Origin of the sequence: Micromonospora sp. NPDC000663 (genome assembly GCF_042898105.1) — a bacterium.
GTDB lineage: Bacteria > Actinomycetota > Actinomycetes > Mycobacteriales > Micromonosporaceae > Micromonospora.
This window is the reverse complement of record NZ_JBIAYR010000012.1, coordinates 79879-137549: the sequence shown is the minus strand read 5'-3', so window position 1 is coordinate 137549 and position 57671 is coordinate 79879. Positions and strand designations below refer to the sequence as shown.

General features: G+C 72.0%; 40 protein-coding genes (2 of these 40 only partly in view). 26 read left to right on the top strand and 14 right to left on the bottom strand.

Translation table 11 applies throughout. The features are described from left to right. The 3 genes from ACFY1S_RS26905 to ACFY1S_RS26895 all read left to right on the top strand — a co-directional run. Nucleotides 1-27, top strand: the 3' end of a protein-coding gene (locus tag ACFY1S_RS26905; RefSeq protein ID WP_387123365.1) for a hypothetical protein. Its footprint begins 738 nt before the window's first position; only the last 27 of its 765 coding nucleotides appear in the window; its start codon lies beyond the left edge, outside the window; it ends in the stop codon at nucleotides 25-27. A 13-nt stretch (nucleotides 28-40) separates the two neighbouring features. Further along, entirely contained in the window at nucleotides 41-313 is a 273-nt protein-coding gene (locus ACFY1S_RS26900) for a hypothetical protein (RefSeq protein WP_387123363.1), read from the top strand. Nucleotides 314-535: 222 nt separating this feature from the next. Continuing rightward, a complete protein-coding gene (locus tag ACFY1S_RS26895; RefSeq protein WP_387123361.1) occupies nucleotides 536-1945 on the top strand; it encodes a family 43 glycosylhydrolase in 1410 nt (469 codons plus the stop codon). 3 nt (nucleotides 1946-1948) lie between these two features. On the opposite strand, the gene ACFY1S_RS26890 is transcribed toward ACFY1S_RS26895, so the two are convergent. Next, complete coding sequence (locus tag ACFY1S_RS26890; RefSeq protein ID WP_387123359.1) at nucleotides 1949-2965, bottom strand: LacI family DNA-binding transcriptional regulator; 1017 nt, start codon at nucleotides 2963-2965, stop codon at nucleotides 1949-1951. Nucleotides 2966-3151: 186 nt separating this feature from the next. On the opposite strand from ACFY1S_RS26890, the gene ACFY1S_RS26885 reads away from it, so the two are divergent. The 11 genes from ACFY1S_RS26885 (at nucleotide 3152) to ACFY1S_RS26835 (ending at nucleotide 16642) form a co-directional block, all read left to right on the top strand. Then, on the top strand, nucleotides 3152-5506 hold the full coding sequence (locus ACFY1S_RS26885) for an AbfB domain-containing protein (RefSeq protein WP_387123357.1): 2355 nt from the start codon (nucleotides 3152-3154) through the stop codon (nucleotides 5504-5506). A gap of 540 nt (nucleotides 5507-6046) precedes the next feature. Next, complete coding sequence (locus tag ACFY1S_RS26880; RefSeq protein ID WP_387123355.1) at nucleotides 6047-7345, top strand: cytochrome P450; 1299 nt, start codon at nucleotides 6047-6049, stop codon at nucleotides 7343-7345. A gap of 241 nt (nucleotides 7346-7586) precedes the next feature. Then, nucleotides 7587-8066 carry a helix-turn-helix transcriptional regulator gene (locus ACFY1S_RS26875; protein ID WP_387123353.1) on the top strand — a complete coding sequence of 160 codons (480 nt, stop codon included), beginning with the start codon at nucleotides 7587-7589 and terminating at the stop codon, nucleotides 8064-8066. Between the two features lie 252 nt (nucleotides 8067-8318). Continuing rightward, the gene (locus ACFY1S_RS26870; protein WP_387123351.1) at nucleotides 8319-10712 is read left to right on the top strand and encodes a nitrate- and nitrite sensing domain-containing protein; all 2394 of its coding nucleotides are present in this window, start codon (nucleotides 8319-8321) and stop codon (nucleotides 10710-10712) included. A gap of 16 nt (nucleotides 10713-10728) precedes the next feature. Continuing rightward, on the top strand, nucleotides 10729-11133 hold the full coding sequence (locus ACFY1S_RS26865; protein WP_030490280.1) for a roadblock/LC7 domain-containing protein: 405 nt from the start codon (nucleotides 10729-10731) through the stop codon (nucleotides 11131-11133). Nucleotides 11134-11185: 52 nt separating this feature from the next. Next, entirely contained in the window at nucleotides 11186-12379 is a 1194-nt protein-coding gene (locus tag ACFY1S_RS26860; protein ID WP_387123348.1) for an ABC transporter substrate-binding protein, read from the top strand. Beyond that, nucleotides 12376-13272, top strand: coding sequence for a branched-chain amino acid ABC transporter permease (locus ACFY1S_RS26855; RefSeq protein ID WP_387123346.1), 897 nt, complete (start codon nucleotides 12376-12378; stop codon nucleotides 13270-13272). The genes ACFY1S_RS26860 and ACFY1S_RS26855 overlap by 4 nt, the downstream gene beginning before the upstream one ends. After that, nucleotides 13269-14291: a branched-chain amino acid ABC transporter permease gene (locus tag ACFY1S_RS26850; protein ID WP_387123344.1), complete on the top strand. Its 1023-nt coding sequence runs from the start codon at nucleotides 13269-13271 to the stop codon at nucleotides 14289-14291. Before ACFY1S_RS26855 ends, ACFY1S_RS26850 begins: the two co-directional genes overlap by 4 nt. Further along, the gene (locus tag ACFY1S_RS26845; RefSeq protein WP_387123342.1) at nucleotides 14288-15031 is read left to right on the top strand and encodes an ABC transporter ATP-binding protein; all 744 of its coding nucleotides are present in this window, start codon (nucleotides 14288-14290) and stop codon (nucleotides 15029-15031) included. The genes ACFY1S_RS26850 and ACFY1S_RS26845 overlap by 4 nt, the downstream gene beginning before the upstream one ends. Continuing rightward, nucleotides 15031-15804: an ABC transporter ATP-binding protein gene (locus ACFY1S_RS26840; protein ID WP_387123340.1), complete on the top strand. Its 774-nt coding sequence runs from the start codon at nucleotides 15031-15033 to the stop codon at nucleotides 15802-15804. Before ACFY1S_RS26845 ends, ACFY1S_RS26840 begins: the two co-directional genes overlap by 1 nt. 34 nt (nucleotides 15805-15838) lie before the next feature. Beyond that, nucleotides 15839-16642 carry a methyltransferase domain-containing protein gene (locus tag ACFY1S_RS26835; protein ID WP_387123338.1) on the top strand — a complete coding sequence of 268 codons (804 nt, stop codon included), beginning with the start codon at nucleotides 15839-15841 and terminating at the stop codon, nucleotides 16640-16642. 35 nt (nucleotides 16643-16677) lie between these two features. Here ACFY1S_RS26835 and ACFY1S_RS26830 read toward each other — a convergent pair whose 3' ends face one another. The 4 genes from ACFY1S_RS26830 to ACFY1S_RS26815 all read right to left on the bottom strand — a co-directional run bounded on the left by ACFY1S_RS26830 (nucleotide 16678) and on the right by ACFY1S_RS26815 (nucleotide 20180). After that, entirely contained in the window at nucleotides 16678-17970 is a 1293-nt protein-coding gene (locus tag ACFY1S_RS26830) for a GAF domain-containing protein (RefSeq protein ID WP_387123336.1), read from the bottom strand. 140 nt (nucleotides 17971-18110) lie between these two features. Further along, nucleotides 18111-18554, bottom strand: coding sequence for an OsmC family protein (locus ACFY1S_RS26825; RefSeq protein WP_387123335.1), 444 nt, complete (start codon nucleotides 18552-18554; stop codon nucleotides 18111-18113). Between the two features lie 74 nt (nucleotides 18555-18628). Further along, complete coding sequence (locus ACFY1S_RS26820; protein ID WP_387123334.1) at nucleotides 18629-19081, bottom strand: DUF6069 family protein; 453 nt, start codon at nucleotides 19079-19081, stop codon at nucleotides 18629-18631. 115 nt (nucleotides 19082-19196) lie between these two features. Then, nucleotides 19197-20180 carry an RNA polymerase subunit sigma-70 gene (locus tag ACFY1S_RS26815; RefSeq protein WP_387123332.1) on the bottom strand — a complete coding sequence of 328 codons (984 nt, stop codon included), beginning with the start codon at nucleotides 20178-20180 and terminating at the stop codon, nucleotides 19197-19199. Between the two features lie 107 nt (nucleotides 20181-20287). Here ACFY1S_RS26815 and ACFY1S_RS26810 point away from each other — a divergent pair, with 107 nt between their 5' ends. Continuing rightward, on the top strand, nucleotides 20288-20608 hold the full coding sequence (locus ACFY1S_RS26810) for a DUF6582 domain-containing protein (protein WP_387123330.1): 321 nt from the start codon (nucleotides 20288-20290) through the stop codon (nucleotides 20606-20608). Between the two features lie 47 nt (nucleotides 20609-20655). On the opposite strand, the gene ACFY1S_RS26805 is transcribed toward ACFY1S_RS26810, so the two are convergent. Then, a complete protein-coding gene (locus tag ACFY1S_RS26805; protein ID WP_387123328.1) occupies nucleotides 20656-20943 on the bottom strand; it encodes a hypothetical protein in 288 nt (95 codons plus the stop codon). 53 nt (nucleotides 20944-20996) lie between these two features. Here ACFY1S_RS26805 and ACFY1S_RS26800 point away from each other — a divergent pair, with 53 nt between their 5' ends. From ACFY1S_RS26800 to ACFY1S_RS26785, 4 genes are all read left to right on the top strand, one after another. Then, nucleotides 20997-21437 carry a hypothetical protein gene (locus ACFY1S_RS26800; protein WP_387123325.1) on the top strand — a complete coding sequence of 147 codons (441 nt, stop codon included), beginning with the start codon at nucleotides 20997-20999 and terminating at the stop codon, nucleotides 21435-21437. A gap of 119 nt (nucleotides 21438-21556) precedes the next feature. After that, on the top strand, nucleotides 21557-22198 hold the full coding sequence (locus ACFY1S_RS26795; protein ID WP_387123323.1) for an alpha/beta fold hydrolase: 642 nt from the start codon (nucleotides 21557-21559) through the stop codon (nucleotides 22196-22198). 77 nt (nucleotides 22199-22275) lie between these two features. Continuing rightward, the gene (locus tag ACFY1S_RS26790; RefSeq protein WP_387123321.1) at nucleotides 22276-22812 is read left to right on the top strand and encodes an alpha/beta hydrolase; all 537 of its coding nucleotides are present in this window, start codon (nucleotides 22276-22278) and stop codon (nucleotides 22810-22812) included. Between the two features lie 96 nt (nucleotides 22813-22908). Further along, nucleotides 22909-23265: a VOC family protein gene (locus ACFY1S_RS26785; RefSeq protein ID WP_387123319.1), complete on the top strand. Its 357-nt coding sequence runs from the start codon at nucleotides 22909-22911 to the stop codon at nucleotides 23263-23265. A gap of 39 nt (nucleotides 23266-23304) precedes the next feature. Here ACFY1S_RS26785 and ACFY1S_RS26780 read toward each other — a convergent pair whose 3' ends face one another. The 4 genes from ACFY1S_RS26780 to ACFY1S_RS26765 form a co-directional block, all read right to left on the bottom strand. Continuing rightward, nucleotides 23305-24177: a hypothetical protein gene (locus ACFY1S_RS26780; RefSeq protein WP_387123317.1), complete on the bottom strand. Its 873-nt coding sequence runs from the start codon at nucleotides 24175-24177 to the stop codon at nucleotides 23305-23307. 80 nt (nucleotides 24178-24257) lie between these two features. Then, nucleotides 24258-24986 carry an alpha/beta fold hydrolase gene (locus ACFY1S_RS26775; RefSeq protein WP_387123315.1) on the bottom strand — a complete coding sequence of 243 codons (729 nt, stop codon included), beginning with the start codon at nucleotides 24984-24986 and terminating at the stop codon, nucleotides 24258-24260. Nucleotides 24987-25195: 209 nt separating this feature from the next. After that, on the bottom strand, nucleotides 25196-26620 hold the full coding sequence (locus ACFY1S_RS26770) for a dihydrolipoyl dehydrogenase family protein (RefSeq protein ID WP_387123313.1): 1425 nt from the start codon (nucleotides 26618-26620) through the stop codon (nucleotides 25196-25198). A 1-nt stretch (nucleotide 26621) separates the two neighbouring features. Then, a complete protein-coding gene (locus ACFY1S_RS26765) occupies nucleotides 26622-27182 on the bottom strand; it encodes a hypothetical protein (RefSeq protein ID WP_387123311.1) in 561 nt (186 codons plus the stop codon). Between the two features lie 172 nt (nucleotides 27183-27354). Between ACFY1S_RS26765 and ACFY1S_RS26760 the strand changes: the two genes are divergently transcribed. Further along, complete coding sequence (locus ACFY1S_RS26760) at nucleotides 27355-27966, top strand: TetR/AcrR family transcriptional regulator (protein ID WP_387123309.1); 612 nt, start codon at nucleotides 27355-27357, stop codon at nucleotides 27964-27966. Nucleotides 27967-27974: 8 nt separating this feature from the next. Here ACFY1S_RS26760 and ACFY1S_RS26755 read toward each other — a convergent pair whose 3' ends face one another. From ACFY1S_RS26755 to ACFY1S_RS26740, 4 genes are all read right to left on the bottom strand, one after another. Further along, a complete protein-coding gene (locus ACFY1S_RS26755) occupies nucleotides 27975-29210 on the bottom strand; it encodes a low temperature requirement protein A (protein ID WP_387123307.1) in 1236 nt (411 codons plus the stop codon). A gap of 71 nt (nucleotides 29211-29281) precedes the next feature. Next, nucleotides 29282-40183: an amino acid adenylation domain-containing protein gene (locus ACFY1S_RS26750; RefSeq protein ID WP_387123305.1), complete on the bottom strand. Its 10902-nt coding sequence runs from the start codon at nucleotides 40181-40183 to the stop codon at nucleotides 29282-29284. Then, nucleotides 40180-41436, bottom strand: a complete 1257-nt coding sequence (locus ACFY1S_RS26745) for an MFS transporter (protein ID WP_387123303.1) — start codon at nucleotides 41434-41436, stop codon at nucleotides 40180-40182. The genes ACFY1S_RS26750 and ACFY1S_RS26745 overlap by 4 nt, the downstream gene beginning before the upstream one ends. A gap of 260 nt (nucleotides 41437-41696) precedes the next feature. Continuing rightward, the gene (locus ACFY1S_RS26740) at nucleotides 41697-42734 is read right to left on the bottom strand and encodes a MupA/Atu3671 family FMN-dependent luciferase-like monooxygenase (protein ID WP_387123301.1); all 1038 of its coding nucleotides are present in this window, start codon (nucleotides 42732-42734) and stop codon (nucleotides 41697-41699) included. A 364-nt stretch (nucleotides 42735-43098) separates the two neighbouring features. Between ACFY1S_RS26740 and ACFY1S_RS26735 the strand changes: the two genes are divergently transcribed. The 6 genes in view from ACFY1S_RS26735 to ACFY1S_RS26710 are tightly spaced (each overlapping or abutting the next) and all read left to right on the top strand, a layout consistent with a single transcriptional unit that may run on beyond the window. Next, a complete protein-coding gene (locus tag ACFY1S_RS26735; protein ID WP_387123299.1) occupies nucleotides 43099-46563 on the top strand; it encodes a condensation domain-containing protein in 3465 nt (1154 codons plus the stop codon). Beyond that, entirely contained in the window at nucleotides 46553-51979 is a 5427-nt protein-coding gene (locus tag ACFY1S_RS26730) for an SDR family NAD(P)-dependent oxidoreductase (RefSeq protein WP_387123297.1), read from the top strand. Before ACFY1S_RS26735 ends, ACFY1S_RS26730 begins: the two co-directional genes overlap by 11 nt. Beyond that, complete coding sequence (locus ACFY1S_RS26725; RefSeq protein ID WP_387123295.1) at nucleotides 51976-54339, top strand: lantibiotic dehydratase; 2364 nt, start codon at nucleotides 51976-51978, stop codon at nucleotides 54337-54339. The genes ACFY1S_RS26730 and ACFY1S_RS26725 overlap by 4 nt, the downstream gene beginning before the upstream one ends. Further along, entirely contained in the window at nucleotides 54340-54765 is a 426-nt protein-coding gene (locus ACFY1S_RS26720; protein WP_387123293.1) for a phosphopantetheine-binding protein, read from the top strand. Then, nucleotides 54762-57515, top strand: a complete 2754-nt coding sequence (locus ACFY1S_RS26715) for an amino acid adenylation domain-containing protein (RefSeq protein ID WP_387123291.1) — start codon at nucleotides 54762-54764, stop codon at nucleotides 57513-57515. The genes ACFY1S_RS26720 and ACFY1S_RS26715 overlap by 4 nt, the downstream gene beginning before the upstream one ends. After that, a protein-coding gene (locus ACFY1S_RS26710) for a hypothetical protein (protein ID WP_387123289.1) crosses the window boundary here: on the top strand, nucleotides 57512-57671 show its start. 656 nt of this gene lie beyond the right edge of the window; only the first 160 of its 816 coding nucleotides appear in the window; the start codon lies at nucleotides 57512-57514; the stop codon falls past the right edge of the window. Before ACFY1S_RS26715 ends, ACFY1S_RS26710 begins: the two co-directional genes overlap by 4 nt.

Here is a 57671-nt window from a genome sequence, read left to right as displayed (position 1 = left end):
ATCACCCACCCGCGTCCACGACGTTGATCAGGAGAAGGTCATGGAAATCGCAGTTATCTGGATCCCCGCCGACATCGAGCCGTCGGAGCCCGCCGTCGCGGCATGTCTCACCCACCTCCGCCGGCACGACTACCGATCGAAGGGGATCGTCCGGGCACCGTGGGAGACCGTCGAACAGGCGATGATCGACGGGGAGGTGGACGTCGTCGTGATCGCCGACCTCGCCCACCTGCCGCCGGACCGGTCGCCCCGCATCGAGGTGGCCACCGCCCCGGAGCCGACCATCGACGAGGACCGGCCGGTCCCCGGCTGACACGACGACGCGCCCCGTCCACACCGGACGGGGCGCGTCGTCGTGCCCTTACCTTGACTTTCGTCGATGTTAGCGCCAACACTGGGACCGCGTCTCCCGCGCTCCACACCCTCCGGAGGTCTGATGCCACCGCAGCCGGACGGTCCAGCCAACCGCCGCGCCACCGGAACGGAGCGCGTCGGCCGCCACAGCCCCCGACGCCTCCGACCGATCCTGGCCGCGATGCTCGTCGTGCTCGCCGTGTCGGCAGGCCTCCCGGTTGCCGGGCCGGCGCACGCGGCACCGGCGGTCGCCTACACCAACCCACTGGCGAACCAACGGGCCGACCCGCACATCGTCAGGCACACCGACGGCTACTACTACATGACCGCGACGGTGCCGCAGTACGACCGACTCGTACTGCGACGGGCGACCACGCTGCAGGGGCTCGCCACAGCGGCGGAGACGACCATCTGGTCCCGGCACACCAGCGGGGAGATGGGCGCCCACATCTGGGCGCCGGAGATCCATTTCATAAACAACAGGTGGTACGTCTACTTCGCCGCGGGCCGGACCGACGACGTCTGGCGGATCCGGATGTACGTGCTGGAGAACGCGAACCCGAACCCGCTCACCGGTTCGTGGACCGAACGCGGCCGGATCACGACCCCCTGGGACACCTTCAGCCTGGACGCCTCGACCTTCGTCGCCAACGGGGTGCGCTATCTGACCTGGGCGCAGCAGGAGCCGGGCATCTCGACCAACTCCAACGTCTACCTCGCCCGGATGGGCGCCAACCCGTGGCAGATCACGGGCACGGTGACCCGGCTCGTCGTGCCGACGTACGACTGGGAGACCCGCGGCTACCGGGTCGCCGAGGGCCCCAGTGTGGTCCAACGCAACGGCCGCCTCTTCCTGACCTACTCGGCCAGCGCAACGGACGCCAACTACTGCCTCGGGATGCTGAGCGCCTCCGCCACCGCGAACCTGCTCGACGCCGCCTCCTGGAGCAAGAGCCCCACTCCGGTGTTCACCAGCAACGCGGCCACCGGCCAGTACGGCCCCGGCCACAACTCGTTCACCGTCTCGGAGGACGGGCAGAGCGACATCCTGGTCTATCACGACCGCAACTACCGGGACATCAGCGGCGATCCGCTCAACGATCCGAACCGCCGGACCAGGCTCCAGAAGGTGTACTGGAACGCCGACGGCACACCGAACTTCGGCATCCCGGTGCCCGACGGCGCCACACCGGTACGGCTGCGGTCGCATGACCTGACCAGCAGCTACATCAGGCACTACGACTACCGGGCCCGGATCGAGCCGAACGTGGCCAACCTGGCCGACTCACAGTTCCGGATCGTCAACGGTCTCGCCGGTGGCGGCACGGTGTCGCTGGAGTCGACCAACTTCCCGGGCTACTACCTGCGCCACAGGGGCTTCGCCCTGTACGTCGAGAGGAGCGACGGGTCGACCCTCTTCGGCGGGGACGCGAGCTTCCAGCGCCGGTCCGGCCTGGCCGACAGCGCCGCGCTCTCGCTGGAGTCGCAGAACTACCCGGGGCGGTACGTGCGTCACCGCGACGGGCTGCTCTATGTGGAGGCGGTGGGCACGAGCGCCGAGCGGGCCTCCGCCACGTTCCACCTGGAGTAGTCGTCACCCGCCCGTGGTGCCGGTGCTCTCCCTGCGGATGAGCCGGAACGGCGTCTGCACGGTCAGCGGCGCCGCGACCTGCGCACCCTCGATGCGGGCGACGAGGCGGCGCACCGCCAGACGGCCGATCTCCCGCTTGTCAGGCGCGATGGTGGTGAGGGTCGGCGTACTGAACCGGCCCTCCTCGATGTCGTCGATGCCGACCACCGCCACGTCCTGCGGCACCCGGTGGCCGGCCTCGGCCAACGCCCGCAGCGCGCCGACGGCGACCAGGTCGTTGTAGGCGAACACCGCGTCTGGTGGGTCACCGAGCGCGAGCAGCTCACGCATGGCCCGCATGCCGTCGGGTCGGCCGAACGCGTCGGTGCGGGCGACCAGCCGCGGGCGGTACGGCAGGCCGGCGGCGGCGAGGGCTTCGCGGTAGCCGCGTACCCGCAGGTGCGCCGACTGCCGGTCACCACCCGGCGTGGCGCCGATGAACGCTATCCGGCGGCGACCGATCGTCACGAGATGCTGGATCGCCGCGTGGCTGGCGGCCACGTTGTCGATGGCGATGTGATCGTGCGGTACGTCGTACACGCCCTCGCCGATCAGCACGAGCGGACTGTCGGCGGTCCGGGACAGGACCTCCTCCCGACCGATCCGCACCGGGCTGAGGATCAGGCCGTCGATGATGTGCCGCCGGGAGCCGCCGAGGAGCGCCAGTTCCGCGTCCCGGTCCGCGGCGGTGTTCTCCATGACGAGCGTGTAGCCGAGCCCGGCGGCCTCGGCGATGGCGATCTCGGCGAGTTCGGCGAAGTAGGGGTTGTTCAGTTCCGGGACGGCAAGGGCGATCAGACCGGTACGCCCCCGACGGAGGTGCCGGGCGCCGAGGTTGGGGCTGTACCCGAGTTCGTCGACGGCCTGCTGCACGCGCTGCCGGGTCCGCTCCCCCACCGGCCGGTATCCGTTCACCACGTTCGAGACCGTGGCCAGCGAGACTCCCGCTCGTTCGGCTATGTCCTTCAGGCTGACGGCCATCCGCCGACCCTCCACGAATTCGATTGATGAGCGACGGTACATCGACGACCAAGGATTGACGCGGCGGCCCGCGCGGCTCTATAACGTTATACAGACGACGATGCATGTCAATATCGCCGACGCCCACCACCCACGCGCTTCGGGCATGGTCGTACCGCCCGTGGCGACTCGCCCCCCGGAGACGGCATGACACGTCAGGTCACAACCCGCCCCGCCCTGCCGCTGCTGCTCATCCTCGCCCTGGTCGCCGGCGTTCTCGCCGCGCCAACCCGGGCGGCACACGCCGCGCCGGCCAAGACACCGCCACTGACCACCCCCTGGACCGGCCAGGCCCTGGTCGGCACACCACTGCCGGAATACCCACGACCCCAGATGACCAGGCCGGACTGGCTCAACCTCAACGGCGAGTGGCAGCTACGCCAGTCGACCACCGACGACGCCCCGCAGTTCGGCACCACCCTGCCCGAGCGGGTAAACGTGCCCTTCCCGGTGGAAAGTGCCCTGTCCGGCATCGGGCGGGCCGCCAACGACAACCGCAACTACCTGTTCTACCGGCGCACCGTCACCATCCCCGCGAACTGGTCGGGTCGGCGCACCCTGCTGCACTTCGGCGCCGTCGACTGGCAGAGCACCGTCTGGGTCAACGGCGTACGGGTCGGCGCGCACACAGGTGGCTACGACGCGTTCACCTTCGACGTGACCCCCCAGCTCACCGCCGGGACCAACGAGATCGTCGTCAAGGTCTGGGACCCCACCGACACGCGGCAGAACGGCAGCCTGCCGGCGATCGGCAAGCAGACCAAGACCCCCGGCGGGATCTTCTACACGCCCAGCTCGGGCATCTGGCAGACCGTGTGGATGGAGCCGGTGCCCACCGCCTCCATCAGCAGCGTGGACGTCTACCCGAACCTCACCACCAACACCCTGCGGGTCCGGGTCTTCACCCGCGGAAACGTGAGCGGCCACAGCGTGCTCGCCGAGGCGCTCAACGGAAGCACAGTGGTCGGTACGGCCACCGGCGGCTTCACCGACTTCAGCGTGCCGGTGCCCAACGCGCGCCGCTGGTCGCCCGACGATCCGTTCCTCTACAACCTCCGGGTCACCCTCCGCAACGGCGCAGGTGCCGTCGTGGACCGGACCACTCACTACTTCGGCATGCGGGAGATCACCACCGGCCTGGTGAACGGAGTGCTGCGTCCCAAGCTCAACGGCCAGTTCGTGTTCCAGGTCGGCACCCTCGACCAGGGGTTCTGGCCGGACGGGCTCTACACCGCGCCCACCGACGCCGCCCTCGCCTTCGACCTGCAGAAGCACAAGGACCTGGGCTTCAACATGGTGCGCAAGCACATCAAGGTCGAACCGCAGCGCTGGTTCTACCACGCGGACCGGCTCGGCCTGCTGGTCTGGCAGGACATCCCGTCGCTGACCGCGCAGGACATCAACCCCACCGACGCCCAGCAGGCGCAGTTCGAGGCCGAGGCACGCGAGATCGTCGACGAGCACCGCAGCTCGCCCGCCGTGGTCGCCTACACGCCGTACAACGAGGGCTGGGGCGAGCGCTCCCTCGCCGACACGCGACGGGTCGCGCAGAACATCAAGAACCAGGATCCGACACGCCTGGTCAACCCGCACAGCGGCCACAACTGTTGCCAGTCGCTCGGCGACCCAGGCAACGGCGACATCGACGACTGGCACGTCTACCTCGGGCCGGATTCCCCCGTACCGTCGAGCAGCCGCATGGCCGTGCTCGGTGAGTTCGGCGGCCTGGGCCTGCACACACCGGGCCACGAGTACAGCCCCAACGGCAGCTTCTTCGCGTACGAGTGGCAGGCCAGTTCGACAGCGCTCACCGACCGGTACGTCGGGCTGGTGCAGGGCAGCCAGAACCTGATGCTCGGCAAGGGGCTCAGCGCCTCGGTCTACACCGAGATCACCGATCTGGAGGGCGAGCTGAACGGATTTGTCACCTACGACCGCCAGGTGATCAAGATGGACCAGGCGCGGGTCCGCGCCGCCAACACCGCCCTGGTCAACGCGTCGAAGACCATCGGTAGTTCGGCGCCCGTCGCCCTGCCGGTCAACACCCGGCGGTCCCTACAGGTGACCACGCCCGGCTACACCAACCGCTACCTGCGCCACCAGGACAGCCTGGCGTACACCGAGGTCGTCGACGCCGCGAGCCCCAGCCTGCTCAAGGACGACGCCACGTACACCATCCGCGCCGGCCTGGCCGGTACCGGCTGCTACTCGTTCGAGTCGGTCAACTTCCCCGGGCAGTACCTGCGCCACCAGAACTCCCGGGTGCGCAACTCGCCTGACGACGGCTCGGCGCTGATGCGCGCCGACGCCACCTGGTGCGCGCGCGTCGGACTGACCGGCTCGGGCGTGTCACTGGAGTCGTACAACTTCCGGGGCAGGTACCTGCGGCACTACGACTCGGAGGTCTGGCTCAGCAACGGCACGGGCGGCGACGCGTACAACACGCCGGCGTTGTGGGCCGCCGACAGCACCTGGGCCATCGCCGCACCCTGGGCGCCCTGACCGGGCAGAGGCAGCGGCGGGCTGTCGCCGCCATCAGACGACCGCGGAGGTTCCGGCCGGGCCGGAACCTCCGCGGTCGATCGGCGTGCCTTCAGGTACGTCGGTTGCGGCGTCGTCTCTCCGTTGAGGCCGGAGAAGTCGTGCCAGTCGGCGCCGCCGAGGAAGCCGGCACCCGTGGACGTCCCGCACGCCGGGCGGCCGCAGCAGGGTCTGCCACGTCAGCCAGTTCGCCGGCTCCGTGTGACCGACCACCGTCACCTGCCGTAGCGGGTGTCGTTTCCTGGTCATGGGGGAAGTGCCGCATTGGAATCAACTCAGGGCAAGCACCGGCTCGCAACTTGCATCCGGCCGAGAATGACCCATCCGTTGCAGCGCGCAAATAACCGTTCACCAATTAGATGTACGTCAATCTTGACTTGCGCGGCCCATTAGCGGACCGTAAAGAGACATGGCAGATGCGTGACATTGTCGGCCCGATCGGCGTGGTTCGCCAAATAGTCGCGCTGCCGGTTTCGCGCCGCGTGCATCAGGAGGCGTTCCATGCGGTTGAATCCGTTCACCGGAGCTTATCTCAACGATCCGGCGGCATTGTGGCGCCGCATTCTCGACGATCCTGACGGGGTGCACTACGCCGACGATCTGGGCATGTGGTTGATCAGCGGGCACGCCGACGTCAGGCGGGCTCTCGGCGACGCCTCGACGTTCGCCAACGCCCTCACCCTCGCACCTGTCTACGAGGTCTGCCCGGAGGCGACGAGCGTGATCACGCAGATCGACGCGCCGCCCACGACGGCCGCGGCGGACCCCCCGGTGCATCCCCGCACCCGCCGGGCGCTGCGGGCCACCTTCGCGAGCACCCCCGAGCGGGTCGAGACCGAGTACGGCGCGATCGTCCGCCGCCGGGTCGACCAGCTGGTGTCCCGGCTGGTCGACCGCCAGGGCGGCCAGGTAGACCTCGTCGCCGAGTTCGCCACCGAGCTTCCCCTGCTCGTGGTCCTGGACATCCTCGGCGTACCCGACGCCGACATCGCCCGGATCCGACAGTGGGCGGACGGTCAGATCGCTCTCATCTGGGGGCAACCCGACCCGGCCGAGCAGGTACGTCTGGCGCGCGGCCTGCTGGAGTTCTGGCACTACTGCCAGGATCTCGTGCGCCAGCGGATGGCCAGCGGGCACCCGGGCGACGACTTCATCAGCCGGGCCCTGACCTACCGCGACGACGACGACGCCGTGCTGACGGTGCCCGAGGTGGCGAGCCTGGCCTTCAATCTGCTGGTCGCCGGCCACGAGACGACCGCCGGACTGCTCGCCCACGCGCTCGACCAGGCCCTGTCCACACCACACCGATGGTCGGCGATGGCCGCCGATCCAGGGCTCGTCCCCGCGTTCGTCGCCGAGACGCTCCGGTTCGCGCCCGCCATCGACGGCTGGCTCCGCGTGACACGCCGGGAGGTCACGCTGGGAGAGGTCACCATTCCCGCGGGAGCCCGGTGCCTGCTGCTGATCGGTGCGGCCAACCGGGACCCCGCCGTGTTCGCCCATCCGGACCGGTTCGACCCGCACCGGTCCGACGCCGGGGATCACCTGTCGTTCGGCCATGGTGCACATTTCTGCATAGGCGCGGGACTGGCGCGACTTGAGGCCCGGATCGCCCTCACCCGACTCGCCGCGGCCATTCCCGGCCTACGACTGACACAAGGTCACAGCCGTTCCTACAAACCGAATGTCGCGTTTCGCGCGCATCACGGGTTGAGCGCGACAATCGACATCGTCACACCAGCGGGCGTGCCGGCGACACGAGAGGCGGCCAGCGCCGAGGCGTACATCGGCGGACAGTGAGCACGTCGCGCATCCGGACGCGGGCGTGGACAGACGTCGTACTGCGGCTTCCGCCCGCGACGACCCGACGCCCGCACGGGGTCCGACCCACGCCTTTCACGCTTTGCCGTGCGATCCATGTCGGTCAACGTCTTCACACCGATCACGTCCTGGGTTAAGAATTGCTCTCTACGAATGCCCGGCGCAGCGACACGGTTTGGTCTGTCCGCTGCCGATTCCCCGTTGCCACGAAGGTGAGCGCATGGAGCACACATCGCCGTCGAGCTCCGCTCAACCCGCGGCCAGCGAGCGGTTCCGGTGGGAGCTGCGCAACTGCCGCCTCCGACGTGGCCTGACCCAGCGGGCGCTGGCGGATCGGGTGCGGTTCAGCCGGGAGACGGTCGCGGCGGTGGAGTCGGGTCGCCGGTTCGGCAGCCACGAGTTCGCGGTGCGCTGCGACGACGTACTCGACACCGACGGCCTGCTGGCGGCGCTGTGGCCGCAGGTCGCCGCCGAACAGCTGGCGGCCGACGGTCGCCGCGGTCCGCGATCCTCCGAACCCGCACGCTCGGACCCGCCTGTCGCACGTCAGCGCGGTCGGCGTGACGCCAGCGACCCCGGTGCGGTCGTGGACGCCATCGACGAGCTGCGCGAGCTGATCGGTCAGGTCCTCAACGGTCACCCCGAACCGGACGACCGCGAGCGCGACGCTTCGACAGGGCCCCGGGGCGACCGGCGCTGACCTTGCAGTCCCGTGACGCCGCGCGGTGTCACCGCCCGCTGACGCTGGGTACAGATGCTGGTACGGGCAGTTTGTACCACGGTCAGGTCTGGCCTACGAGCGCCACTTCCGGCCGAATGGGACTTGCATTTGGCAAGGTGCGGATAGACCGTCATCGACGAGTCGTGGGAGTCAATCTTGGCGTCGAGCACGAGGTCCCACGAGGCCCGACCCTACCCGACCCGTCGGCGCGGCTGGAAGATTGCCGGTCGGATGCGCCTCATCGTCGCGGCACCGCTGGTCGCCGTGATCGGCTTCGCCAGCCTCGCACTCACCGAGAGCGCGCGCCAGACAGGCCGCGCCGACGACCTGCGGATCCTGGCACAGGTCGGCGCCGAGGCCGGTGACCTGGCCTACCGTCTACAACGCGAGCGCATCGCCGCGGCCGACCTGCTCACCTACGCCGCTCCGGAGCAGCAGGACGCGTTCGGCGTGGAGATGGCAGCAACCGACGACGCCACCGCCCGCTACCGCCGGCAACGTGACCTGCTGCCCGCCAACGCCAACCAGTCACTCCTGCGCCGCATCGACGCCGCCCTGGACGGGCTCGCCCCGCTGCGCACCCAGGTCCGCACCGCGGCGCACGCCTCGGTGTCGGCGATGACCTTCAGCTACCGCATCGCCATCGCCGACCTGATCAACCTCCGGGAGAACGTCTCGCACGGCGTGGTCAACGCCCAGCTCGCCGACGGGATCCGGGCCTCGGCCGCGCTGTCGAAGACGGCCGAGGCGATCGGCCAGCAGCAGGTCGCCGTGCTCCGCGCGGTCGTTGCGGGCGAACTCACGCCCGCCATGCAGCAGGACATCACCGCGGCCCGGACGAGCTACACCGAGTCGAGCCTGTCGTTCCTGGCCCTCGCCCCACCGGACTGGAACACCTGGTGGGAGCAGGCCGGCACCGGCAAGGAGGCGCTCGCGCTGCAACGGATGCAGGACGACGTGTCCCGAGCACAGCCCGGCACACCGCTGCGGCTGGAGACCGAAGCCTGGGTGTCCACCACGCAGGCCCGTGCCGCCCGCCTTTCCGACCTGCGGGCACGCGTCGACGCCGCGGTGCTCGACGACGTCCGGGCCGCGCACGCCGACCAGCGCCGCCGGGCCGTGGCCGAAGCGGTGGGCGTCCTGCTGGCACTGGTGCTCACCGCAGTGGTGACCTGGGCCGTCGCGCGGCAGATCACCCGGCGACTGCGCCGCCTGCGGGACGCCGCGAACGCCGTCGCGTTCCAACAGCTGCCCGCTGTGGTGGCCCAGCTCCAACAGCCGGGAAGCGCCGCCGTCGACCCGGACGAGCTGGCCCGCCAGCAGTCCACAGTCGCACTCGACGCGTCGAGCGACGACGAGATCGGCGAGCTGGGCCAGGCGTTCAGCGCCGTGCACCGGGCCGCCGTCCGGACCGCCGCCGGGCAGGCGGTGATGCGCGCCAACACCGCGGACATCTTCATCCACCTGAGCCGCCGCGAACAGCGCCTCGTCGACGCCGTCCTGGCCCAGGTCGACCTGGTCGAACGGGACGAGACCGACCCCGACCGGCTGCACCAGCTGTACACGCTGGACAACCTGGCGACCCGGATGGGACGGATCAACGCCAGCCTGCTGGTGCTCGGCGGTGTCGGTGTCGGCCGCGTACGACAGCACGACGTCCCCCTGCAACAGGTGCTCCAGGCGGCGCTGTCGCAGATCGAGCACTACGCCCGGATCCGGCTCGGCATGATCGACGGCGACGTCGCCGTGGCGGCCAAGACCGTCGACGAGGTCGTACACCTGCTCGCCGAACTCATGGACAACGCCACGACGTACTCGCCGCCTGGCAGCGAGACCTGGGTGAGCGGCCGGAGCCTGGGTGACCGCGTCATCATCCAGATCAGCGACGAGGGTGTCGGGCTGTCCCCGCAGCGGATGGACCAGCTCAACGAGCTGCTGGCCCACCCACCTGCCATCGACGTCGCCGCCGTACGGGCGATGGGGCTCGTCGTCGTCGGTCACCTCGCGGCCCGGCTGGGCGCCACCGTCCAACTGCGGCGCGGCCCCCGGCGGGGCGTCCTCGCCGAGGCGACACTGCCCGCCGCGATGATCCGGTCACTGCCACCGGAGGAGTACCTGCTCGCCCCCGGTCGCCTGTCCCGGCGTGCGGCCCGGACCGCCGGCCCCCCACCGCCGTACCAGCCGCGCCCCGAACCCATCGCCGGACGCCCACCTGCCGAACGGACAGTGCCCTCGGCGCCGGTGTTCCGACCGGCTCCCACGCCCCCGGACCGGGGGGACGCGCCCACCGAGGAGCTGCTCATCTTCGAACAGGTCAACCACTGGTTCCACGCCGACGTCATCAACGGGCAGGACGGGCGGGACGGGCGGGAATGGGCCAGCCCGGCCGACGACGCCTGGCGCACCGCGGCCCGCGCGCACGCCCCGGAGGTCGCCACGACCACCACGTCCGGCCTGCCCAAGCGGCAACCACAGCGGCATCTCGTGCCCGGTGGCGTGACAGCGCCGCAGCAACAGCAACGGTCGGAGTACCGCGACCCCGCCCAGGTGGCCACGGCGATGGCCGCGTACGCCCGGGGCGTGGCGGCCCGACGGCGCACCCCGGTCAACCTCGGCAACAACTGACGCGACAGGAGAGCACGTGACCGATCAACAGGATCTCGGCTGGCTGCTTGACAACTTCGCCGCCCGCGCGACCGAGGTCAGCCATGCGATCGCGATCTCCAGCGACGGCCTGATGGTCGCCGCCACCCGCGACCTGCCACCGGACCGGGCCGACCAGCTCGCCGCGACCGGCAGCGGTCTGGTCAGCCTGCTGCGCGGCGCCGCGGCGTTCTTCGACGCCGGCGCGGTGATCTCGAACGTCACGCAGCTCGAGGGCGGCTTCATGTTCTCGATGGCGTTCAACGACGGGGCCTCGTTGCTGGTGCTCGCCGCGCCCGAGTGCGACGTGGGCAAGGTGTCGTACGAGATGACCGAGCTGGCCAACCGCATCGGGGACGCCCTGACCCCCGCGGCCCGCGCGGCCCTCGCCCGCAGCCGCTGACCACCCCGGCGCCCCCACGCCGGACACACTTCCCCTTCCCCTGGAGTAGGACATGCCTTTCACCACCCCTTGGCGCAGCCGTGCCCTCACCGCCGCGCTGCTCGCGACCGTGCTGACCGCCAGCTCGGCCTGCGGTGACGACGCGCCCGGCACGAGCGCCGGCGGATCGATAAAGATCGGACTGCTCGCGTCGCTGTCCGGGACGTACCAGGCAGTCGGTACGGAGATCCGCGACGGCTTCCAGCTCTACCTGGACACCCACGACGGCAAGCTCGGCGGTCGACAGGTCGACCTCGTCGTCGCGGACGAGGGCAACGGCGCCCAGACCGCCGTGCCGGCGGCGACCAAGCTGCTCAAGCAGGACCGGGTGTCCGCGCTCACCGGCATCGTCGGCGGTGGCTCCGTCGCCGGCGTAACCCCCCTGCTCAACGAGACCAAGGTGCCCCTCGTCGGCTCCAACGGCCGGCCGGAACTCAAGGACGTGTCCCGGGTCTGGCACACCTCGTACCTCTCCGACGAACCCGGGGCGGCCATCGCCCAGCACGTCCGGGACAACGTGAAGGGTCCTGTGTACGCCATCGGGCCGGACTACCAGGGCGGCTGGGACGAGCTGCGCGGCTTCACCGACGCGTTCAGCAAGATAGGTGGGAAGCTCGCCAACGCGGACGGCAAGACCACCTTCACCCCGTTCCCGGCCACCACGAACTTCACCCCGTACTTCGCCCGGATCAAGGCCTCGGGTGCCGCCGCCGTCTACACGTTCTACGCCGGCAGCGCCGCCGTCGACTTCGTCAAGCAGTACGCGCAGTCCGAGATCAAGGACGTCCCGCTGTACGCGGCAGGGTTCCTCACCGAGGGCGGTGTGCTCAACGCGCAGGGCGAAGCGGCCCGGGACATCTACTCGGTGCTCAACTACTCGCCGGACCTGGACAACGCGGAGAACCGCGCCTTCGTGGCGGCGTGGAAGGCCAAGCACGACGGTTCGCCGACCACGTACGCGCTCGCCTCGTACGACGCGGCGGCGGTACTGGACCGGGCGATCGGCGCAGCCGGCGACGACCCGACTCCGGAGGCCATCAACGCGGCCATCGCTCAGCTCGGTCAGATCGCCAGCCCGCGCGGTACCTGGCAGTTCTCCACCACCACGCACTCACCCGTGCAGAAGTGGTACCTGCGCCAGGTCCGTCAGGACGGGCGGGCGCTGTCCAACACCGTCGTGGGTGACCTCGCGACCGTCGGCCGGTGATCCTGGTGGTGGCCGGCCCGAACCGGATCGACCCGTACCTGATCCCGGCGCTGGACGGGGTCGCCTACGGGCTGCTCGTCTTCGTCGCCGCCTCGGGTCTGGTCTTCTGCTTCGGCGTCGCCAACATCCTCAATCTTGCGCACGGGATGCTCTACGCGATCGGTGGGTACACGGCGGCGGCGCTGCTCGACGGCGGCTGGGCGAGCCTGGCGCTGGCGTTGGCGGTCGGCGTGCTCGCCGCCGCCGCCGCGGGCGTGCTGCTGGCCGGACTGCTCACACCTGTCGCCGCTGGCAACCACCTCACCCAGGCGCTGCTGACCTTCGGGGTGGCTCTGGCCGGCGGCAGCCTGCTCGTCGCCGGCTTCGGACCCGACGATCCGCGGGTCCGGGTGCCTGCCGCCCTGGACGGGTCGGTGGTGGTCGCCGGCCACCGGTACGCCGCGTACCGGCTCGTCTTCATCGTGGTCGCGGCGGTGATCTCCGCCGCGCTCTACCTCGTGGTGCGGCGTACCCGGGCCGGGATGCTCGTCCGGGCGGCCGTCGACGACCCGGAGATGGTCGCCTGCATGGGCGTGAGTCCAAACCGGATCCGTGCCGGTGTGCTCGCCGCCGGCGGCGCGTTGGCCGGCGCGGCAGGGGTCCTGGGCGCGCCGATCATCGGCCCCGGCACGGACACCGCCGACACCGTGCTCCTGCTGTCCCTGGTGGTCGTGGTCCTCGGTGGTCTCGGGTCGATGGCGGGCACGCTGCTGGCCGCCCTCGCGATCGGCGAGATCCAGACGTTGGGGGTGGCGTTGCTGCCGTCCGCCGCGCCGTTCCTGCTGTTCGCCGCCATGGCGGCCGTGCTTGCCGTGCGGGCACGTGGCCTGGCCACCAGGTGGGGGACGACGTGAGGGACGAGGTGATCCGGTGGGGTCGCGGTGGCGTCGCGGTGCTCGTCCTGGTGGGCCTGGTCGTGGCGCCCCTGGTGGTCGACGACTACACCACGGCGATCCTGGCCCGGACGCTGGCGCTGGCAGTGGTCGGGGTGAGCGTGGCACTGCTCACCGGCGTCGCGGGCATGCCGACCCTCGGCCAGACCGCGCCGTACGCGGCGGGCGCCTACGCCTGCGCGGTGCTCGGTAGCCGGGTCTCGGACGTCGGCGTCGTGCAGGTGGCGGTCGCGGCGGGTGCCGGGGCGGCGCTGGCCGCGCTGACCGTGCCGCTCGTCGTCCGCGCCCGTGGGGTGATCGTCCTGATGATCACGTTGGCGGTCGGTGAACTCGTCGTGACCGTCCTCGGCCGGTGGCGGGCGGTGACCGGTGGCACGGACGGGCTGGCCGGCATACCCGCGGTCCGCCCGTTCTGGGGCCTGCCGGTGCTCGCCAGCGACCAGGCGCGCTACCTGTACACGCTTGTCGTCGCGGCCACGCTTGTCGGCGCGGTGCTGTTGCTGCTGCGCACCAGGGCCGGGCTGCTGCTGCGCGCCTGCCGCGACGACGAGAGGCGGCTGCGGGCCAGCGGGCACCGGGTGCCCCTTCTGGTGTCCGGCGCGCACGTCGCCGCCGGAGCGGTCGCCGGTGCCGCCGGCTCGCTGCTCGTCGTCGCCCAGCAGTACATCTCCCCCGCCGACTTCGGCTTCGACACGTCCGCACTCCTGCTGCTCGGGGTCGTCATCGGTGGCACCGCCTCGGTCGGCGGCGCCCTGGTGGGCGCGGCGCTCGTCATCGCCGCCCGGGACTGGCTGTTCGGGGTGCTGCCCGGCCACGCGCCGCTGGTGCTGGGGGCGCTGTTCGTGGCGACCGTCTACCTGCTGCCCTCCGGCGTCGACCGGGCGCGGCTCAGACCGCGCCCGACGGACGTCCCGCCGGGCCACCCGGGCCGGCCGACCGTCCGCGAGCACGCCGGGGCAGCACCGGAGTCACGGACATGACGCCACTGCTCGACGCCCGGGACGTCCAGGTGCGGTACGGCTCGCTCGCCGCGCTCGCCGGCGTCGACCTGACCGTCCACGACGGCCAGCGGCACGCGCTGATCGGCCCCAACGGAGCCGGCAAGACGACTCTTCTCAACGTGATCGCGGGCGCCACGAGACCGCAGCACGGCGCTGTGGTGTTCGTCGGACGGGACGTCGGCCGGCTCGGCCCAGCGGCACGGGCCCGACGGGGCATCAACCGGATACACCAGCGACCGGCTGTCTTCTCGACGCTCACCGCGACGGAGAACGTCGTGGTGGCCGCGCTGCCGCGGGTCATCCCACGGCGCAGGTGGTGGCCCGGCGGACGCCGGCACGCCGCGCAACACCGGGCGGGTCCGCTGCTGGAGCGGATGGGCCTCGCCGACGTCGCATCGGTGCCTGCCGGGCACCTCGCACACGGGCAACGACGCCAGTTGGAGATCGCCATGGCCCTTGCCGGTCGCCCCCGCCTGCTGCTGCTCGACGAACCGGCGGCCGGACTGTCCGCCACCGAGGTCGGCCGGCTGGTCGAGCTGCTCCGGGCGCTGCCCCGCGCCGTCGCCGTACTGCTTGTCGAACACCGACTGGACCTGGTGTACGCCCTCGCCGACACGGTCACCGTGCTCCGCGACGGTCAGCGGTTGGCCGCCGGTACACCTGACGAGATCCGTACCTCGCCGCTGGTGCGGCAGGCCTACGCCGACGGGGTGGCCTGATGCTGAGTGTGGACCGCCTGTGCGCCGGCTACGCCGGGGGGACCGTGTTGCACGAGGTCAGCCTGCGGGTACGCCCCGGCAGCATCCAGGCCGTGGTGGGACGCAACGGCGCGGGCAAGAGCACGCTCGTGCACACGATCGCCGGGCTGGTGCGCGTCTCAAGTGGTCGCATCGAGATCGGCGGCGTACACGTCGCGGGCCGGCAACCGCACCGCATCGCGCAGTCCGGGGTGGGTCTCGTGCCACAGGGCAGGCGGGTCTTCTCCCGGTTGACCGTCGCCGAACACCTGGTCCTGGCGGCCGCGCCGTGGCGGGCCGCCACCCCGGGCGGCGAGGGCTGGACGGTGGCCCGGATCCTGGAACTGCTGCCGAGGCTGGCGGAACGGCTGCGGCACCGCGGCTGCGAGCTGTCCGGCGGCGAGCAGCAGATGCTGGCGATCGCGCGCGCACTCCTGGGCCAACCCCGGGTGCTGCTGCTCGACGAACCGTGTGAGGGTCTCTCCCCCGACCTCGCGGCCCGGGTCCGAGAGCTCATCGGCACCCTCGCCGCCGACGGCCTGACCGTGCTGCTCGTGGAGCAGCAGCTCCAGCACGCGATCGAGGTCGCGGACCGGGTGGCGGTCCTGGAGTACGGCCGGGTGGTCTACGACCGACCGACGGCCGAGGCCCGCGTCGATCCGAGCCCGGTGGCCGCGATGTTGAGCGTCACCACCGCCGTCGCGCCGCCCCCGACCAACCGGCCCGCCCCCCGGCTCTGGGCCGACACCCCGTAGTCACCCGAACCTTCCCTCCGAGAGGTAGACACCCATGACCAGCGACACCAACGACGACTCGTACACGTTCGACAACGGCGCACCGGACGCCGTCGCGCAGATGCACGCACTGGAATCCTTCCTGGACCCGATCACCACGCGCCGCCTCGCCCGCCCGGTGCTCCGTGCGGGGGCGACCTGCTGGGAGGTCGGCGCGGGCGGCGGCTCGATGGCCCGACGGATCGCCCGCGCGGTCGGCGACGACGGCGAGGTGCTCGCCACGGACATCGATCCCACCCATCTCGTGGCCGACGGCAACCTGCGCGTACGCAGGCACGACGTCCGCACCGAACCGCCGCCCGGTGACGCGTTCGACCTGATCCACGCCCGGCTGGTGCTGCTGCACCTCCCCGACCGACGACGGGTCCTGCGTACGCTCACCGGGGCGTTGGCTCCCGGCGGATGGCTCGTGGTGGAGGAGTTCGACTGCACCGGGCCGCTGCGGGTGCTGACCGCACCGACGGACGACGCCGCGAAGCTCTTTTCGCAGGTCATGGACGCGATGATGGGCGTCCTGGAGGACCACGGCGCCGACCTGGGGTGGGCACAGGACGTGCACACCGAGATGGCCCTCGCCGGCCTGACCGACCTGGACACCATCACCCACTCGCAGAGCTGGACCGGCGGTTCGACAGGCACGTCGCTCTACGAGACGAACTCCCGCCAGTTGGAGCCGGATCTGCTCGCCGCGGGGCTGTCACCCAACCAGCTGACCGCCTTCCGGCGACTGGTGCGTGACCCCGCGTTCGCCGTCATGTCGTACCACTTCGTCTCCACGCGCGGCCGCCTGCCGGGCTGACAGCACCAGACACCCCCAACCGCGACCGTGAGTCGTCAGCGGTTGAGGTAGGCCGCCAGACCGCCGAGTTCCTCGCTGGCGATGAACACCGACCGCACGTTGAGGATGGCCTCCTCGACGTGGCTCGGGCAGCCCCACGCCGAGTCGCCCCACGAGTCGGCGATCTTGATCTCGGCCGGCGCCGGACAGCCGGCGGGACCGCCGAGCTGGCAGCGCTCGGGGTGCGGCGCGGCGGCCTGCGCGGCGGCGGCGGCGCGTACCCGGGCGGCGAGGTCCGCTGCGGCGGCGGCGCGTTGCTCGGCCTCGGCACGCAGTTCCCGTTCCGCGCGTACCGCCCTGGCCAGGTCGTCGTGGGCGGACTTGGCGCGGGCCTCGGCCGACGCCTTCGCCTGCTCGATGTGGTGCCGCTCGATGGCCAGGGCGGCGGTGCCGGCGAAGACGCGGGTGAGCGCGAGATCGGCGTCCTGCGGGACGCGCGGGGTGCGGTGGTACATGGCGAAGGTGCCGAGCAGGCCACCGTCGCGGGCCAGGATCGGCGTGGACCAGCAGGCGCCCAGTCCGGCCCGGCCGGCGAGATCGCGGAAGTCGTTCCAGAAGGGATCGGTGGCGATGTCGGTGACGATGACCGGCTCCCGCCGGTGCGCGGCGGTACCGCAGGAGCCGACACCCTCGCCGGTGGCGATCCCGTCGATGGCCTTGTTGTAGAAGTCGGGCAGGCTCGGCGCGGCGCCGTGCCGGAGGTGCCGGCCGTCGGGATCGGCGAGGAGTACGGAGACGAACACCTCCTGCGGCGCGAGGTTCTCGATGCAGCGGGCCATCCCGTCGAGCACCTCGGCCAGGGGCGCCTGGCGGGCGATCTGCTCCAGCAGGGCGCGGTGTTCGACCATCAGGCGTTGGGCGTGCTTGACCTGGGTGGTCTCCACGCCGAGCAGGCGAACACCTATCACGTTGCCGGCGGCGTCCCTGCGTGGCTCGCAGGTGACGTCGAAGAACGTCTCCCGCGTGTACGGGCCGCTGCCCAGGACGACCCGGACGTCACGGCCGGTGTCCGGCTCCCCCGTGCGGTAGACCTCATCCAGCAGGGCGACGAAGTCCTGGCCGGCCAGTTCGGGCATCAGGTCCGCGAGCGCGACGCCAGTGCGTGCCCGTTCCTCGCCGATGCTGGCGAAGAACGTCGGGTTCGCCGACTCCACCAGGTGCGCCGGCCCGGCAAGTGACGCGAACAGGGCCGTGGACTGCCCGAACAGCGCCCGCAGGTCCTCTTCTGCTCCCTGCCGGGTGACCTCCGGATCCGGAGCAGTCGGCTGCTGGCGTGGTACCGCCGTCATGTCGTGGCCTGTCCCTCATCCGCGGACGCGTGGCGTCGTCGATGAATCACCGACCGGCGACGGTGGCCGGCCGTGTTGTCGAGCGCTACCAACCTACGGCAGACCGGCTCCCGTCGCCCGCGCTGGGCCGGGGCGTCCGGTCACGCTCCAGGGGCGTCGCCCGCTTCGACGATCGAGACGGAAGTGCCCAGTTCGACGGTACGGGAGACGGTGCACAGCCGGTCGTGGGACTGCTGCAGCGACCGGGGCAGCGCCTCGCGGGCCTTGTCGCCGTCCGGACCCGCCGGAAACGTCACTGTGAACTCCACCCTGAGGTTCTGCATCCGGTTGCCGCCGGCCTCGTCGCGTACCTTGTCGCCGGTGACGTCGACGGAGAACCGCGTCGGCTCGGCCCGGCGGCTGGTGATGTGGTCCACGTCTATCGCGGTGCAGCCGCCGATGGCTGCCAGAAGGAGTTCCACAGGCGTGAAGCTGGCGTCCTCGCCGGTGCCCATCGACATCGATCCACCGCGGACGTTCCGCGCGACGTAGTTCCCCACGCTGGTGCGCTCGATCTCCACCGAGCGGAAGGTGTCGTCACTCATGACTGGAAACTACCCTGGCCGGCGGCCACCAGCCCGGCGGCCTGCGCCGCGCGTGGTCCCGCGCGCCGGGACCGTCAACCGGCCCGGGAGCGCAGACCCCGCGCCAGGGCGGGGATCATCACCGCCGCCGGCACGAGGTGCAGCGCGACGAGGGCTGTGACGGTGGCGGCGTCACCCCCGGAGAGCACTGGCGGGACCAGCGAGATCGCGGTCAGCGTGCCGGCCGTCCAGACGAACCGTTGCGCGGGGCGCGCGCTCCACCGGAGCAGAGCGACGGCGATGAGGATGCCGACGACCGAGAAGAAGCCGGTCACCACGGCGAAGCCGGACAGCGGGATCGTCTCGCCGCCGTCCGGGATCTCGAAGTCGACGCCGACGGCCCGGGCGAGCGCGGCGGCGAGGGTGGTGGCCACCACCGCGGCGAGCGCGGCGGCGAGGCCGACGCCGACGAGCCCACGGACGCGGGTGTGGCCGGTCCGGCCCGCCGCCGGGGCTGCGACGAGCCCGGTTTCATTCGTGCTGTCCATGTCGATCCTCCATCGTTCGGTATCTGGCACAGGGGTGGTGCCGGAGGGGACGGCCACGCGCACCTCGGCCGCGCGACACGTGCGCCACCGCGCAGCGTGAGCGTCCACACCGGGCCTACTCGGTGTCGTGTGCCGGCAGGCTCTTCGGCAGCCCGAGCCGCGGGAACTGGTCGCCGTGGAAGATGGTGATCTCGGTGATCGCACCGCCGGTGATGCGCAGGACGTCGATGGTCAGCGGCAGGTACGCCCCCTCCCGCTCGCGCCAGTGGTAGAAGGCGACGGCGGGTTGCCTGTTGACCGAGGTGGGGACGGCACGAAGTCCCGTCATCTCCCCGAAGCCGCCCTCGGTCCAGTCCCTCACCACGGCGTCGCGGCCGACGTGCAGGCCCGGGGTGGGCGGCATCGAGCAGCGGACGTCGTCCCGCAGCATGGTGGTCAGCGTGGGGATGTCCGTGGCCACGCTGGCGTCGGTGAAGCGACGTACCAGCTCACGCGTCCCCGCGTCCTCCTCGCCGCCGGTCCAGTCCTGCCGCTCGGTGGGCAGGTGATCCCGCATCCCGGCGCGGGCCCGCTGCAACGCGCTGTTCACGGAGTTGACCGAATCTCCGAGCAGCTCCGCGACCTCCTTCGCCGGCCAGCCGAGCACGTCCCGAAGGATCAGCACGGCCCGGGGGCGCGGCGCGAGGTGCTGGACGGCGACCAGGTACGCCAGCTCGATCGTCTCCCGCGCGACGGCGACCGCCTCCGGCTCGTCCGCGTCACCCGTCGCCAGTTCGTCGAGCAGCCGGTCCGGGTACGGCTGAAGCCACAGCACCTCCCCGCCCGTGGCGGGCTCGGGCCGGCGTTTGGCGAGCAGGTCCAGGCAGGCATTTGTGGCGATCCGGTACAGCCAGGCCCGGAACGTCGAGCGACCCGCGAAGGTCTCCCGCCGCCGCCACGCCCGCAGGAACGTCTCCTGCACGGTGTCCTCGGCGTCCTCGAACGACCCGAGCATCCGGTAGCAGTGCACGTGCAGCTCCCGCCGGTGCCGCTGCGCCAGCCCCGAGAACGCCGACTCGTCGACCTCGCCCAGCTCCCCCAGCCGTGTGTCCGCGCTCATCACGTCATCCTTCCGCCTCGTCACGTCCTGTCGTAGGTATGACGGGCGCCGGCGCGACAACTCATCACCAACGGCGGCGGAATTTTCGGTCGACGGGGTGCTGCCGGGTGACGAGTGGGTATCGGGAGGCGATGAAGTCCACCTGGAAGCCCCACGAGGAACACGGATCCCTGTCCGAGAAGGAGAAGCGCGAGCTGCCGGCGAGTGTCTTCGCGTTTCCCGACAAGCGCAAGGAACCGCTTACCGACGCCGCTCACGTCCGCAACGCCGTCGCCCGGTTCGACCAGGTGCAGGGCGTCGACGACGAGGAGCGCGATCTGGCGTTCCAGAACATCCTCGCCGCCGCCGCGCACCACGGAGTCGACGTCGTGGAGACCGACTGGCACCAGCTGGGCCGCCGGCCCCACACGCCGAATCCCGCCCACTGAGCAGCTCGACCAGGGCGGAGGCAGCTTCAGGTCGTCGCCCGTCGGCGTCAGAAGGGTGGCGCGTCCTCGCCCATCAACGCCAGCACGACGCCTCCCTTGCCGCTCTTGAGGCCCTGGACCACGACCCTGCCGGTGCTGCCGTCGGGCAGCTCCAGAGTGAAGGTCTTGCCCACCGCGTTCTTGGGACCGTTGCCGGCGCTGTTGGCGGGTCGGAAGTCACCTGCCCAGGGCGGGACCCCACCCCTGCGGGCGGGTTCGGCGAAGAGAGCGGCGGTGCCGGGGGTCCGGGTGCCGTCGGAGGCGAGAAGCACTGAGGCGCTGCGGTAGGTAGCCATATGCGCCACAGGCTATCCCGGACCGCGCTCCCCGAACAGGCTAGTTTGCTCGGATGAGTCTCCTCGATGACGTGGGCAAGCGTGACGATTGGCGTTGCTGGGTGTGCGACGAGCCGGTCGACGCCGACATCTCGGTGAACGATGCGCGTGGTCCCAGCGTCGACAGCCGTACCGCCGACAGGAAGGCCAAGGTCACCGAGCGGCTCGCGCACCGTGCCTGCAACTCGCGCAAGGGAGCGGTCAAGGTGGTCATCGCCTGGCCGGACCGGCTGCACGTGGTGGAGCCCGCACCGCTGATCACCGTCGCCGAACGGCTCGAACGCAAGGGTGGTCGCGAGCTGGTCGCCCGCTGTCCGAGCAGGAAGGACGCCCAGGAGGCGGCGGACTGGCTGCTCGACCGGTTCTCCCGGCTGGTACCGGGCCTGCCGGTGACCGCAAGCGTCGACGCCGGTGGCGGGCAGTACCTCGTCGCCCTGGCCGCCGGCCGCCGCTGACCGGGAGCGGTCCCGGCCGGCGGAAGGCAACGGTGTCGACCCGCTCGGCGTCGCCTGCTGGCCCGGTGTGACGAACCGGGCGAGGCCGGCTGTCGTACCCGGCTGCGAGGCTTGCGGTCATGGCGACATTCGTTCTGATCCACGGTGGTGGCGGCAGCGCGTGGGACTGGCATCTGCTGGTGCCCGAGCTGACCGACCGCGGCCACGACGTGGTGGTTCCGGAACTGCCGATCGAGGACCCGTCGGCGGGGTTCGGCGAGTTCCGCGAAACGGTCGTGAACGCGATCGGCGAACGGAGCGACCTTGTCGTCGTCGGCCACTCGTACGGCGCGTTCACCGCGCCCCTGATCGCCGACGAGTTGCCGGTGCGGCTGATCGTCCTGCTCACGCCGATGATTCCCAGGCCCGGCGAGAGGCCCGGAGACTGGTGGGACAACACCGGTTACCAGGGCACCGAAGGGGTCAGCGAGGAGCAGCAGTTCTACAACGGCGTGCCGGCCGAGCTCGTCGCGGAGGCAGCGGCGCACAACCGGGACCAGGTCAGTGCCGAAGGCGACGAGCCGTGGCCTCTGGGCGCCTGGCCGGACGTACCGACGAAGGTCCTCATCGGCCGTGCGGACAGGTTCTTCCTCCCGGACTTCCAGCGCCGGGTGGCCGCCGACCGGCTCCAGGTGATCCCTGACGAGATCGACGCAGGCCACGCCGTGCCGCTCAGCCACCCGAGGCGACTCGCCGACCGGCTGACCTCCTACCTGCGCTGACGACGCCAGCGGTCCCGCCGTGACATGGGCACCGGAGATCACGTGGTTGGATCGGCAACGTTGATGCGGAGGGCATGATGGCGCGAACGGCGATCATTTTTCACGGGACCGGCGGCAACCCGGACGTCTGCTGGTACCGCTGGCTGGCGGGGCGGCTGGAGGCCCGAGGCTACGCCGTCGAGGTCCCGTACTATCCCGGCATCAACGACGAGCCGATCGCCACGTTCCTGCCGAAGATGCTGGCGGGGCACACCTTCGACGAGGACACGGTCCTGGTGGGCCACTCCGGCGGGGCGGCGCTCCTCCTGGCGCTCCTGGAGCATGTGGATGTCACTGTCGCGCAGGCGATCCTGGTCGCCGGCTACTGCACCCGGCCCAACACCAGCGAAGAACCGGTCCTGCAGGAGAGCTACGACTGGGCCGCGATCCGGTCGCACGTACGGGACATCATTTTCATCAACTCCCGCGAGGATCCGTACGGCTGCGACGAGCGGCAGGGACGCGCCATGTTCGAGCGGCTCGGCGGCACCCAGATCGTGCGCGACGACGGGCATTTCGGCGACTACGACCAGCCGTACGAGCGGTTCGAGTTGCTCGACCGGCTCATCCCCTGACGTGCGCCGCCGCGCGGGCCAGCCCGACCGGCCCGTTGTCGTCGCCGGGGCACGACGCTGTCGCGACGGCGTACGGCGCACTGCCACAATCGGTACGTGGCGAACGTCTGGTCCGGCGTGACGATCGATTGCGTCGACCCCGAGCGGGTGGCCCGATTCTGGAGCGGGCTGCTCGGTCGCGAGCCCGGTCCGTCGCAACAGGGCTGGGTCTACCTCGGTGAGCGAGGCGACCCTCAGCCGCGACTGGTGTTCCAGCCGGTGCCGGAGCCGCGGACGGGCAAGGTACGGGTACACCTCGACGTCACGGTCGATGACATCGACGAGGCGATGACGACGGTCGCCGATCTCGGAGGCCGGTTCACAGGTGAACGGCACGACTATGACGAGGGCGTGGTCGTCGTCATGGCCGACCCCGAGGATCACGAGTTCTGCCTCGTGCAGTACTACGACTGACGGCTCCGGGGTCGCGCCCGTACCGATCAGAACGACGGCTTACTCCTCCGGGACGCGCGGCCCGACCTCGCCCCGCTTCAGATGCTCCGCGTTGCGGTCGGCTTCGCTGTCGGCGTGGGCGGCGCCGGAACCTGGGTCCGTGGTCCGGCGGCCCTCGGCGTCCTGGTACACCTGGCCGGTTTCCAGGGCCCTCTCCTGCTGACTCTGCTCAGGCGTGGTCATGGCACCACATCTACCCTCCGAGGGCACCAGCAAACGGTCACCGCGCCTGGAGCCCACCCGCGTGCCGAGGTCCGCCTCAGCACCCTGTGGTTGTCGGGGAGCCGGCAGTGTCCGGGCGACTGCCTGCTCGAAGCGTTTCCAGGCGGCCTGGGTGAACGGGTGGACCCCGTCGAGAATCAGGTCGGCGACGTACCGCGCCTCGTCGCGTGTGCGGGCCGCCTCGGCCGGGGTGATCCATTCGCTGTTGACGGCGTCGTCAAGTTCGTCGTCGTCGGCGAAACCGACGGTCCTGCCGTGCCGGCTGAGCCTGGGGCGAGGATCGGTGCCGGAAGGCGTGTCGTCGTCCGGCAGGTGCCAGAGGTCCAGTTCGAGATCGACGAAGCTCCACACGTCCCCGCTTCGTGCCACGGGCCGGGACAGGTCGATGGTGATCGCGGTCCAGGGCGTGTGCCGCCAGGCAGCTACCCAACCGCCCTGATGGGGTGCGAAGTACAGGACGGGGCAGCCTGGTGCCTCGGGGATTCCGGAGAAACTCGTCGCCTCGCGGCCGTCGGCCCACCGACCCGTGTAGAGGGTGCCTTCGGGATGGAACAGCCAGGATCCGACCTCGTCGTCACCGAGGTGATAGGCGAGCCAGCTGCCCTCGTTGCCGTTGAGCTTCTGCTTCACGAGCTTCAGGACGCGGGGCATCGCCCGAGACTAGGCCACCACGGCGTGAACCTGCGTGGTCGAAAGGACCCGCTACAGCCGGTGGGTTTGGCGACTGCCAACTAGCGGGCGGCGGTCCGGGCGGCCGTGTCGATGAGGTCCGCGACCGGGCCGGGCTGAGAGACCGCCACGGCGTGGGACGCGTCGATCTCGACAGTCGTCGACCCGGCCCGCTCAGCCATGAAGCGTTGCAGGTCCGGTGGGATGCCCAGGTCCTGGGTGGTGACCAGGGTCCAGGAGGGGATCGTCTTCCAGGCGGTCTTTGTCACGCTCTCCTGCTGGGCCTCGTCGGTGGGCGGTCGCTGGGTCACCGCCATCAGCGCGGCGGTGTCCGGGTCGACGTCGGCCGCGAACACCGCCGGGTACTTGTCCTGATCGATGTATTGCTCCATGGTCGTGCCACCGCCGTCGACGGGGATCGGCAGCATCTTGATGGAGGTGCCGAGCTGGCTTCCGGGGTACTTGGCGATCAGATCGAATACGCTCTCCCCGACCTCGGGGCTGATGCTCGCGATGTACACCAGAGCCTTGACGTTGGGGGCGCCATCCGCGGCTTCGGTGATCACTGATCCGCCGTACGAATGGGCGGCCATCACGACCGGCCCGGATATGGTGTCCACAACAGACCGGACGTACGCTGCGTCCTTCTGCACACCCCGCAGCGGGTTCGCGACGGCCATGACCGGGTATCCCCGGCGCTTGAGATGGGCGATCACCCCGTTCCAGCTCGACGAGTCGGCGAACGCGCCGTGTACGAGAACGATCGTGGGCATGTCAGAAGCGGCGTTCATCTGGCATTCCTTTCGAGGGGCCCAGGCTGCCCGCTGAATGCGGTAGCGCGGGCCGGACGACGGTGATGTTCGACGGCGTCTCGCTGGCGGCCGCGTACCGGCCCCCACTTTCGGCAGTGGGAGCCGTGCGGCAGCACCAGTATCAAGGCCGGTCAGGTTCTCTGTCAGCGAGATCCGCAAAGCCGGCGGCGGGGGCACGCGGCCCTCCGTCAACGGCCGTATGTCTCCAGCAGCCGCAGCCACACCTCGCTGACGGTCGGGTACGCGGGGACCGCGTGCCACAGCCGGTCCAGCGGGACCTCGCCGACGACGGCGATCGTGGCGGCGTGGATCAGTTCCGCGACGTCCGGGCCGGCGAGGGTGAAGCCGACGATCACCTTCCGGTCCTCGTCGACGATCATGCGCGCGTGGCCCCGGTAGCCATCGGCGTGCAGGGAGGATCCGGCGACGGCGCCCAGGTCGTAGTCCACGACCCGGGTCCGCAGTCCGGCCGCCTCGGCCGCGGCGGCGGTCAGTCCCACCGACGCGATCTCCGGGTCGGTGAAGATCACCTGCGGCACCGCACGCTCATCGGCCGTGGCCGCGTGTCGGCCCCACCTGCCGTCCTGGACCTCCTGGCCCTTCGCCCGGGCCACGATCACGTCGCCCACCGCGCGTGCCTGGTACTTGCCCTGGTGTGTGAGCAGCACCCGCCGGTTCACATCACCCGCGGCGTACAGCCACTCCCCGGCGCCGACGACGCGTAACGTGTCGTCGACCGCCAGCCAGGCACCCGGCGCCAGCCCGATGCTCTCCAGGCCGATGTCCCGGGTGTTCGGCGTACGACCGATCGCCACGAGAACCTCGTCGGCCTCCACCCGACCGCCGTCGGCGGTGGTGATGTCGACGGTTCCGCTGTCGTCCCGGTGGACGGAGACTGCCTCCGCGCCGACGCGTACCGACACACCTGCCGCGCGCAGCGACTCGGTGACCAGCTCACCCGCGAACGGCTCCACCGACGGCAACACACCGTCGCGGGCCAGCACCGTCACCGAGGATCCCAGGGCGGAGAACGCGGTGGCCATCTCGGCCGCCACCACGCCACCACCGATGATGGCGAGCCGGCGGGGAACCGACCCGGCAGAGGCCGCCTCCCGACTGGTCCACGGCGCCGCATCCCGAAGGCCTGGGACATCCGGCAGGAGAGCGCTGCTCCCGGTCGCGACGACCACCGCGTGTCGCGCGGCCAACCTCGTCGTGACACCGTCGGCGCCGGTCACCTCGACGACCCGGGCGGAAGCGATCCGCCCCTGGCCGCGGTGCAGCGCGATCCCGGCGGACTCCAGCCAGGACACCTGCCCGTCGTCCTTCCAGTGCGACGCGAAGGAGTCCCGGCGACCCAGCACCGCCGGCACGTCCAGGTCACCCGTCACCGCCTCGCGGGCACCCGGCACCTGCCGCGCCGCCCGCAGGACGGACGCGCTGCGCAGCAATGCCTTGGTCGGCATGCACGCCCAGTACGAGCACTCGCCGCCTACCAGTTCCCGCTCGACGACGGCAGCGGTCAGGCCGCCCCGCACGACCCGGTCGGCGACGTTCTCCCCGACCGGGCCGGCGCCGATCACGACGACGTCGTACTCGATGGTGGTGGTCATGTCAGTTGCCCTTCGCGCCGCGGCCGAGGCGCAGGGCGGCGATGAGGAAGAAGATGGCGCCGGGGATGGCGTAGCCTGCCGCGTTGGTCAGCGACGGGTTGTCCGCAGAAGCAGCGACGATGAAGGACCCACCGGCCAGCACCGAGATGCCGCCACTAATGATCATCGGCCACTGCCCGCCCATCCGGCGACGGGTGACGCCCACGGCGAGCTGGACCAGACCGGCCACGATCGCCCAGGCGCCCCACACGCTCAGCATCGCAGGAATGCCGGACGCGGCGGCGATACCCACGCCGACGGCGGCGATCAGACTGACCGCGATGTTCACGTACAGCAGGGCCGGCGTGCCTGTGGTGCGCGACGAGCGGAGGTCGTAGATGGCGGCGCCCACATCGAACAGCGGGTAGAGCACGAACAGCACCACCGTGAGGGGGCTGATCTCCGTGGCGGTCGCGATCGTCACGAGTGCCCACACGATGGCGAACGCGAAGCGGACGAAGTACAGCCGGCGCAGCGCGGCAGCGGTCTGGGACATGCCCGTCGAAGAAGCAATGGTGGTCACGATGACCCTTCCGGAAACCTAGGAGACCGAACGTTCTGTCGCGTCCAGCATGACCATGCCGACGCCAATTCACAAGACCGACCGTTCTATCTTCCTGAGTGACCTGCGGCACAGCGCGGACGACATCCGCGAGACGCATCAGACCGAACGTTCTATCCGGTAAACTGGTGGCATGGCACGCGGCGACACCGACACCCCGCCCTCCGAGGCGCGACAGCGGCTCCTGTCCACGGCGACCCGGATCTTCTACGCCGAGGGCATCCACTCCGTGGGCGTCGACCGGATCATCGCCGAGGCGAAGGTGACCCGGGCCACCTTCTACAGGCACTTCCCGAGCAAGGAAGACCTCATCCTCGCCTACCTGCGTGAGGTCCACGAGATGGAACGCGGCAGGGTCGAGGCGACAATCGCCGCGAACCAGTCGGCGGTCGACCCCCTCCTGGAGATCGCCGGCTCCATCGCTCAGCACATCCAGTCCCCCGGGTTCCGTGGATGCGCCTTCCTCAACGCCGCGGCGGAATACCCGGACGCCGACAATCCCGTACGCCAGGAGATCATCGCCCACCGGCGGTGGTTCCTGGACACGCTCACCACGCTGATGGCCCAGGTCCACCCGGAGACGGCGGACCCCGCCGCGCGCCATTTCGTCATGCTCCGCGACGGCGCCATGGCAGCCGGATGCCTCTTCGACCCGTCCCTGGTGTCCGACACCTTCCTCTCGGGGGTCGAAGGAATGCTCCGAATCAACACCGAGCGCCGAGCGAGCGACTCCACCCGCTCGTGACGACGGGGTCAGGCCTCCGAGTCGCGATCCCCTGGTGTCTCCCCCGCGACCGGTGAGGCGGGGACCTGGGCCGGCCGTCCCCGATTCCGCCGCGCGTCCAGGAGCGCGACCAGGGCCAGCACGCCTGCCACCACGCTCAGCCCGACCATCGGCACCCAGCGGGCCAACGCCGGCGTGACCAGCAGCAACGCCGCCAGGCCGACCAACCGGGACCGGGTGACCCGGCCGAAGATCTCGTGCTCCAGCCGTGCGCGGGCGACGAGGAAGAGCATCGGACCGCCGACCACGAACAGGAGCCAACTGGGCCGGGGCGGTCCGAACGGGTCGTCGATCACCAACTCGTAGCCGACCGACGTGACAAGCACGCTGAGGACGATCAGCAGATGCGTCCGTTCCGACATCGCGCCCAGCCGGCCGGGCGTACCCGAACGAGCCAGGGCCTCGGTCAGCAGCAGACCGGCGCGGTAGAAGTAGATCCGCCAGATCAGCGCGCTTGTCATGAACGCGACGGCGAAGGCGGCCGCCCGCACGCCGGAGTAGTCGGCGCCGCCGAAAACCGTACCGAGGACCAGAATCGACTCACCCAGGGCGATGAGAACCATCTGCTGGTACCTGTCGGCCAGATGCGTCCCGGCGATCCGCCAGCGGCCGATCCTCGAAGCGCCGAGCCGGGGCAGCGGCCAACCCAGGGTCCAGGCGACGTAGTCGACAGCGAGGGCCACGGCCCACAGCGACAGGCGGAACCGGTCCGGTCCCAACGCGCCGACCAGCCACAGCGGCGTGGTCGCGGCAGCCCACACGGCAAGCCGCAACGGCACCCTCCGTCGCGGATGGCCACCCAGCGCGGCGGCGACCACCAGCGGCCGCACCACCATCACCACCAGGTACGCGGCCACGAACGGCACCGCCCGCTCCTCCAAGGCGCGTGGCAACGTCACCGCCATCACCAGACCGGCGAACATGGTGCCGACCACGACCGCCTGGACGACCGGCTGCTCCGGCTCGTAACGGCTGGTGATCCAGGCGGTGTGCGACCAGATCAGCCAGAGCGCCAGAAAGAGCAGCAGCGTACGAGCGAACCCCTCGGCGAACGCCCAGCCGGTGTCGTCGCCCAGGCCGGCGAATCGTTGCGAGACCCGGGTGAGGGCCACCACGAACGCCAGATCGAAGAAGAGCTCCAGGAACGTGGCCCGGCCCGAACTCTCGGGAGGACGCAGCAGTTCGGCACCCCGCCCCGCCGCCATCGACCGCCTCCGTCCCACCCCTCGTCGCCCAACGATCAGAGGTCGGCGGGGTTGCGTCAGCCAGCCTGCGGTCAGCTCTGCGGGCCCACCTGCCGCCCGGCGTCGACGAGGTTCTCGCGCAGGAGGTCCAGGAACCTCCCACACCAGGCCTGCACCGTCGAGCGGTCGAACAGGTCGGTGGAGTACTCGACCACGCCACGCAGGCCGTCGGCGAACGGCGTGACGACCATGGAGAAGTCCCGGCGGGCGCAGCCGAGCCCCTGGTCCGTCACCTGCACCGTCAGGCCGGGCAGCTCGACCTCGGGTACGCCCGGATTCATCCCGAACAGCAGGGTGGCCACCGGCGGCGTACCGGCGTGCCACTCGGGATCCACCGCTGCGTAGATCGCGGGCAGGGGCGCCGGCTGGTGCCGGATCGCGTCGAGGAACGCCCGCTCGGTGCCGGCCACCAGCTCGGTGAAGGACGTCGCGGCGGCAAGCGGTGGCCGCAGCAGCAGAGGACTGGTGAACAGACCGACCACCGACTCGAAGGTCCGGTCGTCGCGGTGGGCGTAGGGACAGGCGAGCACGATGTCGCCGCTGCCGGTCAGCTCGCGCATCAGGCACGCGTAGGCCGCCGCCAGCACGGGGAAGATCGTGCTGCCACTGCGGGCGGCGAAGCGCGTCACACGCGCGGTCAACTCGGCCGGGACGTCGAAGGTGAACTCCTCGCCGTGACCTGACAACCGCGCCGGACGCGGCCGGTCCGTGGGTAGCGCCACCGCGCGCGGAGCGCCGTCGAGCTGACGTCGCCAGTACGCGAGCACGTCAGGCGCCACAGGCGTGGCGCGCTGCCGGCGCGCGTACTCCAGGTAGGTGGAGGGGGGTGGTGACGGGATCGTCGCGTCCCCCCGCTCGGCGGCGTACCCGCGCCCCAGTTCGTCGAGGAGCTGGAGCATCGACCATCCGTCGCCGTTCAGGTGGTGCACGACGAGCATCAGCACCAGGGTCTCGTCGTCGACCCGGGCCAGTCGGGCCCGGAGCCAGGGGCCGACATCGTCGGGAAAGGTCTCCCGTCCGACGCGTAGGCACCACTCGTCGACCTGGTCCGCGCGGAGGTCGACCACGGGCAAGCCCACCCCGTCCGCCGGCAGGACCTCCTGGATCAGCTCACCGTCGCGCTCCACCAGGCGGGTCCGCAACGCCTCGTGCCTCGCGACGAGCCCGTCCACCGCGCGTCCGAGAGCGGGCAGGTCGGGTCGGCCGGTGAGGTCCATCCGCACCGCCATGTGCACGGCCGGCGGATTGGGCGCCTGACGCTGGCGGCGCCACATCAGCTCCTGCTGGTACGTCGTCGGCGCCCGGTCCACGACCGCGTCGCCACCCTTCGGCGACAGGGCCGCCGCCATGTCCCGGATGCCACGGCTGCGCAGCACCTCGTGCACGCTCACCGTTACCTCGCCGAGCGCGGTCAGGCGGTTGGCCAGACGGACGGCGGCGAGAGAGTGGCCACCGGCCGCGGTGAAGGGGACGTCCACCGACAGCCGGGACACCCCCAGCTCAGCGCACCACGCATCGTGGACGAACCGTTCCTGACTCGTGCGGGGCGGCTCGTCGACGGGCGCGGCGGCCGGCGCCGGCAGACGGGCCGTGTCCACCTTGCCGGTGTCGGTGGTGGGAAGCGCGTCAAGCAGCACCCAGGCCGTCGGCATCAGATGCGCGGGGAGACGATCGGCCAGCAGCGAGGCGAGCCGCGCGGTCCGGGCGCCGGCCGGCCCGTCGGTCTCGTCGGTCACCACGTACGCGGCCAGGTAGGGGTCGTCGCCCCGGTCGTGGCGGGCGATCACCGCCGCCTGCCGTACACCTGGCAACAGTGCCAGTTCGGCGGCGGCCTCGCCCGGCTCCACCCGGTGCCCGGAGATCTTGACCTGGTCGTCCCACCGGCCGACGAATTCGAGGGTGCCGTTTCCGCGCAGCCTGACGAGATCGCCGGTGCGGTACATCCGCTCGCCGGGCTGGTGCCGGTCCGGCACGAACGCCGCGGCGGTGTCGGCGGGTCGCCCCAGGTAGCCGCGGGCCACACCGGCGCCGCTCACGTACAACTCCCCCACCGCTCCCGGTGGCACCGGAAGGCCCTCGGGGTCCAGCAGATGCAGCCGCCTGTTGTCCACGGCGGTGCCGATGTCGACGGGTCCGTCGCCGGCCGGCGACACCGGGCCAGCAGTGGTGACGATGCTGCACTCGGTCGGGCCGTAGGCGTTGATCACCTCCGCGGGGAAGCCGGCGGGCGGGCGACGCCGCAGCTGGCTGCCCCCGACGACGAGCGTCCGGAGAGTGGCGGGCGCGGCATCCGGTAGCGCGAAGACCAGCTCGGCCAGGGGCGCCGGCAGCAGCGCCACCGTGACGCCGTGCCGGGACCACCAGTCGACCAGGGCCGCCGGGTCCGACCGGACCTCCGCCGGGACGAGGTGGACGGTGGCGCCGGCGGCGAGAGCCGGGTGGATCTCGGCGAGGTTCGCGTCGAAGCCCAACCCCAGGCCGTGCGCCACCGTGTCGGCAGGGGTGAGCGCGAGCGCCCGCACATGCCAGGACACCGTGTCCACGGCAGCCCGGTGCGGCACCAGGACCCCCTTGGGTCGGCCTGTGGAACCCGAGGTGTACACGCACCAGGCGAGGTGCTCGGGGGCGGGCACCCGCGAGGGCGGCGGCAGGTGCGGGTCGACAGGCTCCTCCACGAGGACGTACGCCACCTCCCTCGGGTGGTCGACCTCGGCGGTGGTCAGCAGCAGCCGTGCGTCGCTGTCGGCCAGCAGGGCACCGACGCGCGCGGTCGGCAGCGCCGGATCGAGGGGGAGGAACCCGGCGCCGGCCATCAGGACCGCGAGCTGCGCGGCGACGAGTTCGGGCCGTCGCGGCAGGAGCACCGCCACGACGTCGTCAGGTCCCACCCCGGCCGCGGCGATCCGGCGGGCCAACAGCTCGGCCCGCCGGTGCAGCTCCCGGTACGTCCACCGGGTCTGGCCGCAGACCACCGCGACGGCGTCGGGCGTACGGGACGCCTGCCTGACGAACGGGTCGTGCAGCAGTTCGGCGAGCGGTTCGGTGCGCGGCCCACCGAGCTGCCCGGCCGGCACGTCGAGGCCTGTCGCCAGGCGGGACAGCGGATCACCGGGATGCCGGGTCGCCTGGTCGAGCACCCGCTGGACGTCGTCGAGGAACCGCCGCACGGTGGTGCGGTCGAACACCTCGGTCCGGTACTCGACGTGGCAGTGCACGGTGTCCCGGTGGGACAGGTAGACGATGAGGTCGACGGGCGCCTTGTCCAGACCGACCCGCAGGGGCGTCGCCGTCACCCCGGGCAGGTCGAACGTGAAGAGTTCGTCGCCGTTCTCGTACTCGACGACGACGTCGAAGAGCGGATGGTGTCCGACCTGTCGGTCCGTGGCGAGCGCGTGGACCAGGACGTCGAACGGGACGACGTGGTCGTACCCGTCGACCGCGCTGGCCTGGATCCGCGCGACGAGGTCCCGGAAGGTGGGGTCGCCGGTGAGGTCCAGTCGCAGCGGCACCGTGTTGACGAAGAACCCGATCAGGTCCTGCGAGTTCTCGTCCCGTCCACTGGTGCCGGTGCCCACCACCAGGTCTGGCTGCCCGCTGTACCGGAACAGCATCACCCCGAAGGCGCTGAGCAGGGTGCTGAACGGGGTCACCCCCTCGGCCCGGCTGAACCGTCGGATCCGCTCGTCCAGGTCGGCCGGGAAGTCCACGAAGAGGCTCTCACCGGCGGCCGACGGGACGGCCGGCCGCTGCCGGTCAGACGGCAGGACCAGGGTCGGCGGCGGCGGGTCGAGCTGGTTCAGCCAGTAGTCGAGGTGCTTGTCGGGCTCGTCGGCGGCGGCACGGGCCCGCGTGAGTTCCGGATAGCTCACCGGCAGCGGAGGCAGGTCCGGCGTACGGCCGGCGACTCGGGCCTGGTAGCACGCCGACACCTCCCGGGTCAGCACGGCGTACGAGCCGCCGTCGGTGGCCAGGTGGTGGAACGCCATCACCAGCACGTGCCGCGTCGGGGAGAGGCGCAGCAGTTCGAAGGTGAACAACGGTCCCTCGACGAGGTCGAACAGACGGCCGCTCACCGAGGCCATCGCCTCCCGTACGACAGTCTCCTCGTCGGCTCCCGCGTGGTCGCGTACCGGAATGGCGACCTCCAGTCGCGGGTGGACGATCTGGCGGGGCTCCCCGTCGATCTCGCGGTAGGTGGTCCGCAGCGGGGCGTGCCGGTCCACGACGTCCTGCACCGCGCCGCGGAACGCGACCGGGTCGAGCGTGCCGTGCAGCCGCACCGCGGCGCCCTCGGTGTACGCGGGGGTGCCCGGATGGGTCTGTTCGGCAAGCCACAGCCGCCGCTGCCCCGGCGACAGCGGTGCCGTGTCGACCACCTCGGCGGTGGGTCGGGACTCTCGGCGGCGGGTGGCCCGGCGCAGCGTGTCGATGACCGGCAGCCCGTCCCGGACCGCCTGCGCCGGCAGGCCGAAGTCGACGAAGCAGGCGATCTCGTCCGCGCCCGCCGCGAGGATCTGGTCCAGGACCGGCCGGCAGCTCTCCGGTGACCCGATGAGGGCCCGCTCGTCGCAGTACCGCTCGTACGCGCGGGAGAGCACGAACCGGACGTCGTCGTCGGGGGTGTCGGCCAGGTCGATGTTCATCCCGAGACTGTTGACCACCTGCCCGAGCAGGCTGAACGACGAGCGCAGGTACGCGCAGAACGGCTCGAAGGCCGTCGCGCGGGCCCGCTCGGCGTCCTCGTCGAGGTACGTGTGCATCAGCACCACGACCCGTCCGGCGTCGGGGTCGAGCCCGTGCTCGGCGCGGGTGCGGCGGTACAGGGCGATGTTCTCCGCCAGCCGCGCGACGTCCTGCGTCATCAGGTTGGTCACCACGCCCAGGCCCCGGCGGGCGGCCTCGCGGTAGCTGTCCGGGTTGCCGACGATGGCCGTGAAGATCGGCGGCTCGGCCTGCACCGGACGGGGGAAGAGCCGGACGTCGATGTCCTCGCCGGTGCCGGAGCGGGCCTGGACGGCCTCGCCACGCCACAGCCGCCGGACGGTGTCCAGGTTCTCGTACATCACCTGCTTGTGGCGGCGGAAGTTGTCCGGGTAGAAGACGAAGTCGTTGGCGTGCCAACCGGGCGCGCAGCCGAGACCGACCCGGCCACCGGAGAGACGGTCCACCATGGACCACTCCTCGGCGACCCGGATGGGATGGTGCAGCGGCAGCACCACCGACCCGGCGTTGAGCCGCAACCGGCGGGTCCGTACCGCCAGGGCGGCGGCGAGCACCGACGGGTTGGGGAAGATCCCGCCGAACGAGTGGAAGTGCCGCTCGGGCAACCACACGGCGTGGAAGTCGTGCGTGTCGGCGAACTCGGCGGCGTCCAGGATCACCTCGTACGAGTCGTCCCGGCCCTGCTCGGCGTAGTCGCCGAAGAAGTAGAGGCTGAAGTCGACAGTGTCGGCCGGCGCCGGTTGCGGGGCGACAGCCGGCCGCGGAGCGACCACGGGCTGCCGGGCGACCAAGGGCTGCGGGACAGGCGCGGGCTGCGGGACAGGCGCGGGCTGCGGGACAGGCGCGGGCTGCGCCGGTGGCAGCGGTTGGGCCGGCGGGGCCGGTGTCCCGCCCCCGAGCAGGGCGAGCTGGTCCCGCATGAGATCGAGCTGACGGTTCACGACGGCGACCAGGTCGGCCGACACCTCCCCGGGGCCGCCGGGCAGCGGCGTGGCCACGTCCGCCGGTGGCCCTGCGCTCGCCGGTGGGGGCGTGCCGTTCGCGCGCGCGGTCGCCGGGTCCGCCGCCACCGGCCCCGGCTCCGGCAGCGGCACGGTCGACGGGACGGGCACGGTCGACGGGACGGGCGCGGTCGACGGGACCGGCGGACACGCCGGGTCGGCAGGGTTCGTCGCCGGTGAGGCACCGCCGACCACCGCCTCGGCGAGACGGCGGGGGGTGCCTACCGCGCCGAACAGGTCGCGTACCGGCATCCGTACGCCGAACGTGTTGTTGATTTCCCGGGACATGGTCATCAGGAGCAGCGAATCCGCGCCGGACTGGAGGAACGTCTCGTCCGGGTCGATCTCGGTGGCGTCCACGCCGAGCCGCTCGGCGGTCAGGGCAAGCACCCGCGTGAGCGCCGCGTCCACCGCCGGATCGGGCTGCCGCTCCCGGTCGGGCGCGACCGGCGGAGCTGCCGCGACGGCCTCCGCCGGTACGCCAGCCGCCGACGGCGGGGGCTGCTCCACAGGTCCTCGTTTCTCGGCCCAGAACCGCCGCCGCTGGAAGGGGTAGGCCGGCAACGACGTCCGCCGGCCGCCGCAGTCGGCGGTGAGCGCCGCCCAGTCCACCCCGACTCCGCCGACGTGCAGCTCCGCGACGGCCTGCCAGACCCCGTCGACGGGTGCCAGCTCCCTGCGTTGCGACGGCACCCACCGCAGCTCCGACCCGGCGCCCCTGGCGATCCCGCTCAACACACCGTCCGGTCCCGCCTCCACTACCGTCGCGACACCCTGCTCGTGCAGGGTCCGCACCGCGGCGTCGAACAGGACCGGCTGGCGGGCCTGGCGACACAGGTAGTCGACGTCGGGCAGCCAGCCCGCCCGCCGCACCTGCCCGTCCACGGTGCTGACCACCGCCACCCGGGTCGGCCGTACCGTGACCCCCTCGACCGCGCGCCGGAACCTGTCGAGCACCGGCTCCACTGCGGCCGAGTGGAACGCCCGGTCGACCGACAGCGGGCGGGTCACCGCAGCGAGTCGTTCGGCACGGACGGCCAACGCCCGCACCGCCTCGGGTGGCCCGGAGACCACGTACTGCTTCGGACCGTTGTGGGCGGCGACCTCCACCTCGGTCCCGGCGACCAGCTCCCGTACGACGTCCGCGTCCGCGAGCACCGCGAGCATCGCGCCGGGCGGCATGTCCTGCTGCATGAGCCGGCCACGATGGGCGGTGAGCGTGACCGCGTCGGCAAGCGACAGGGCGCCCGCGGCGACGAGTGCGGCGTACTCCCCCACGCTGTGCCCCACGAGGCAGCCGGGGTCCAGCCCCCAGGACCGCCACAGTTCGGCAAGCGCCACGCCTGTGACGACGAGGGCCGGCTGCGCCACGTCGGTCGGACGGGTGCCGGCGCCCGGCCGCTCGCGCAGTCGGGCGACCAGGTCGCCGCCGGCCGCCCGCCGGTAGGCCTCGGCCCCCTCGTCGAGCACCTGTCGGACCACAGTGAAGCGCTCGGCGAGGTCGAGGACGACCCCACGGAGATCCCCCTGCCCCGGGAAGGCCAGCGCGACCGAGCCGGGCGTCTCCGCGACGGCCTGCCCGACCCGCACCCTGCTGTCGTCGACGCCGCTCAGGTAACCGTCCAGGGCGTCGGCCAGCGCGGCGGTGGAGTTGGCGCGGGCGACCAGGCGGTGTCGCAGATGGCGGCGGGCCCGGGCGGCGGTAGAGACCACGTCAGCCATCGGCAGTTCCGGCTGGGAACGCAGCCGGTCGCGGTATCGGGCGGCGAGGTCCCGCAGCGCGCTCGGGTCGGCGGCGGAGAGGGGCAGCAGTCCCGGCGCCGGTTGGCCCGGGGACCCACCGACCGGGCGGGGCACCGGCGGCTGCTCGACGAGCAGGTGGGCGTTCGTGCCGCCCACCCCGAGCGCGCTCACCGCCGCCCGGCGCGGATGGGAGGCCTGCGGCCAGTCGGTGCGGTCGGTGACGATCGTGAACGGGCCGTCGGACAGCTCGATCGCCGGGTTCGGCCGGGTGAAGTTGATCTGCGGGGGAATCCGGCCGTCGCGGACGGTCAGGACCGCCTTGATCAGACCGGCCATGCCGGCGCAGCTGTCCAGGTGGCCGATGTTGGCCTTGACCGAGCCGAGGATCGGCCGGGCGTCGCCGTACACCTCGGCCAGGGCGTGGTGTTCCACCGGATCGCCGAGGGCGGTGCCGGTGCCGTGCGCCTCGACGTAGCCGATCGACCCGGCCGGCACCGCCGCGACATCCAGCGCCCGTCGGGCGACGTCGACCTGGCCGGACACGCCGGGGGCGGTGAAGCCGACCTTGCTGGCGCCGTCGTTGTTGACAGCCGAGCCGAGGAGCACCGCGTGGATGCGGTCCCCGTCGGCGAGGGCGCGGTCGAGCGGTTTGAGGACCACCGCGGCGACACCGTTGCCCCCGACCGTACCGTCGGCGTCGGCGTCGAACGGCCGGCAGCGCCCGCCTGACGACAGGATGGACCCGGGAGTGGCCCGGTAACCGGTCACCTGCGGCACGTGCAGCGCGACGGCGCCGGCGACAGCCAGATCCGCCTCCCCGTCGAGCAGGGACCGCACCGCCAGGTGCACCGCCACCAGGGAGGTCGAGCAGGCGGTCTGCACGTTGATCGCCGGCCCGGTCAGCCCGAGGCGGTAGGCGATCCGGGTGGCCAGGAAGTCGGGCTGGTTGCCGAGCGCCGCCCCGATCGACGCCACCGGATCGGCCGACCCGGTGAACTCCCCGAGCTGGTGCCGCAGGTAGTTGTGGTGCGGGTACAGGTTCATCCCACTGCCCGCGTAGACGGCGGTGCGAAGACCGGGGCCGTCGCCCGGGTGCCCCGCGTCCTCCAACGCGTGGTGGCACGTCTCGAGGAACAGTCGGTGCTGCGGGTCCAGCATCTCGGCCTCCCGCGCGGAGATGCCGAAGAATCCCGCGTCGAAGCCTGTGATGTCGTCGAGGGTGCCGCTCGCGGCGACGAAGTCGGGAGCGGCAGCCGTCTCCGGCGGAACTCCGGCCGCCACCAGTTCGTCAGGGGTGAAGAAGCGGATGCTCTCCACCCCGGCGAGCAGGTTGGCCCAGTACCGCTCGACGGTGTCCGCACCGGGGAACCGCACGGCCATGCCGATCACCGCGACCCGCCGGTCCCGTGTCTTCGACTCGATCAGCGCCGGTGCCGGCGCGGCGGGGGTGGCGGCGAGATGGGCGGTGAGCGCGTGGACCGTGGGGTGGGCGAAGAGCGTGGGCGCGGAGATCCGGCGGCCCAGCGCCTGCTCCAGGCGGGACCGGAGCCGAACCATCTCGACCGATCCGACGCCCAGCTCGTAGAACGGCACACCGGGGTCCACCGCAGCGCCGGTCAGGTCGGCGAGGATGTCGGCCACCAGGGCCCGTACCTCCGCGTGGCCGGGCGCGGCGGGCAGCGCGCCGGCGGCGTCCGCGTCCGCGCCATCGCGGCCCGGCGTGGGAAACTCCCCGGCCACGTAGCGGCGGCGCAGCGCCGCGCGCCGGATCTTCCCGCCCGAGGTACGCGGGAACTCGTCAGCCGGCACCGCGACGACCGCCTCAGGCGTCACCTGCCAGCGCCGGGCCACCACGGACGTGACGCCCCGGACCACCCGGTCGACAGGCACGTCGGCGTCGTCGGGGACGTAGAAGACCACAAGCGCCTCGGTCCCGGTGCGGGGATTCGACACCCCCACGGCGGCGGCCGAACCGGCGCGTACGCCGGGCACCTCGCCCACCACCCGTTCGACCTCGTGGCTGGGGAGGTTCTGTCCGTTGAGGATGATCAGGTCCTTGGCGCGTCCGGTGATGGCGATCTCCCCGTCTCGCATGAACGCGAGGTCGCCCGTGTCGAGCCAGTCGTCTCCGCCCGGGAACGCGAGCCGGGACGCCTCCGGATCGTCCAGGTATCCGCGCGTGACCCGGGCCGAGGTGATCTGGAGGCGGCCGATGCGACCCTCGGGGAGCACCGTGCCGTCGTGGTCCACGATCCGCACTGTGGTTCCCGGGGCGGGGCGTCCGACGGACAGGTACTCGGTGACGGTCTCCGGGGCGTCGTCCTCGGTGGCCCACTCCAGGTCACCGTCCAGACTCGAGGTACGGAGGCGGTGCCGGGTGCCGGGCGCTGCGTAGTGGGCGTAGGTGATGCCTGTGGTGGTCTCCGACATGCCCCAGGCGGGACGCACCGCCGCCACCGGAACTCCGCTGACCGCCAGGAACGCCTCGATCGTCTCTGACAGGCACTGTTCCCCTCCGCTGACCAGGCATCGCACGTCGCGAAGGTCCCACCGCCGGTCCGGCGTACGCGCGACCGCGTCGGCCACCAGCCGTAGCCCGAAGTTCGGTGCCCAGCTGTGCGTCACCCGGTGCCGCCGCATCAGCTCCAGCCAGCGCGGCGGGTCGGCGAGCACCACCTCGGTGGCGACGTGCACGGTGCTGGCCCCGAGAAAGATCCCGGCGACGTGGTAGAGCAGCAGGCCCGCGGAGTGGTCCAACGGCAGCCAGTTGAGCAGGATGTCGCTTGAGCCGATGTCAAGCATCTCCCGGGCGCCGACGGCGTTCTCGGCGAGCGCCCGGTGGGTCAGGGGCATGATCTTGGGGGTGCCCGTGCTGCCGGAGGAGAGCTGCAGCAGCGCCACCGCCTCCGGGTCGTCGACCGGTTCGATCCGGCCCGCCTCGCCGAGGGACGGCCCCTGCCGGCGGTCACCCCCGGCAGTCAGCTCGGATGCCGCCACCACCCGGTCCCGCACCGCCAGGCGGGCGAGCACCTCGCGGTCGTCCGTGCCGCCCACGACGAGCGGCTCCCCGAGCCGGCGCCAGGCGTGCAGGAGAGCGCCCACACCCGGGGCGTCGGCGTCGTAACCGCCGAGGGCACCCACGGTCAGCGGGATCATGCCCCCCAGCACGCAGCCGGCGAAGACGGGCCAGTACTCGGCGCCGGACGTGATCCGCAGGATGACCGACGAGCCCGCCCGCGCCCCGTGTGCCCGCAGACCGGCCAACGACGTCTCTGCCCTGGCCAGCAGGCTCGGGTAGTCGAGGAACTCCTCGCGTCCGTCCGCGTCCACCACCTGGATGCCGCTGCCGGCGAAGTCCCGGGCCGCCCGGACGAGCGCCTCCCCCAGGGTGCGGGGGTGGGCGGCATCGTCCGGCACGTCCGGGCCGGAGCTGATCGCGGGAGGTCGGACGGACGGTGCTGGGTTCACGGGGCAACCTCGACTTTCTGTACAGCGGGTCGGTGCGGCCGGGGGCGGGCGTGGGCGATGACGAACACGACTGCGGCGACGAGCGCCAGCCCGTGCGCGGCGGCGACCACCGGGAGCGGGGGAAGTTGGTCGAGGGCGAAGGCGCCGACGACCATCCCGAGGCCGAACCCGGCGTTCTGCGCGGCGCCGGCCAGGCCGAACAGGTGGGCCCGGCGGGACGGATCGACCTGTTGCAGGCGGGTGGTGTAGGTGATCTCGGCGTAGCCGTCCGCCATCCCGGCCATGAGCACCACGACGGCCAGGAGCCACAACGGTGGGCCGGTGAAGGCGAGGATGAACAGCATCGACATCGCGCAGGTGGCGATCCCGAACGCCGTCGGGGAGGCCCGACCGGCGTCGCGGTGCCCGGAAGCGCGGGCAAACCAGCGGCCGACGACGAGGCTGCCGACCGCCCATGCCGTGGTGAACAGGGCCGCGAACGACGCGGGCGCGTCGGGGTGGGTCAGACTCGCGTACACGGGCAGCCCCACGTTGTGCGACGCGGAGCCGAAGGCGTCGGCGGCCCGGACCGCGATCATCGCCAGCACCACCGGGGCGAGCCCGGACAGCGCCCGCGAGAGGCGCGGGCCGGGCTGGCGGCCGGCCTGTCGCCCGCGCGCCGGCGCGGCCGCCGGGCGCCAGCTCCCCACCCTGGTCAGCAGGAGCGCGGACACGGCGAAGGAAGCCGCGTCGACAAGGAACGCGGCGTGGTAGCCGAGCAGGGTGACCAGCAGGCCCGAGGTCCCGAAGCCGAGCAGCATGGCCGTCGAACGGCCCGTGACGAGGTGCGCGTTGGCGCGGGCCAGCCCTTCGGGCCCGACCAGGTCGGGCAGCCCGCTGCGCAGCGCGACACCCCACTGGGCCTGGCCGGCGCCGAGCACGACGGCGAGCCCGTAGAGCACCGCCAGTTTCGCTCCCACCGGGACCACGACCAGCAGCACGAGCATGGCGGCCGACACCACGTCCGCGGTGACCATCAGGCCGGTCCGGGTGTACCGGCCGACGAGAACTCCGGCGATCGGCGCCATGACGACCCCGGCAGCCAGACGCACGGCCATGAACAGCCCGGTCTGCACTGTGGATCCCGTCAGGTCCAGAGTGAACAGCCCCAGCGCCACCATGTTGAGGAAACTGCCGTAGGTGGACGAGGCCTGTGCGGCTATGACGAGGCGAAGGGGCCGCGCCGTGCGGACCCCCGTCGTTGGCAGGCGCAACCTAATCCGCCCTCATGCCCGTCGCGGCGAGCCCACCGCCGCCATTAACACGCGATTCTCGTATTCCGTCGAAATGACCGACAAAACGCGGATCCCGCGATGTGCAACGGGCCTGGTCGGAGCAATTTCTGCCACATCACGACGACAATAATAATAGTTGGCACTCATTGATTATCAGCTCCCCCCGCAGAACGAACGTAACGTTTTGCAAGGTGCACGTCAAGGTCCACATCATCGACGGCCGCCACGCTCGGCGTTCGTCATTCGTCGCATGACTGCTTCAGATCCCGCAGATGACGCAGGCCGTGCAGGACCGTCGAGTCGGGCAGACCGAAGTCGATGAGGCACGCGACCTCGTCCACACCTGCCGCACGTAGCTCCTCGATGCGCTGCCGCCCGTCCTCCACCGTCCCGAACAGGGCGCCGTGCGCGAAGTAGCGTTCGAAGGCCCGCTCGAGCACCTCGTCCATCAGCTCTTCGAGCAGGGCGGGATCGAGGTCCTCGTCCACCAGCGACGTACGCGACATGAGGTCCAACGAGCTGCGCAGGTACTCCTTCATGGGTGCCCGCACCAGCGAGCGCACCTCCTCGCGGGAGTTGCCCAGCAGGGTGTGCAGCATGACCACCACGTTCGGCTCGGTGGACGACTCCTTTGCCGCCCGACGGTAGAGGGCGATCTTCTCCGCCAACTCGTCGATGTCCTGGTCGAACAGGTGGGTCAGGAGACCCGTACCGAGCCGTCCGGCGGACTCGAAGGTCTGTCGACTGCCGCCGGACGTGAGCCAGATCGGCAGTTCCTTCTGCACCGGCCGCGGATGCAGCAGCACCTGACGGGTCTGCCCCTTGCCGTCCACCACCGCGGCGGGCTCGCCGGCCCAGAACGACCGCACCTGCTCGACGGTCTCCGCCACCACCCGGGCCCGGGTGTCGTACGCCTGAGGGCTGAAGGCGAAGTCGACGGGATTCCATCCGGGGGCGAAGGCGATCCCCACCCGCCCGCCGGACAGGTTGTCGACCATCGACCACTCCTCCGCTATCCGCAGCGGATGGTGCAGTGGTGCCACCACGCTGCCAGCGCGGATCCGCACCCGGGTGGTGACCGCGGCGATGGCGGCGCCGGTCACCGACGGGTTCGCGTAGGGCCCTCCGAAGGCGTGGAAGTGCCGCTCCGGCGTCCAGACCGCCTCGAACCCGTTCTCGTCGGCGAAACGCGCACCGTCGATGAGCAGCCGGTAGAGACCCTCGTCGCGCGCCTCGGCTCCATCGGCGAAATAAAAGATGCTGAATTTCATGCCCATGGTCACTCCCGACCCAAAGCAGTCAACTGCGTGAGTGCGCGCCGGTCGACTTTTCCATGCGCAGACAGAAAAATGCCGGAACCGGTTGGCGTCGGTCCATGATGGCGCGGGAATTGCGGGGGCGCTTGCTCATGGTTGCTGCCCACACCAGCGCCAGCCCGAGAGGCACGACGACGCGGGAGCACGGAATTCGCCCCTGCGGCAATTGGCGAGAAGCCACGCATTCCCGGGAGTCAGCACCATTCGAGGGCGGCGGAATGCCGACCGGACCTCACCCTGGCGACGACACCGCGCGTCCTCGTACCCGCTTTCAACGGACGGAGCACTACCGATGGCGGACCGCCCGCATGGATCGCCTGGCGGCGTGTCACTCGACGATCTCTGGTGGGAGGCGGCCGGGCCACCGGAGAGCGAGGAGGACGAGGCCGAGGGCTTCCTCACGCTGGGTGGGCAGTCCCTCGCCGCCCTCCGGTTCGTGGCGGCGGCCCGGGAACGGCTGGGCCTGGAGGTCCCGCTGGCGCTGCTGATGCGCGACAACGCCTCCCTCACCGACGTTCGCGCACGGGCGCAGTCCGTGCCGGCGACCTCGCCCGTACCGGCGCCGTCCACCGCGCCCGGGCACGAAACCCCCTACCGCTCGCCGCTGGCCCCCAGCCAGCGCCGGCTGTGGGTGCTCAGCCGGCTGCATCCCGAGTCCGCCGCCTACAACGTGGTGACGGCGCTCCGCCTGGGCGGCAGCGTGCGGGTCGCCGCGCTGCGCACAGCCCTGTGCGACGTGGTGCGGCGTCACGACGCGCTGCGCGCGTGGGTGACCGACGAGCCGGATCTGCGGTACGACGAGGACGCCCGGCCGGAGCTGACGGTCGAGGACGCCGACGGTCCGCTGACCCCCTCGACGATCGAGGAGTTCGTCAGGCGGGTGTCGGCTGTCACGATCCCGATGGGCCAGGCGCCCATGCTGCGCGCGGGGCTGCTGCGCGCGGCCGACGCCGACGACGCGTGCCTGGTGCTCTCGATGCACCACATCATCTCCGACCAGGCGACAGTGGACATCGTCGTGGCCGATCTCGCCACCGCGTACGCCGCCCGTTCGGCGGGTACGGCCCCCGACTTCGTCCCCGCCCCCAGCTTCGCCGCGTACGCCGAGGCCGAGACCCGACTGGTGGGCGGCACCGCCTGGCAGGCCGACCTGCGGTACTGGCGGGACCTTCTCGCCGAGGTGCGGGAGAGCTCGAAGCTGCCTGTCGCCCAGTCGATGGTCCCCTCACTGCGCGGCGCGCACCAGGAGGCGGCGCTGGGCGCCGAACGTACGGGCCGGGTGGACCGGTTCCTGCGTACCCACGGATTCACCCCGGCGGTGCTCCTGCTGGGTTGCCTGGCCGTCGTCCTGACCCGCTGGAGCGGTACCGACCAGGTGGTGGTCGGCATGCCGGCGAGCCGCCGCCGCTCGGCGGGCGAGCATGAGCTGGTCGGCTTCCTGATCGAGACCGTCCCGGTGCTGCTGGACATCGGCCGCCGCGCCGACCTGCTCGATGTGCTGCACCATGTCCGGGACCGTCACGTCGGCGCCATCACCCATGCGACACCGACCTTCGACGCCGTGCTCGCCGAGCTGGACCTGCCCGCGCGGCCGCTCGGCAACCCGTTGTTCCAGGTCTGGTTCAACGACCTCACGCAGAGCGCCGCGCTGCCCCGCTTCCCCGAGCTGGAGGTGCGGGCGCAGCCGGTGGCGGGCGACGGCGCGCTGTTCGACCTCAACCTGTACCTGCACCGCGACGGCGTCGACGGGTTCCGCGTCGAGCTGATCCACGCCGCGGACCGGGTCCGGCCCGCTCTGGCCCGGGAGATTCTCGACCAGTGCCTGCTCGTGCTCGACCAGATGCTGACCGACGTCCACGTGTCTCCTCGGGCGGTCTCCCTGGTCACCGCCGCGCGGCGGGAGCGTTCGCCGCTGGCGGACCCGCCACCTGTCGACGCCGGGGCCGGCACCTGGTCCCCCGCGCGCGCCCTGGGTGGCGGGGCTGATGACACCGCGCTGCACACGGTCGAGGGTCCCCTGGCGTACGGCGCGCTCGACGCCGCAGTCGAGGACCTTCGTGCCCGGTTGGCCGCCGCCGGCGTGACGCCGGGGCAGGTGGTGGAGATCCGTGGCCGGCGAAGCGCCGCCCTGGCGACGGCGCTGCTCGCCGGCTGGCGCGCGGGAGCGGTGATCGCTCTGGTCGACGCGGCGCTGCCCGAGGCGCGCCTGGCCCAGCAGCACCGACAGCTCCAGCCGGCGGCCGTGATCGACGTACCCGCGCAGGCGCTCGCACCGCCGACGCTGCGTGGCGGCGTCGCGCGACCCCGGACGCTGCCCGGCGCGAGTCATGTCCTGTTCACGTCGGGCAGCGGCGGAATCCCCGCCGGAGTGGTGGTCGGTCCGCGGCCGCTGAGCGCGGCCCTCGCCTGGTACGAGGCCACGGTCCGGCCGACCGCCGCCGACCGGTTCGCGCTGGTCGGCGGGATCGGTCACGACCCGGTGCTCCGCGATCTGCTCGTCGCGCTTCACGTCGGGGCGAGCGTGGCGGTGCCTCCCGAGGCGGTGCTCACCGACCCGGCCGCGCTGCTGCGCTTCCTCACCGACCAGCGGGTAACCGTGCTGCACGCCACCCCCGGCCTGCTGGAGCTGCTCGTCGCCGCGCACCACTCGACGCCCGGGATCCGGTTGGACTCGCTGCGGTTCGTGCTCAGCGGCGGCGCGCCCCTCACCGCCGGACTGGTCCGTCGCCTGCGGCAGCTCACCCCCGCCGCCGTGGTCAACGGCTACGGCACCACCGAGACCCCGCAGCTGGCCGCCTGTCACCAGGTCCTGGGGCACGGCGTGTCCGCCGACGAGGCGCTGTCCGGGTGGGCCGACGACGAGGTGCTGCCGCACGGGCGGGGCGTCGCGGGCACCGAACTGCTCGTCCTGACCGACGACGACCGGGACGCCGGTGCGGGCGAGCCGGGCGAGATCGTGGTGACCGGTCCCCTGCTCGCCCAGGGTTACCTGGACGACAGTGGACCGGCGGAGCGCTTCGGCACCGGCCCCGACGGTCGGCCGACCTTCCGGACCGGTGACATCGGTCGTGTCGACCCGGACGGCGGGGTCCAGTTCGTCGGCCGGCGCGACCGTCAGATCGACGTCGACGGTCACCGCCTGGACCTGGCCGAGGTGGAGGCCGCCGCGCGCCGCGCCGGCCCGGTGGCGCAGGCCGTCGCCGGGACCGTCACCACCGCCGCCGGCCCCGTCCTGGCCCTCCAGGTCGTCCCCCGGCCCGACACCACCGTCGACCCACTCGCGCTGCGGTCGCACCTGCTGTCACAGCTGCCGGGGTACGCCGTGCCGGCCCGGATCGACGTCCGCAGACGCCTCGCCACCAGCGCCAACCACAAGGTGGTGTTCCACCCCGCCGACCTCGCACCCACCGACACCGACGAGTCGGCGGCCCGGCGCGACGCCCCGGCCACCGACACCCAGCGCTGGCTGATCGACCTGATCGCCGGGGTCATCGGCCGGCGGATCGGTCTCGACGAGCACTTCTTCGAAGCCGGGCTCACCTCGATGCGCCTGCTTCAGGTGCACGCGCTGCTGGCCGACGCCATGCCCGACCCACCTCCGGCGACGGCGTTCTTCGCCCATCCGACAGTTCGCCAGATCACCGCGCTGCTCGCCGGAGTGTCCGCGACCACCGGGCCGGCGGCGCCCCTGCGGCGCGAGACGGGACCGCAGGGCGCCGGCGACCGGCGCCGGGCCGTCCGGACCCAGTTGAACCAGGAGCGGAAGGGACAGTCGGGCCATGGACGATGAACTCGAGCCCATCGCGGTGATCGGCATGGCCGGGCGGTTCCCGGGCGCCGACGACGTGGAGCAGTTCTGGCGCAACATCAGCGCGGGTCGGGAGTCGATCCGGTTCCTGTCCGAGGACGAACTGCTGGCCGCCGGAGTTCCCCGCTCCACCCTCGACGACCCCACGTACGTGCGGGCGGTCGCCGAAGCCGCGCACCTGGACATGTTCGACGCCGCGCTGTTCGGGATGTCCGCTCGGGAGGCGCGCACCAGCGACCCGCAGTTGCGGCTGTTCCTGGAGACGGCGCACGCCGCGGTGGAGAACGCGGGCTACGACCCGGACTCGGTGACCGACGTCGGGGTCTTCGGCGCCGCGGGCACCAACCGGTACGTCGACCTGTATCTGCGCCCGGACCCGACGGCGGCCACCGGCATCACCGGCCTCGCGGTCGGCACCTGGAACAACCTCGGCTCACTTGCCACCATGGTGTCGTACAAGTTGGACTTCACCGGGCCGGCCATGAGTGTCCAGACAGCCTGCTCCAGCTCACTTGTCGCCATCCACCAGGCGGTGTCCGCCATCCGCAACGGGGAGTGCGAACTCGCCCTGGCCGGCGGCGTCGAGGTCGAGCTGCCGCTGACCCACGGGCACCGGTGGGCGATGGACGGACCGTTCAGCCGGGACGGGCACTGCCGGCCCTTCGACGCGGCGGCCAGCGGCACGATCTTCGGCAGCGGCGTGGGTGTCGTGGTGCTCAAGAAGCTCTCCCGGGCGCTCGCCGACGGTGACGCGGTGCGAGCAGTCGTCCGGGCCACAGCCGTCAACAACGACGGCGCCCGGAAGGTCGGCTTCACCGCCCCCGGGGTCACCGGCCAGACCAACGTGGTGCTGGAGGCCATGATGATGGCCGAGGCGGACGTACGCCACGTCGGGCTGGTCGAGGCGCACGCCACCGGGACGATGCTGGGCGACCCGATCGAGGTGGCCGCCCTGCTGGCCGCGTACCGCCGGCTGGGGCACCCGGGCGACGGCACGGTGGCCCTCAGCTCCGTCAAGGCAAACGTCGGTCACCTGGGCCACGCGGCAGGTGTCACCTCCTTCATCCGTGCCGTGCTCAGTCTGGAGCGGGAGAAGATCGCGCCCACCATCAACGTGAGCGCCGCCAACTCCAAGCTGGAGCTGGACGGCTCGCCCTTCCACCTGCCCACCGAACCCACAGCCTGGCCACGCCGTCCCGACCAGCCCCGGCTGGCCGCGGTCAGCTCCCTCGGCATCGGCGGCACCAACGCCCACGCGGTGCTCCAGGAAGCGCCCCTGCGGGTGACCGAGCCGGCCGTCACCCGACCCCGCCTGCTGGTCTGGTCGGCGGCGACGACCGCCGCCCGGGACACCTACCAGGAGCGGATCAGGACCCATCTGGCCGATCACGGCGAGCAGACGTTCGCGGCGACCGTCTCGACCCTGCAGCACGGCCGCCGTGCCTACCCGCACCGGGCCGCCCTGGTCGCCGAGAGCGCCGCCGAGGCGGTCACCGGGCTCAGCCCGGACGCCCCGAACGCGATCATCCGGGGCGCCGGTGAGCGGCGGGAACTGGCCTTCCTCTTCCCCGGCCAGGGCGCGCAGCACGCCGGTATGGTGCGGGACCTGTACCAGCAGGAGCCACGCTTCGCCGAGGCCCTCGACGAGACGCTGCACCTCTTCTCGGCCGCCGGCGCGGACGTCGCACAGGCCTGGCGTACGGGTGACGACACCCGCCTGGCGAGCACCTCCGTCGCGCAGCCACTGCTGTTCGCTGTGGAGTACGCGCTGGCGCGGCTGTGGCGCTCGTGGGGAGTCGTACCGCACCGCCTCCTGGGCCACAGTGTCGGCGAGCTCACCGCTGCCGCCGTCGCCGAGGTGGTCAGCCTCTCCGACGCCGTCACGCTGGTCGCGGCCCGCGCCCGGGCCATGGAGCGGATGCCGGCCGGTGGGATGCTCGCCGTCGCCGCGCCCGCGGACGAGCTGGCCGGCCTGCTGTCGGCGCGGGTCGGGATCGCGGCGGTGAACGGGCCCCGGCAGACCGTGCTTGCCGGTCCGCACGACGCGCTGGCCGAGCTGGCCGCCCCGCTGCGGGAACGCGGCCTGCGCAGTCGCCCGATCCGCACCGCGCACGCCTTCCACACCGAGGCCATGCGCGCGGCGGCCGACGAGTTCCGCGCCGCCTTCGCCGACATCACGCTGCGCCCGCCGCGAATCCCGATCGTCTCGGCCGCCACCGGCGCGACGATGACCGCGCGGCAGGCGACGGACCCGACGTTCTGGGCCGACCAGCTCGTCGAACCCGTGCTCTTCGGACCCGCGCTGGAACATCTGCTCGACCAGGGGCCGCAGCTGCTGATCGAGGTGGGGCCGGGCCAGACCCTCACCTCGTTGAGCCGGTCGCACCGCGCCCTGGCCGAGGGCGGGCACACGGCCGTGGCGTCGCTGCCGGCCCGGCGTCCGAACCCCGGCGAGGACCAGATCGCGCTCCTGCGCTCCCTCGCCGCCGTCTGGACCGACGGACACGACGCGGACTGGCACGCGGTCGGGCAGGGGCGGCAGGTCATCCGTACGCCGCTGCCGGCCTACCCGTACCAGCGGGAGCGGTTCTGGGCGGACACGCCCGCCGCCACCGCCGCACCGATCTCGCCCACGCCCGAGGCGCCCCCTACCGAACGCGCCGAAGTGGCACCACCGACAGTCGACCCGACGGAGGAGCAGTTGACCGCCGACACCCCAGTGGACGAGTCCCCGTTCTCGGTGCCCTGCTGGGTGCAGGCGCCCCGCCGGGCGGACCGTGGCCACGACGCGGCGCCGCACGCGCTGCTGCTGGCCGAGGAGGACCGGGCCCGCGAGCTGACAGTCGCCCTGCAACGGGCCGGGATCAGGGTGGTGCCGGTTCCGGCCGATCGCGGATCCGGCTCCGCCGAGCGCTCCTTCCACCTGCCCGTACGACGTCGGGGCGAACTGGCGGACCTGCTGCGGGACGTCGCGGCGGCGGGCCGGCAGCCGCTCATGCTGGTGCACGCGTGGAGTCTGTCGGACGAGGTGGTCGACCGCGCCGACCCGGCCGCGCTGCAACAGCCCTTCCGGGAGCTGCACGAGGTGGCGCGGCTGGTGTCCCGGGCACCCGGGGTGGCGGACGGCGCCCGCATCGTCGTGCTGACCCGCGAGGCCGTCGACATCAGCGGCGCCGAGGGGGTACGCCCGGAGCAGGCCCTGTTGCCGCCGCTGGTCAGGACGATCGCCGACGAGGACAGCCGGCTGACCGTACGCCTGATCGACCTCGGTGGGCGGGTGACCGACGACGACCTCGCCGGGGAGTTGGCGGACCAGGACGGCTCGCCTGTCGTCGCGCTGCGCGGCGACCTGCGGTGGGTGCCCGCCGAGCGGCAGCTGGAGGTGGTGTCCGGGTCGTCGCCCACCATCCGCCGCAACGGGGTGTACCTGATCACCGGCGGCGGTGGAGGACTCGGCATCGAGGTGGCCCGCGGCCTCGCGAGAACCGGCCAGCAGCCGACTCTCGTCCTGGTGGGTCGGACCGGGTCGGTGTCGGACGACGTGGTCGACGAACTCGGCGCGCTCGGTGCGACGGTGCAGGTCCACGGCTGCGACATCGCCGACACGCAAGCACTGGGCCGCGTCGTCGACGAGGTGACCCGGCGGTGGGGTCCGGTCAACGGTGTCCTGCACCTGGCCGGCCGGGTCGGCTCCGGCACGGTCCAGTTCACCGACGCGGCGGACAGCGAGGCGACCTTCGCACCCAAGATGGCAGGTGCGCTGAGCATCGAGAAGGTCTTCCACGGCCGCCAACGGCTGGACTTCCTCGTCTGCTTCTCCAGCCGCGCCGCGCTGGAGGGCCAGCCGGGCGGCGCGGACTACGCCGCGGCCAACGCCTACCTGGACACCTTCGTCCGCGACACGCCCCTCGCCGCCGACCGCCTGCTGAGCATCGACTGGCCTGCCTGGCACGGCGTGGGCATGGCGGCGAGCGGGATGCTCCGCTCCGCCGGCCGGACGCCGGCCCGCAGCTGGCAGACGGTGCTGAGCGCGGAGAACGACCCGGTGACCGACGAGCATCGGCTGGGCACCGTGCCTGTGGTGCCGGGCACCCGACACCTCGACCTGGTGGTCGAGGCGTTCCGGGCCGAGATCCTGGACGGGGCCGAGGAGCCGGTCCAGCTGACCGACGTCGTGTTCCAGCGGATGCTGGAGCTGACCTCGCCGCGCCGGGTGGAGGTGGCCTTCAACCCCGAGGGTGAGAGCTGGGCGTTCTCGGTCTCCTCGGCGCCGCCGACCACCTCCTCCCCCACCGACGTGCAGACTCACGTACGGGGACGGATCGCCGCGTGGCGTCCCGACCCGGACGCCCCGGCACCGCGCCGGGTGGACCTGGCCGCGCTGCGCGCCACCCTGACCGAGCACCGCCCTCTCCCACCGTTCGGCAGCGACCGGCAGGCGTTCACGCTGGGCCCCCGCTGGCGCACCTACCACCAGGTCCAGACCGACCCGTCCGGTGACAACCAACTGCTCGTGCTGGCGTTGCCCGAGGACTACCAGGACGAGGCCCGCCAGCACGCCGTGCACCCGACGCTCATGGACGCCGCCACCACCTCGGTTCGTGACCTGGACCGGGACGACATCCACGTCCCCTTCATGTACCGCTCGGCGGTGGTGCACGGCCGGCTGCCGGGTCGCATCTTCAGTCACATCCGCCGCCGGCCGGACGCCCCGGCCAACAGCATCGTGGCGGACCTCGACGTCCTCGACGAGGACGGCACCGTCCTGGTCGAGGTGCGGGGCTTCACGATGCGCCGCGCCGCCGACCCGGCCGCCCTGGTGTCACCGCGCGGGTCGGACGAGGCCGCCGCCGGGAACGTCGGTGTCCCGCCCGAGGTCGGTGTGGACCTGCTGATGGCCCTGCTGGCGGCGCGTACCCCCCGGCAGGTGGCGGTCCGCCGGTTCCGCGGCGGTCGTCCCGAGCCGTCGTCGCCCGAGGCGGACACGACGCAGGTACGGCAGGTGGTGCCAGCGCCGCGGCCGGTGCCGGCGCCCCGGCCGCCGGCGTCGGCGAACGGCCGGCACGAACCGCCGACGCTGGCGGCGCCCGCCGTCCCGGCGCCCCCACAGATGCCCGCCGCCGAGCCGACGCCGGCACCGGCCACCACGGAGCCGACACCGCCGGCCGGCGAGCTGGCCGACCAGGTACGTGAGCTGTGGACGGCGGCGACCGGCGTCGTCGACCTCAGCGACGACCACGACTTCTTCGCCCTGGGTGGTGATTCGCTGATCGCCGTGGAGCTGATGTCGCAGGTCCGGGACCGCTTCGGCGTGGACCTGAGCATCGGCGCCATCTTCGACTACTCCACTCTCGGCAGCTTCACCGAGGAGCTGCGCCGGTTGGGGGCCGGACGATGACCGCCGAACACCTGCTCCGCCTCGGCGGCAGCGACTGGTCGATCTGGAGACAGTCGGTGCTCCGCAGCGCCGGCTTCCCCGCAGCCGAGGTCGGCCGGCTCAGCAGTGTCGAGCTGGCGGCGGCGGCCGACAGGTTCGCGTCGGGCGAGGGCAGCCGGGACGACTACCAGGCCGCGTACGACCTCGCGACGACCGACCTGTCGGAGCAGATCCGGCGGATCGCCCGTGACCCGGCGTTCCGCGAGGCGGTGGCCTGGCAGAACAGGGCACTCATCGCCGACTGTGTCGACAAGGCCGCCGCCGGGGAGCCGCGCAACGTCCGGGGCCGCAACCACGAGTCGGCGATCGCCAGTTACTGGCAGCGCTACTGCGTCAAGAACGACACCATCGGCTTCTTCGGTCCGGTGGGGTGGGCGCACTGGTCCACCGACGACGCCGCGACGCGGGTCCGGCCCGGCCGTGACCTGCTCGCCCGGCGTACGACGTACTTCGAGGTGTGGGCTGTGGACGCGGTGGCCCGGGCGTTGGAACAGGACCCGAAGCTGCTGCCGTGGCTGCCGCCCCGCCGGGTCAACTCGTTCGACCTGGTCGGCCGGACCCTGCACCGCAGCAGCCGACCGCCGGTCCTGCTGACCGAGACGGAGGCCGAACTCGTCGGCCTCAGCGACGGCACCAGGACCGCCCGGGAGGTGGCCGAGGAGGTCCTCTGGTCGGGTCACCCAGACCTCGACACCGAGCAGGACGTCCTCGACCAGCTCGTGGCGCTGCGGGAGCGAGGGCTTCTGCACCTCGGCCTGGAGGTCGCGATCTCCGCCCGCCCCGAACGGGAGTTGATCGAACGACTCGAACGGGTGGGCGACCCGGTGGTCCGCGAGGAGGTGCTGTCCCGCGTCTGTCGTCTCCTGCACGCCCGGGACGCGGTCGCCGCCGCGGCCGGGGACGAGGCGAAGCTCGTGGTCGCGCTGGAGCAGGCCGCCGCGGTGTTCGAGGAGTCCGCAGGCGTGCAGGCGGCGCGACGGCCGGGGCAGACCTACGCGGGACGCACCATCCTCTACGAGGACACCGTGCGCGACGTGGACGTCCGCCTCGGCACCCAGGTGATGGACGCCCTGGCCCCGCCGCTGGCGCTGCTGTTGCAGAGCGCCCGCTGGTTCGTCGCCGAGGCGACCCGCGAGTACCGGGCGGTGTTCGACCAGGCGTACGAGCTGGCACGCGCGCGCTCCGGAAACGCCCCACCGTCCCTGGCGGCGGTCGTGGCGGCGGCCACCCCGCAGCTGTTCTTCTCCCTGCGTGAGCTGCCGCCACCGGTGGCGAGGGCCGTCAGTGGACTCCAGCGGCGGTGGCAGGAGATCCTGGCGCCCTCCCGGCAGACACGTTCGCACCAGGTGCGTGCCGAGGACATCGCGGAGCGGGTCGCCGAACTCTTCGCCGCGCCGGAGCCCGCCTGGGCGGCAGCCGTGCACCACGCCCCGGACCTGATGATCGCCGCCGACGGTCCCGAGGCGATCGCCCGCGGCGAGTTCCTGCTCGTCCTCGGCGAGCTGCACCTGGCGTCGAACACCGTCGAGAGCCGCCTCTTCGTCGAGCAGCACGAGGACCCGTCCTGGCTGTTCCGGGCGGACGAGGCGGACCACCGCGACCGCAGGGTGTACCTGTCCTCACCCAAGCACTGGCAGGCGGTGAACTCCCGCACGTACCCGCCGTCGGCGTTGCTGTCGCCCCGCTACACGTACTGGTCGCTGCACCCCGACGCCGGCGGCACCCCGGCGGAGCCGCTGCCGGCGGCGCGCCTCGTGGTGCGGCGGGCCACCGACGGCCGGCTCGAGGTGCGGACCCGTGACGGCGCCCGGCACTTCGACCTGCTCGAGGTGGTGGGCGAACTACTCTCCGCCGCCATCGTGAACGGGTTCAAGCCGCTGCCGCCTGCCGCGCACCGACCCAGGATCGCGATCGACAGGCTGGTGCTCGCGCGTGAGTCGTGGACGGTGGACGCCACCGACCTGCGCTGGGCGTCCATCAAGAAGGAGCCGGACCGGTTCCTGGCCGCCCGCGCCTGGCGCGCCGAACTCGGCCTGCCGGAGCGGGCGTTCTACAAGGTGCCGGTCGAGGACAAGCCGGTCTTCGTCGACTTCACGAGCCTGGTGCTGGTGAACCTGTTCGCCAAGGCGGTACGGCGGACCGCGGAGGCGCGGCAGACCACGTTCACCGTCTCGGAGATGCTGCCGGACCTCGACCAGACCTGGCTGACCGATGCCGACGGCGCCGGCTACACGGCGGAGGTGCGCGTCGTGGCTGTCGACCCGGCCGCCGGCACCGCCGGCCCGGAACCCACCGATCCTCGCGCCGAAAGGGACATGTAGGTGCTGGAAGAAGAGTTGGTCGACTATCTCCGTCAACTGCTGCCCGACTACATGGTGCCGTCGGCTGTCGTCACGCTTGACGCCCTGCCGCAGACGCCCAACCACAAGGTGGACCTCAACGCCCTGCCGGCGGTCACTGTCGAGACGCGGGCCGACGGCTCGCCCCGCGACGACCTGGAGCGGGACCTGACCGGCCTGTGGGCGCAGCTGCTCAACCGGGACCAGGTGGGCGTGCACAACGACTTCTTCCGGATCGGGGGCAACTCTCTGCAGGTGATGCGGGTGATCGCGCACGTGCGCCGGACGTACGGGGTCGGTGTGCCGGCCAGCTACCTGTTCGAGCAGCCGACCGTGGCGGCGCTCGCCGCACGGGTGAGGGAGGCGTCGGCCGTGGGACCGGCCGGCGCGGAAGGGCAGGACTCGTGACGTCGACCTCCGAGCCGTCGTTCGGCCAGGAGCGGATCTGGCTCCTGGAGCAGCTGCTGCCGGACACGTTGATGCACCACCTCACCCTCGCGTACGAGATCCGGGGGCCGCTCGATCCGGCGGTGCTCGGCCGCGCCGCCGATGCCGTGGTGCGGCGACACGCGGCGCTGCGTACCACCTTCCACGATCGCGACGGCCGTCCCTTCGTGACCGTGCACGACACCGCGCCACCCGTGCTGCGTGTGGTGCCTCTGGCGTCCTTCGACGAGTGGGCGGACCTGGCCGAGGCGGAGATCGGGGCGAGGTTCGACATCTCCGAACTGCCGCTGCTGCGGATGACCGTGTTCCGGATCGCTGAGGACCACCACGTCCTCCTGATCGTCCTGCACCACATCGTCGCGGACGGTGCGAGTCTGGGCGTGCTCCTCGACGAGCTCTCCGAGGCGTACGTCGCCCTGCGCGACGGCGAACCGTGGCGGCCGGCGGAGCTGCCGACCACCTACCAGCGGCACGTCGAGGAGCAGCGGGCCACCGCGGCGGACGGCTCCTGGGCCGAGGACCTCGCCTACTGGCGGGAGCGCCTGCACGACGCCCCCGCCATCTTCACCATGCCGGGGGCCGCCCCACGCCCGAGCCGCCCGACGCTGTCGTCGCACAAGGCACAGGCGTCGCTCACCGACGAGGACGCCGCCGCGTTGCGGGAGTTCGCCCGCCGGCAGCGGGTGTCGCCGGCGATGGTCCTGTCGGCCGCGTGGGTGGCCACCCTGAGCCGGCACAGCGGGGAGCGGGACATCCTGATCGGCACCTCGGTGTCCGGTCGTGACCGCGCCGAGCTGCGCGGCCTGATCGGTCTCTTCATGGACGTGGTGACACTGCGGGTGCAACTGCCCACCGGCACGAGCTTCGCCGACCTGGTCACCCGGGTACGCGACGAGACGCTGACCGCCATGATGCACCGTCGTCCACCGTTCACCGCGGTGGTGGCCGAACTCGGCGGCGAGCGGAGCCTGGCGTACAACCCGGTCTACCAGGTCCTGTTCAACAACGCCTCGCGTCCGTCGGAGGCGTTCGACGACGTACCCGAGCTGGTTTGTCGACGGTTGCCGCTGGCCTCCGGGACGATCCAGACCGATCTCGAGATGGTCGTGGCCCCCGGGGCCGACCAGCGCACGTACCTCAAGCTGGAGGTCAGCGCGGACCTGTACGCGGAGAACATGCCCGCCCTTCTGCTGGACCACATGGTCAACCTGCTCCGCGACGGGATGGCCGCGCCGGACACCCCGGTGGAGCGGCTCAGCCTGATGAACGAGGAGCAGCGCGCGGACCTGCTGCGTCTCTGCGCGCCGCCGTCCACTCCCCTGCCCGACGTGCGCAGCGTCCTGGAGCTGGTGCGCGCCTCGATCGACAGGCGGCCCGACGCGCCGGCGATCCACAGCGGGAGCCGCCGGTTCACCTACGCCGAGCTGGGGCGGCACGTCGGCCGGCTCGCCGACCGGTTGGCGCGGCAGGGGGTGACCCGTGGTGACGTGGTCGCCGTCCATTTCGACCGGTCCGTGGAGGCCCTGCTCGCGATGCTGGCGAGCTGGCAGCTCGGAGCGGCGTACCTGCCGGTGGACCCGACGTACCCCCGGCGCCGGATCGAGTTCATCCTGCGCGACGCGAAGGCCCAGGTGATCGTCACCGGTCCGGCGACCGCGCCGGACACCTTCTCCGCCCTCGGCGCGCGTGTCGTCGTGGTGGACGAGGTCGACGGCGACGCCGCCGACGCTCCGCCGCTGGGCGTCCCGCAGGGCGGTGACGGCGAGGACCCGGCGTACGTCATCTACACCTCCGGCTCCACCGGGCAGCCCAAGGGTGTCAACGTGCCGCATCGCGCGGTGGTGAACTTCCTGACCTCGATGGCGCGCCGGCCGGGCCTGACCCAGGACGACGTGATGCTCGCCCTGACCAGCCCGTCCTTCGACATCTCCGTGTTGGAGCTGTTCCTGCCCCTGACGGTCGGCGCTCGGATCGCGCTCGCGTCGACCGACGACGCGCGCGACCCGCAACGCCTGCTGGACCTGCTCACCGAGGAACGGGTGACAGTGGCACAGGCGACGCCGGTGACCTGGGACGCCGTCCTGGCGCTGGCCCCTGCGGACCTGCGCCTGCGCGTGGCGCTCTGCGGCGGCGAGGCGCTCACCCGCCCGCTGGCGAACCGGCTGTGCGCGGTCGCCGACGAGGTGTGGAACATGTACGGCCCGACGGAGACGACTGTGTGGTCGCTGATCGCCCGGGTGCGTCCGGGGCCCGAGGACGAGGTCGTGCCGATCGGCCGCCCGATCCAGAACACCTCCGCGTGGGTGCTCAACGCCGACGGCGCGGTGCTGCCGGCAGGTGTGGTGGGTGAGCTGCACCTGGGCGGGAGTGGCGTGGCGCTCGGCTACCGGGGCCGTCCGGGGCTGACGGACCAGCGCTTCGTCGAGGGACCGCCGGAGACCGGCGCCGAACGCCTCTACCGGACCGGCGATCTGGTGCGCCTGCGCCCCGACGGCGACTTCGAGTTCCTCGGTCGGGCCGACTCGCAGGTCAAGATCCGGGGTCACCGGATCGAGGTGGACGAGATCGCCAGCCTGCTGCGCCGGCACCCCCGCGTGAAGGACGCCGTGGTCGTGACCCGCGACGACGGGTCCGGTAACACCCAACTGCTGGCCTACGTGGTGCCCGCCGGGCCCCGCGTGCCCGCCGCCCGGACGAACGGATCGAGATGACGATGAACACCACGTGGCGGGTTCTCGCCCCGGGACCCAGCGATCGCGTGCTCCTCGCCGTGGACTTCGGCCCCGGACGACGCGAGGCCGGTTTCGGCGACCTGGTCGCCAACCTCGCACCGGAACCCGTGGTGTGGGAGACGGTGTTCGCCGCGC

What these genes read in the sequence shown, in the direction of transcription:
- ACFY1S_RS26825 (WP_387123335.1), bottom strand. Translation starts at nt 18,554, where the DNA reads ATGAGTGACGACACCTTCCGCTCGGTGGAGATCGAGCGCACCAGCGTG.
- ACFY1S_RS26895 (WP_387123361.1), top strand. Translation starts at nt 536, where the DNA reads ATGCTCGTCGTGCTCGCCGTGTCGGCAGGCCTCCCGGTTGCCGGGCCG.
- ACFY1S_RS26840 (WP_387123340.1), top strand. Translation starts at nt 15,031, where the DNA reads ATGCTGAGTGTGGACCGCCTGTGCGCCGGCTACGCCGGGGGGACCGTG.
- ACFY1S_RS26880 (WP_387123355.1), top strand. Translation starts at nt 6,047, where the DNA reads ATGCGGTTGAATCCGTTCACCGGAGCTTATCTCAACGATCCGGCGGCA.
- ACFY1S_RS26900 (WP_387123363.1), top strand. Translation starts at nt 41, where the DNA reads ATGGAAATCGCAGTTATCTGGATCCCCGCCGACATCGAGCCGTCGGAG.
- ACFY1S_RS26755 (WP_387123307.1), bottom strand. Translation starts at nt 29,210, where the DNA reads ATGGCGGCGGGGCGGGGTGCCGAACTGCTGCGTCCTCCCGAGAGTTCG.
- ACFY1S_RS26870 (WP_387123351.1), top strand. Translation starts at nt 8,319, where the DNA reads ATGCGCCTCATCGTCGCGGCACCGCTGGTCGCCGTGATCGGCTTCGCC.
- ACFY1S_RS26800 (WP_387123325.1), top strand. Translation starts at nt 20,997, where the DNA reads ATGAGTCTCCTCGATGACGTGGGCAAGCGTGACGATTGGCGTTGCTGG.
- ACFY1S_RS26815 (WP_387123332.1), bottom strand. Translation starts at nt 20,180, where the DNA reads ATGAGCGCGGACACACGGCTGGGGGAGCTGGGCGAGGTCGACGAGTCG.
- ACFY1S_RS26820 (WP_387123334.1), bottom strand. Translation starts at nt 19,081, where the DNA reads ATGGACAGCACGAATGAAACCGGGCTCGTCGCAGCCCCGGCGGCGGGC.
- ACFY1S_RS26795 (WP_387123323.1), top strand. Translation starts at nt 21,557, where the DNA reads ATGGCGACATTCGTTCTGATCCACGGTGGTGGCGGCAGCGCGTGGGAC.
- ACFY1S_RS26775 (WP_387123315.1), bottom strand. Translation starts at nt 24,986, where the DNA reads ATGAACGCCGCTTCTGACATGCCCACGATCGTTCTCGTACACGGCGCG.
- ACFY1S_RS26730 (WP_387123297.1), top strand. Translation starts at nt 46,553, where the DNA reads ATGGACGATGAACTCGAGCCCATCGCGGTGATCGGCATGGCCGGGCGG.
- ACFY1S_RS26890 (WP_387123359.1), bottom strand. Translation starts at nt 2,965, where the DNA reads ATGGCCGTCAGCCTGAAGGACATAGCCGAACGAGCGGGAGTCTCGCTG.
- ACFY1S_RS26830 (WP_387123336.1), bottom strand. Translation starts at nt 17,970, where the DNA reads ATGACGGCGGTACCACGCCAGCAGCCGACTGCTCCGGATCCGGAGGTC.
- ACFY1S_RS26770 (WP_387123313.1), bottom strand. Translation starts at nt 26,620, where the DNA reads ATGACCACCACCATCGAGTACGACGTCGTCGTGATCGGCGCCGGCCCG.
- ACFY1S_RS26725 (WP_387123295.1), top strand. Translation starts at nt 51,976, where the DNA reads ATGACCGCCGAACACCTGCTCCGCCTCGGCGGCAGCGACTGGTCGATC.
- ACFY1S_RS26780 (WP_387123317.1), bottom strand. Translation starts at nt 24,177, where the DNA reads ATGCCCCGCGTCCTGAAGCTCGTGAAGCAGAAGCTCAACGGCAACGAG.
- ACFY1S_RS26875 (WP_387123353.1), top strand. Translation starts at nt 7,587, where the DNA reads ATGGAGCACACATCGCCGTCGAGCTCCGCTCAACCCGCGGCCAGCGAG.
- ACFY1S_RS26860 (WP_387123348.1), top strand. Translation starts at nt 11,186, where the DNA reads ATGCCTTTCACCACCCCTTGGCGCAGCCGTGCCCTCACCGCCGCGCTG.
- ACFY1S_RS26790 (WP_387123321.1), top strand. Translation starts at nt 22,276, where the DNA reads ATGGCGCGAACGGCGATCATTTTTCACGGGACCGGCGGCAACCCGGAC.
- ACFY1S_RS26740 (WP_387123301.1), bottom strand. Translation starts at nt 42,734, where the DNA reads ATGGGCATGAAATTCAGCATCTTTTATTTCGCCGATGGAGCCGAGGCG.
- ACFY1S_RS26835 (WP_387123338.1), top strand. Translation starts at nt 15,839, where the DNA reads ATGACCAGCGACACCAACGACGACTCGTACACGTTCGACAACGGCGCA.
- ACFY1S_RS26885 (WP_387123357.1), top strand. Translation starts at nt 3,152, where the DNA reads ATGACACGTCAGGTCACAACCCGCCCCGCCCTGCCGCTGCTGCTCATC.
- ACFY1S_RS26760 (WP_387123309.1), top strand. Translation starts at nt 27,355, where the DNA reads ATGGCACGCGGCGACACCGACACCCCGCCCTCCGAGGCGCGACAGCGG.
- ACFY1S_RS26805 (WP_387123328.1), bottom strand. Translation starts at nt 20,943, where the DNA reads ATGGCTACCTACCGCAGCGCCTCAGTGCTTCTCGCCTCCGACGGCACC.
- ACFY1S_RS26845 (WP_387123342.1), top strand. Translation starts at nt 14,288, where the DNA reads ATGACGCCACTGCTCGACGCCCGGGACGTCCAGGTGCGGTACGGCTCG.